Consider the following 56265-nt stretch of genomic DNA (forward strand, 5'->3'; position numbering starts at 1 on the left):
GCGCTGGCGGCCGCGACCGGCGGCACGGCGACGGCCGAGCGACTCGCCGCGCGGGCGGTCGCCCGGTATCGGGCGTGATCGGCACCAGTTCGGCGAGCTGGCGCGGTCAGGCGGGGCCCGATGCCGCCACTTCCCCGACCTGGCGGCGGACGGAACGCGTGCCGGGCCGGCGCGGTCAGAGCCAGTCGAACCAGGACTTCGGCAGCATCGCGTAGCCGACGAACGCGAAGATGTCGAGCAGCGTGTGCGCGACGATCAGCGGGGCGACCCGGCGGGTGCGCAGGTAGAACAGCCCGAAGATCACGCCCATCACGGCGTTGCCGACGAACGCGCCGAAGCCCTGGTAGAGGTGGTACGAGCCGCGCAGCAGCGCGCTCGTGGCGAGCACCGCGCCGATCCGCCAGTTGAGCTGGCGCAGCCGGGTGATCAGGTAGCCGACCACGATCACCTCCTCCAGCACGGCGTTCTGCACGGCGGCGAGGATCAGCACCGGCACCGTCCACCAGAGGTCCGGCAGCGCGGCCGGGACCAGCGTGGCGTTGAGCCCGAGCTGCGCCGCCGCCCAGAACAGCGCCAGTCCGGGCAGGCCGATGAGCGCGGTCAGGCCCGCGCCCCGGGCCAGGTCCGAGCCGGGCCGGCGGAAGTCGACACCGAGCGTCCGTGCCGGGTCGCCGGGGTCGCGCGCCAGCAGGTGTACGGCGAGCAGCACCGGCAGCAGCGCGAAGACGATGCCGAGCAGCTGGTACGTGAGGTCGAGGTACGGCCGGGCCGACGCGGAGGTGTTCAGCGCGGCGGTCTGCTTGGACAGTCCGCCGGTCGCGGTCAGCTTCGCGATCAGGGACACCAGGGCGTACACGGCCGACTGGCCGAGGGACAGACCGAGCACGAGCAGCGTCTCGGTGCCCAGCATCCGGCGGGAGACCGGACGGGCCAGCTCGTCAACCGTCACCGGACCATGAAAGCACTTCGGCGACCGGGCCGGACGGTCGCACAGTCTGTGCGACCGACGTACACGCTCCGTGGACATTCTATGCGGGCCGATCCGCCCGTACGGAGAAGGAGCGTGCCCCTGTGGAGAACTTCGCGCGGCTGCTGAAGGAGAGCTGGACCCTGGTCGAGGAGGACCGGGAGCGGCTCAGCGGTCACTTCTACGCCCGGCTGTTCCTCCTCGACCCGGAGCTGCGCAAGCTCTTCCCGGTGCAGATGAACGGCCAGGGGGACCGCATCCTGGAGGCCATCGTCACGGCCACCCAGACGGTGGGCGACCCGGAGAGCTTCGACGAGTACCTTCGCGCGCTGGGCCGGGACCACCGCAAGTACCACGTGTCGGCCGAGCACTACGCGACGATGGGCGTCGCGCTGCTCGACGCGCTGCGCAGCACCGCCGGGGACGGCTGGAACCTGGAGTACGACCAGGCGTGGCGGGAGGCGTACGCGGGCATCAGCGCGCGGATGCTGGCCGGCGCGGAGGCGGACGAGAACCCGCCGTTCTGGCACGCCGAGGTGCTGACACACGAGCGGCACGGCCCCGACACGGCGGTGCTGACCGTGCGCGCGCTCCAGGATCCGCTGCCCTGGCGGGCCGGGCAGTACGTGAGCGTGGAGGTGCCGCGCTACCACCCGCGGGTGTGGCGGACGTACTCGGTGGCGAACGCGCCGAACGAGGAGAACGTGCTGGAGTTCCACGTGCGGACGCCACCGGGTGCGGCCGGTTGGGTGTCCGGCGCGCTGGTGCGCCGCACCAAGCCGGGTGACCTGCTGCGGGTGGCCGCGCCGATGGGCTCGATGACGCTTGATCCGGAGTCCACCCGGGACGTCCTCTGCGTGGCCGGCGGGGTCGGCCTGGCCCCGATCAAGGCGCTGGTGGAGGAGCTGACCCGGGTCAACCGGACCCGCTGGGTGCACGTCTTCTACGGCGCGCGCCGCCCGGACGAGCTGTACGCGCTGCCCGGCCTGGAGGACCTGGTGGCTTCCCACCCGTGGTTGTCGGTGACGCCGGCGTGCAGTGAGGACCCGGACTTCGGCGGCGAACTCGGTGACGTCTCCGAGGTGGTCACCCGGTACGGCCCGTGGACCACGCACGACTGCTACGTCTCCGGCTCGGCCGCGATGGTCCGGGCCACCCTGCGGGCGCTCGCCGCCGACGACGTCCCGCCGGACCACATCCGGTACGACACGTTCGGCAACCTCTGAACCTTGCTCCCCCCGAGCCGGGGGGGGGGGCGCCCCCCCCCCCCCGGCGCGCCCCCCCCCCCCGGCCCCCCGTTTCTCAGTAACGCCAGGGGGTTCCGGTCTCGCGGTACTCCTCCACCGGCACCAGCGGCACGCCGGGTGCCATCCGGTCGACGTAGAGCCGCCCCTCCAGGTGGTCGATCTCGTGCGCGACCAGCCGCGCCATCGCGTACTCGTAGGACGTGATCACCCGGCTGCCGTCCCACAGGGCGTGTTCCACGTCGATCCGCAGCGGCCGGGGCACCAGGCCACGGTGGTCGAAGAAGGACAGGCACCCCTCGTACTGCTCGTCGGTCTCGGTCGCGGCGTCCACCACCCGGGGGTTGAGCAGCACCACCGGGTCGGCGGCCCGGTCGGCCGGGCGCACGAGCGCCGCGGACCAGCCGATGCCGAGCTGGGGCGCGGCGAGGCCGACGCCCTTGCTGAACGGGTGCAGCTCGTCCAGCCGGACCAGCATCCCGGCGAGCCGGTCGATCACCTCCCGGGCGTGCTGTTCGTCGGCCGGCAGGTCGAACTGGCGGGCCCGCTGCCGCAGCAGGTCGTCGCCGCGCTGCACGATGCCCACTGCGCGCATCCGGTCGCTGGCCCGCACCCGGGCGCCGCCGGTGGGCGCGCTGTCCGGTTCGGCGTCCGGCTCGGGGCTGCGGAACCGCCACTGCATCCGGTAGCGGGCGTTCAGCGGCGGGTCGTCGGTCCCCCAGTCGAAGACCACCCGGCCGCCGTCCACCGACCGCTGGATCGGGGTACGCAGCGGCCCCTCCTCCGCCGACAGCGAGGTCTCCGCGCCCCACACCTTGGGGTCGAGGTCCGCGGGCAGGTCGAGCCGCACCGCCAGGTGCCGGGTGGGCAGGCGTACGGCCCGCTGGAACCAGGGGCCCCACTTGTCCCGGCCGACGCGGTACGCGTACTCGATGGTGACCCGGTCACCGGGGTAGAGCGGGAAGCGTCCCTCGTCGTTCTCGAACAGCAGCCAGATCTCCTTGAAGGCGTCCCGGTCGTGCTTGGCCCGCCAGTGCATCGGCTCGCGCCCGTTGCCGTCGTCCCGGTAGGCGTTGAGTTGCAGCTCGGCGAAGGTGAGCGGGTGTTCCCGGTGGTGCCGGTTGGATCGGCCCGGGTCGTTGGGGTAGCGGTCGACGGCGACCCGGACCAGGTAGCGGGTGACCGGTTCGGTGCCGGCGTTGTACAGCTCCCGCCGGATCGCGCAGTGGTAGCCGTCACCGGTGTGGGTGAGCGTCGCGACCTCCCGTTCCACCACGAGCCCGGTCCCCGGCGGCAGCCACTGGCCGGGGACGGGCGGGTCGCGGTGGGCCACGCCGGTGCGGCCGTGCCGCAGCTCGTCGTACTCCCGGAAGCGCTGCCAGATCGCGCCGCTGGCCTCCAGGACGGCCTCGGCCCGGCGGGCGAAGTCCTCGGTGGGCCGGTGCCGGCGCCCTTCGACGTGGCTGACGTAGGACGGGTCGAAGCCCATCATCGTGGCCAGTTGCTTCTTGGACAGCCCTCGGCCGGTCCGGTGCCGGGCGAGTTCGGCCGCGAACGAGTCCGCGGCACGCTCGATCGGTGAGGTCGTCATCAGCTTCCTCGTACGCGGGAAGACCATTTTCACGTTGAGTGGCCGAACGTGTACGGAAACTGCCTCGTATTCGACACTCACCTTGACTTTTCAGCGGCGTGCATCGATCCTTGTGCCGTCTGCCGCCGGCTCTCCGGCGGCGTTTTCCGTCTCCGAGGCCGGGTAGTACGCGACGGCCGTGGAGTGACGCGGGCCTCCCCGCGATACCGCGGCACCTCTTCCCCTCCCGCCGGGAGGGTGGTTAGGCTAGCCTTAGCTTGGGTCGACGGCACGCGCCGACCGCAGGGCGACAGGACAGGGGACGGCCAGGTGACTGCGGTGATGCCGGGGCGCGACGCCGCCACCCCGCTCGCCCCGGTGACAGCGACCCTGCGCGCCATGTTCGGCACCGACGACCTGCCCGGGCTCGCGCCCGGCCTGCTGGTGCACGACGAACTGGACCGCTGGTCCCCCGCCACCCGCCTGATCGACGGCACGCTGCTGTCCGAGTTCCTGACCCGCGCCGGGCGCCGCTGGGGCGGCACCCCGCACGCCTGTGCCGCGCTGGCCTGGAAGTCCTACAGCTACTGGACCGCGCTCCCAGCGGTGCTCGGCTGGGCGTCCGCCCGCCGGGTGCCGCTGCTCGACCCGGCCGACGTGCTCGTGCACTTCGAGGACCACCACCAGCTCCTCACGCTGGGGCTGCGCGCCTCCACCCCGGTGGCGGTGCTGCCGAGCGACCCGCTGGCGCTCGCCGGCGCACCGGGCGTACTGGTGGTCCCGGACGAGGCGGCGCTGCTCGGCGCGCTGCGCGCGTCCCTGCTCGACGCCCACTTCGCGCCGCTGATCGACGCCATCCAGGGCGAGGTCCGGATCGGCACCCGTACGCTGCTCGGCTCGGTGGCCTCCGGCATCGCGCACGGCGTCCTGCGCGCGTCGGACGCGCTGCCCGGCTCGGCCACGGCAGCCGTCGGCACGCTGCTCGGCGCGCTCGACCTGAGCGACCTGGTCGAGCTGGTGCCCGGCCCGGCCGGCGAGCCGACCGTGCAGCGGCGCACCTGCTGCCTGGCGTTCACGCTGCCCCGGCCCAAGGTGTGCCAGGGCTGCTGCGTCCGCCAGGCCTGACCGCTCAACCGACAAGCGGCCGGACGTCCCACAACCACACACCGCCGGTACGCCTCGGCGTGATCCCGCTCAGCTCCGTCATCGCCCGGCGCAGCGCCTCGGCCTGCGGCAGCCGGGGGTCGAGGATCACCGCGCCGGCCCGCCAGTAGCGCAGGTCGTCCACGGCGGCCACCCGGTCCTGCGGCGTGATCGGCGGAACCGCGTCGGTGCGCCGTACCGTCTCGAAGAACGTGCTGGTGGGGCGCGGCGGCGCGGTGAAAAGAGCGATCCGGTCCCCGCCGGGGCGGGTGTCCGGATACAGGAAGTAGCCGCGGGCCAGCGGCATGTCCAGCCGGGTCTCGGCGGACCAGCGCAGCGGGACCGCGTACGTGGTGTCGGGCAGCGGCAGCGTGACGATGCTCCGCCCGTCGGCGACGTAGGGGCGCCAGGCGCCGGAGGTGACGAACGCCGGGGTCGGGTCGAGGCGCTTCGCGGGCAGCGGGGTGGGCAGGATCGGCACCAGCGCCATGGCGAGCACGGTGACGGTGGCGAACCGGATCTGGCCGCGCGCGTCCGGGTGTCGTACGGCCAACTCCCGGACCCGCTCGGCGCCGAGCGCGAGCAGCACGCCGATGATCGGGGTGAGCGCGAGCGACCAGCGGGTGGGCACCACGGAGTGCAGGACCGGCAGGTTCTCCAGCGCCGCCCACGGGCCGGGGATGCCGGTGTCCGCTCCGTCGTAGCGGATCTCCCGGCCGAGCGAGAAGAGCACGAACACGAGCCCGACCGCAGCCAGCCCGAGTACCACGGCGTTGCGGCGCATCCACCAGACCAGCGCGACCACCAGGACCACCAGCGGCCAGCCGAAGAACGCGTTCTCCTCGGTGGCGTTCTTGACCAGCGGTTCGCTGCCCCGGGCATCGCCCGCCACCGACTCCCGGGACCAGGCCACGTACGCGGCGAGGTCGGTGGAGTAGCCGCGGATCAGCGTGGAGAGCCCGCTGTACGCGCCGGGGCCGAAGAACTGGACCCAGAGCGGGTACGCGAGCAGCGCCCCGGCGACCACCGCGGCCACAGCGAGCCCGGCGGCGAACGGGCGGGCCGCCGAGCGCAGCGCGGGGCGGCCGAGGGCGAGCGCGAGCACCACCACGCCGAGCCCGATCGCGGTCATCAGCAGGATCTCCAGGTTGAGGAACGCCTGCCAGACGATCACCAGGCCGAGCAGGACGCCGTTGCGCAGCCACCGGCCGGGTTCGGCCAGGCGCAGCGTCCGCCAGATGATCAGCGGCACCACGAACTGGCTGACGATGTTGGGGTGCGAGTTGGCGTGCGAGACCATCGCCGGCGCGAACGCGCAGAAGGCGGCACCCAGCCACGCCGGACCGCGAGACTTCACGACAACTCGGGAGAGCAGGAAATACCAGGACACGCCAGTGGCGGCGAGCCCGAGAGTGAGGAAAATCAGAAAGGACCAGCGCGGACCTGCCCAGAGCGTTATCGGGGTCAGCGGCAATGAAACGGATAATACGGACGTATTAGCCATGAGATTGACGACATCCGGCACATTCATCCGGTCCGAGGTGAACGGATAGGCGAAATCAGTGACGACGCGAGCACCATGCGCCACCATCCATTCGAATTGCGCCTGATCTGTCCGATTGTCCCGGATGCCATTGCGCGGATCGACCCACAGTCGAGCGGTCACCCAGAACGCGAGCAGCACGAAGCTGAGCACGGCGAGCGCGTCTAGCCGCCTGCCCTGCCCCGATTTCGGCGTGCTCGCGCCGCTTTCCGGAGTAGTCATGACATTTCAGAGCGTAGTCAGGGTATGACGGGCACGTGCAATGTTCCGGGGAATCACGTACTATGTGCCGAGTTCGCCGAACGCCGAACAGGCACCCCTCCGGATCACAATTCGGCCCCCCTCCGTCCCCCGATTTCCCCCTCAGCCATCCAGATGGTTGACTCTGACGGTCCAGGCGCGGGTCAGTCATATCGTGAGGAATCGACGCATGGCAGAAATCACTGGGGATCAGCGCGTCCAGTCCGAGGTGCTCGAAGGCCTGGCGACGGCTGTCAACCACCGGCAGTGGTTCGTCGAACTGGCGGTGCCCTACCTCGGTGACAACCCGATCGAGATCGGCAGTGGCCTCGGCGACTACGCCTCCGCCTGGGCGGCGTACGCACCCCGGATCACCGCCACCGAAGCCGACCCGGACCGGCTGATCCAGCTCAAGGAGCGGCTGTCCGACCATCCCGGCGTCGAGGTCCGGCAGATGCTGCTCCCGCACCACGAGCGCGGCGACTACAGCGCGGCCGTGTCCTACAACGTGCTGGAGCACATCGACGACCACGTGGGCGCGCTGCGCAGCATGCGGGATCTGGTCCGCCCCGGCGGCGCCGTGGTCATCATCGTGCCGGCGTTCCAGTTCGCCATGAGCCCCGCCGACATCGCCACCGGCCACGTCCGCCGCTACACGAAGAAGACGCTCGCCGCGGCGATGACGGAGGCGGGCCTCACCGTCGAGCGGATCCACTACGCCAACGCGCTCGGCCTGATCGGCTACTTCATGGCCACCAAGGTCTTCCGGCTGATGCCGAAGGAGGGCCCGATGGTCAAGGTGTACGACACGCTCGTCCTACCGGTCACCAAGGCCGCCGAGCAGCGCGTCCGGCCGCCGTTCGGCCAGTCCGTCTTCGCCGTCGCCCGCGTACCGGCCTGAGGCCGGGGGCCGCGACGGCCCCCGGCCGCCGGTCACTCCTTGATCTGGTACGTGGGGCGGATGACCGCCCGGGCCAGGGTGTGGAACGCCAGGTTGAAGCCGACGAAGGCCGGGCTGGCCCCAGCCGGGATGTCGAGGCGGTCCACGTCCACCGCGTGCACCGCGAACACGTACCGGTGCGGACGGTCCCCGGCGGGCGGCGCGGCGCCGCCGTAACCGGTGTCGCCGTAGTCGTTGCGGACGCTGAACGCGCCGCCGAGGTCGGCCTCACGCACGCCGGTGGGCAGCTCGGTGACGGACGCGGGCAGATTAACCAGCACCCAGTGCCAGAAGCCGCTGCCGGTCGGGGCGTCCGGGTCGAAGCAGGTGACCACGAAGCTCTTGGTCTCGGCCGGGAAGCCCGACCAGGACAGCTGCGGTGAGACGTTCTCGCCGCCGGTGCTGCCGTGCGCGTACCGCGCGTCCATCGGCTCGCCGTTGTGCACGTCGTCGCTGGTGAGGTCGAACGACGGCACCGTCGGCAGCAGCTCGTACGGGTCCGGGGCGATCGGTCGTTCCAGGGTCATCGAAACGGTCCTTCCGGGTACGCGAATGTCCTGCGCCCCTTCATACCCCGTTGTCCGCGCCACCGTGCTGTCGGCGCACCATCTCGTTGATCCAGACCGGCGCGTAAGGCGACGTGCACCCGGGCGGCGTCGGATAGTCCTTGAGGACCCCGAGCCGCTCGCCGATCTCGATCGCGCGCTCCCGGTACGCGGCGTGCTCGATCCCGATCTGCGCCAGGCAGTGGTTCATCGCCCACTGGAGGCGCTCCGGCGCGCCCGCCATCTCCGCCTCGATCACGTCGAGCAGGCCGGCCAGGTCCAGCCCGTCCGGGTTCCGCGCCACCCGCTCGACGGTCAGCGCCCAGCCGGCGCTCGCGACCACCGGATCGGGATCGGCCGACCAGGCCAGGCGCAGCGGCTCGGCGTGCGGACTCTTCTTCACCACGTAGTTCACGAGCCAGTCGTGCACCTTCGGCGTCCGCGCCTCGCGCAGCATGGCGTCCAGCTCGTCCCGCCCGTACGCCTTCGGCCGGCAGATCAGCAGCGCCAGCAGCCGGGCCGCGCTGTCACCGGTCGCCCACAGCTCACGGGCCAGCTCCTGCTGCGTCTTCAGCCGCTTCGCGATCGCCCGCAGCTTGCCCAGGTTGACCCCGTGGTCGTCACCGTGGCGCTCGTTCACCGCACGGATCTTCGGGTCGTCGAGCGCGGCCAGCTCGGCCGTCACCCCGGCCACCGTCGTCGTCTCCGCCACCAGGCCCTCCCGCCGTCGCCGCACCCCGCAGCCTACGACCGCCCGGGCCGCCGGTCGCCGGTCGCCGGTCGCCGGTCGCCGGTCGCCGGTCGCCGGTCGCCGGTCGCCGGTCGCCGGTCGCCGGAGAAGAATGCACCCGAGACGCTTATGCCTCTCGGTCATATTCATGACCCAGAGGCATAAGCCGCAGAGGCGATGGTTACTTCCGGGGCGACACGCCGATGCGTCCGCACGCGCGGCCGACCGACGGCGAGGTGGGAGTGGGCGGAGGGTGTGGGATTCGAACCCACGAAGACATCGCTGCCTTACCGGTTTTCAAGACCAGCGCCATCGGCCACTAGGCGAACCCTCCCGGCACGCCCCCAAGGGGTGCGCGACCGGGGACCAGTCTGCCACGAACGCCGTACCGGGCAAGCCGCCGTCCCACCCTCGCTGCGAGAATGCGTGCGCGTAGGAGAGCCCAGCGGTGGCGCTGATCAGCGGAATCATGGCCGCCGGCAGGTCCACAGTGGCCGTAGGGCCGGCGCGGCAGCCGTCCCGGGCGGTGCACCTGCGCGGCGACGGGCGGATCGGGTAAGACTGAGTCATGCGCGCGATCACGATCACGGAACCCGGCGGACCCGAGGCGCTCGTCTGGACTCACGTGCCGGACCCGGAGCCCGGTCCCGGCGAGGTGATCGTGGAGGTGCGGGCGAGCGCGGTTAACCGGGCCGACCTGTTGCAGCGGCAGGGGCACTATCCGCCACCGCCGGGCGCGTCCGCGTACCCCGGTCTGGAGTGTTCGGGGACGGTGCGGGCGCTCGGTCCCGGCGTGACCGGCTGGTCGGTGGGCCAGGAGGTCTGCGCGCTGCTCGCCGGCGGCGGCTACGCCGAGCAGGTCGCAGTGCCGGCCGGGCAGTTGCTGCCGGTGCCGGCCGGGGTGGACCTGGTCGACGCGGCGGCGCTGCCGGAGGTGGCCTGCACGGTCTGGTCGAACGTCGTGGACCTGGCCCGGCTGGCCGAGGGGGAGACGCTGCTGGTGCACGGCGGCGGCAGCGGGATCGGCACGTTCGCGATCCAGCTCGGCGTGGCGCTCGGCGCGACAGTGGTGGTGACCGCCCGCTTGGCGAAGCACGACCGGCTGCGTGAGCTGGGCGCCGCGCACACGATCGACTACCGCGAGCAGGACTTCGTCGACGAGGTACGCCGGGTCACCGACGGCCGGGGCGCGGACGTGATCCTGGACATCATGGGCGCGTCCTACCTGCCCCGGAACGTGGCGGCGCTGGCTACCGGCGGGCGGCTCGTGGTGATCGGCATGCAGGGCGGCCGCAAGGGCGAGCTCGACCTGGGGATGCTGCTGGCGAAGCGGGCCGCGGTACACGCGACGGCGCTGCGGTCCCGCCCGGTGGACGACAAGGCGGCGATCGTCCGGGGCGTACGCGAGCAGGTGTGGCCCCTGGTGGAGGCGGGCCGGATCCGGCCGGTGGTGCACGCCCGGGTGGACATGGCCGACGCCGCCGCCGCGCACCGCCTGGTGGAGACGAACGACCACCTGGGCAAGGTGCTGCTGGTCCGGTGAGGGTCAGCCCTGGCCGGGGCGCGGCAGCATGAGGCGCGGGCCGGGGCCCTCGGCGGCGAGCGAGTCGCCGGGGTTGTAGAGCGTGCAGCGCTGCAGCGACAGGCAGCCGCAGCCGATGCAGCCGTCCAGGTCGTCGCGGAGCTTGCCGAGCAGCCGGATCCGCTCGTCCAGGCGGTCCCGCCAGGCGCGGGACAGCGCGGCCCAGTCGTCGGGCGTGGGGGTACGCCCCGACGGCAGCGAGTCGAGCGCCGCCCGGATCTCCTCCAGCGAGACGCCGACCTGCTGGGAGATCCGGATGAACGCGACCCGGCGCAGCTCGGTGCGGGCGTAGCGGCGCTGGTTCCCGCCGGTGCGGGCGGCGTGGATCAGGCCGAGCCGCTCGTAGTAGCGCAGTGCCGAGGGCGCGACGCCACTGCGGTCGGCGAGCTGCCCGATGGTCAGTGTTGCTTCGTGCATCACACGGCCTTGAGTTGAAGTTCGCTTCAAGTCCGAGGCTATCGGTATGACGACGACCACCGCCACCGACCTGGGCGCGCTCCTGGACCGGGTGCGCGCCGGCCGCGAGTTCGGCGCCAACGTGTACTCGACGCTCGACGTGCTCCAGGTGCTCTACGACCGGGTGCTCCGGATCACCCCGGCCACCCTGGACGACCCGGACCGGGACCGCTTCCTGCTCTCCAAGGGCCACGCGGTCGCCGGGTACTACGCGCTGCTCGCCGCACGCGGCTTCCTGCCGGCCGAGTGGCTGGACGACCAGGGTGGCCCGGCGAGCCGGCTCGGCGACCACCCGGACCGCACGCTTGTGCCGGGCGTCGAGATCGGTTCCGGTTCGCTCGGCCACGGGCTCGGGCTGGGCGTGGGCACCGCGCTCGGGCTGCGGGCCCAGGGCCGCACCGGACCCCGGGTGTACGTGCTGCTCGGCGACGCCGAACTGGACGAGGGCTCCAACCACGAGGCGATCGCGTACGCGGGCGCGACCGGACTGGGCAACCTCACCGCGATCGTGCTGGACAACCGCTCGGCCACGTACGGCTGGCCGGGCGGCGCGGCGAGCCGGTTCACGGTGAACGGGTGGAGCGCCGCAACAGTGGACGGGCGCGACCACGACGCCCTGCACACCGCCCTCACCGGGCACGACGATCACCGGCCGCACGTCGTCGTCGCGGTCGTCACGGACGGGGAGTGACAATGAGCAGCACCATGCGGGACGCGTTCGTCACCAGCACCGAGGAGGTGCTCGCCGATCCGCGGACGACAGTAGTGCTCGCCGACATCTCCGCCGCCGCGTTCGAGCCGGCCGCCGCCCGCTACCCGGACCGGGTCGTGAACGTCGGCATCCGCGAGCAGCTGATGATCGGGGTCGCGGGTGGGCTGGCGCTGACCGGGCAGCGGCCGATCGTGCACAGCTACGCCCCGTTCCTGGTCGAGCGGGCGTACGAGCAGATCAAGCTGGACCTCGACCACCAGGACGTCGGCGCGGTGCTCGTCGGCATCGGCGGCTCGTACGACCGGGCGGCGGCGGGACGCACCCACCTCGGGCCGGCGGACGTGGCGTTGCTGGACACGCTCGACGGCTGGACCGTGCACGTGCCGGGGCACCCGGACGAGGTCCGGCCGCTGCTGCGCGACGTGGTGTGCGGGCAGGACTCGGCGTACCTGCGGCTGTCCGTCCAGGCCAACGCGCAGGCGTACCCGCAGGCGGGTGACCTGCACGTGGTCCGGGACGCCGGGCCGGGCGCGCCCCTGCTGGTGGCCGTCGGTCCGGTGCTCGACGCGGCGGTCGAGGCAACGGCCGACCGGCCGGTCACGGTGGCGTACACCCACCGGCCGCGACCGTTCGACACGGCCGGGCTGCGGGCGCTCGCCGGGACCGAGGTGATCCTGGTCGAGCCGTACCTGGCGGGCACCTCGACGCGGGTGGTGTCGGAGGCGCTCGCCGACCGGCCGCACCGGCTGCTCGCGCTCGGGGTGGGCCGTAAGGATCTGCGCCGCTACGGCAGCGCCGAGGACCACGAACGCTGGCACGGCCTGGACGCGGCCGGGCTGCGCCGCTCGGTCGACGCGTTCCTCACCTGAGCGGCCCGGACACGGCGGAACCCCGCGACCTCGGCTCGTGCCGGGCTCGCGGGGTTCCGCCGGTGCGGGCTCAGTGCGCGGCGGCGGGACCGGCCGGGCGGCGGCGGGCGCGCTCGCGGGCCAGGATCCAGATCGCCTCGACGCCGTCCTTCCAGGTGATCTTCTTGCCCTCCTCGCGGCCCCGGGCGCGGTAGCTGATCGGCACCTCGTACGGGCGGATGCGGCGGCGCAGCAGCTTGCCGGTGACCTCCGCCTCCATGCCGAAGCCGCGGGAGCGGACCTGCAGCGAGCGGTACAGCTCCAGCGGCATCAGCTTGAAGCAGGTCTCCAGGTCGCCGATGTAGGAGTTGTAGAGCACGTTCGCGGCGAGCGTGACGCCCTTGTTGCCCATCACGTACCAGAAGCTGTACGAGCTGTGGCTGCCGAAGGTCCGATTGCCGTAGACGACTGTGGCCCGGCCGTCGAGCACCGGCTCCAGCAGGCGCGGAATGTCCTGCGGGTCGTACTCCAGGTCGGCGTCGAGGATGACCATGTACTCACCCTCGGCGCTGTCGACGGCGGTCTTGATGGCCGCGCCCTTGCCGGCGTTGCGCTGGTGGGTGATCACCCGCAGGCGGGCGTCGTCCACGCGGCCGAGGACCTCGCCGGTGCCGTCCCGGCTGCCGTCGTCCACGACGACGAGCTCGATCTCGCAGGGGTAGTCGACCGCCAATGCCTGCTTGAGGGCATCCGCGATACGTTCTTCCTCGTTGTAGACCGGCATGAGGATCGAGAGCTTCACGGAATCTCCACGGAGGCGATGGCAGGTCGGGGCATAGCGTAGCCTGGCACATTGCTCAGGTCACGACAGCCCGGGCACCCTATTCCTGGCGAAGTGGTACGACCACGAGCCGGGCCACGCTCCGGTCGCCCTCCTTGGCACCGGCCACCCCGACCGTCGTACCGATCTTGATGTCGCTCGATCGGATCGTGGTCCGGCGCTCGACCACCCGCAGCTTCTCGCCGAACGTCCACGTCACCGTGAAGCCGTCGGTGGACTTGACAGTCATCGACCTGTCGTCGATCGCCGTCACCTCGCCGCGCTGGACCGTGACGGTCTTCGTGCCTCCGTCCCTGGTCCGCACCACCGCCTCGCCGTGCAGCGTGTTGCGCCGCAGCAGCACCCGGGCCCGGTGCCGCTGGTGTCCCTGCTTCGCCCGCTCGCCCTCGCCGCCCGGCCCGGCCTTCGGGCTGCCGGAGGGCGCCGGCGCGGCCAGCGGATCCACGTCCAGTTCCCCGGCGTCGACGCCGAGCGCGGCGAGCGCCTGACCCTCCGTACCCAGGGCCGCGCTCACCTCGACCGCGTCGTCCGGTGCCGGGCCGGGCCGGGCCGCGCCGCACCCGGCGAGCCCGAGCGCGGCCGCGGCGAGCAGTGCGGTGGCGCCGGTGACGATTCGCTGACGTGCCATCAGTGGTCCTCTCTCGCGGTGACGACCCGAGCGTTCCGCACCGATGCGAGGAGACGGTCAAGCCGATGTTCGAGCCGCGTAAGGATCCGGCGGCACCCGGACGGTGAACGCGGCCCCGCCCTCCGGGGCGTGCCCGGCGGCGATGTCCCCGCCGAGCCGGCGGACCAGCCCGGCGGCGAGCGCCAGGCCGAGCCCGCTGCCCACCTTGCGCACCCCGCGGTACCGCTCGTGCAGCGCGCCGCGCTCGAACGCCACCCGCAGGTCGTCGTCGGTGAAGCCGGGCCCGCCGTCGCGGACCTCCAGCACCCCGCCGCCCGCCGGAACGTCGGCGCGGACCGCGAGCACCACCGGCGCCCCCGGCGGTACGACCCGCAACGCGTTCTCCAGCAGCCCGTCCACCACCTGCCGGATCCGGCCCGGATCGGTGTACGCCGGCACCGGAACCCCCGGCGTCTCCAGCCGGAACGGCACCCCGAGCGCCGCGTACCGGCCGGACCAGGCGCGCTCCGCGTCGGCGGCGAGCCCGGCCAGGTCGACCGGCACCGGTTCCAGGGGGAAATCGACCGCCTCCAGCCGGGCCAGCGCCAGCAGGTCGCGGACCAGCCGGTCCAGGTGTTCGGCCTCGGCCAGCACGGTCCGGCCGGTCGCCGGCACCGCGTCGGCCTCGATCACCCCGTCGGCCAGCGCCTCGGCGTAGCCGCGGATGGCGGTGAGCGGGGTCCGCAACTCGTGCGAGACGGAGAGCAGGAACTCGCGCTGCCGCCCCTCGCTCGTGGCGAGCGCGGCGGCCAGGCCGTTCAGCGCGTACGCCAGGTCGGCCACCTCGTCGGGCGGCTCGACCGGTACGCGGACCGCCCGGTCCCCGGCACGCAGCCGCGCGGCGGCGGTGGCTGCGGTACGGATCGGCCGGGCCAGCCGGCGGGCGAGCAGCAGTCCGGCGGCCGCCCCGGCGGCGAGCCCGGCGAGCAGCGGCAGCCAGAGTCCGCGAAGCACCTGCCGCCAGGGCGCGGCGTTGCGGGCCCGGGTCAGCACCACACCGTCCCCGCCGGGCAGCGCCCGCGCCTCGACCAGCCGGCGTTCCCCGTCGACAAGCCGCCGGCCGGAGACGTTCTCGCCGCCGGCGACCCGCGTCACGAGCGGCCGGGGCAGGCCCGGCCGGTCGGCCCGGCCGTCCCGGATCACGTACACGTCGATCTGCTGCTGGCGCAGTTGCCGGATGAGCCGGTCCCCGGCGCCGTCGCGCTGGCGTGCCGGCCGTACCCGGAGCACGTCGGCGGCGAGCCGGGCCTGGGCGGCGAGCGCCTCCTGGTCCCGGCGTTCCGCGCCGCGTACCGCCAGGGGCACCGCGACGAGCGCGGTGACGAGCACCGACACCAGCGCCACCGCGCAGGTGGCGAGCACGGCGCGGGCGGTGAGCGTCCGCCCGGGGCGCCGGCCGGGCCGGACCGGCCCGGTGGGCGGCGTCGGCACTGTGGACGGCATCGGCACGGTGGGCGGCATCGGCACTGTGGACGGCATCGGCACGGTGGGCGGCATCGGCACTGTGAGCGGCATCGGCACTGTGGGCGGCTCAGGCATCGGCGGCGTACCCGACGCCCCGATGCGTGCGGATCACGCTGTCCGGGCCGAGCTTGGCCCGCACCTGCGCCACGTGCACGTCGACGGTCCGGGTGCCGGCGTGCGCCGCGTACCCCCACACGCCCGCCAGCAGTTCCTCCCTGGTGAACACCCGGCCGGGCCGTGCCATCAGGTGAGCCAGCAGGTCGAACTCGGTGGAGGTGAGCTGCACCGGCGTACCGGCGGCGGTCACCGTGCGGCGGGCCGGGTCGAGTGTGACGGCGCCGAGCGTGCGGGGCTGCTCGGCGGGCACGCCCGCGGTGCGGCGCAGCACCGCCCGCAGCCGGGCGAGCAGTTCGCGCGGACTGAACGGCTTGGTGACGTAGTCGTCGGCGCCCAGTTCCAGGCCGACGACGCGGTCCACCTCGTCGTCACGGGCGGTGAGGAAGATGACCGGCGTCCAGTCGCCGGCCGCGCGCAGCCGACGGCAGATCTCGGTGCCGGCCAGGCCGGGCAACGCGATGTCGAGCACGCAGGCCACCGGGCGCAGGCGTCGTGCGGCGGCGAGCCCGGCCTCGCCGTCACGTTCCAGGTGTACGCCGAACCCGTCCCGGGTCAGGTAGAGCCGGACCAGGTCGGCGATGGCCGGCTCGTCCTCCACCACGAGGACGAGCCCGGGCGGGGCGGCGGTGGTCACCGGCTCATGATGACCGACCGGCGACCACCCGGCCGGTCAGGGAATGTTCGGATCAGGTAAGGGGGACGTCAGCGGGCCGGGCGGGCCGCAGCACCGTCGGGCGGGCGCCCGCCGGCGACTCACCGATGGTCGCCACCACCCGCTCGGCCGGCGTACGCAGGCGGGTGCGGAAGGCGTGGTCGAGCAGGGCGTCGAGCTGCCACACCTGCTTCGGGTGGTGGGTACGCAGGACGAAGCGCTCGCGCACCCCGTCGATCGCGGTGGCCGCCAGCTCCACGCTGTGCGCGCGGGCGTCGGGGCTCCACGTCACGTTGCTCAGCTCGCGCAGTTCGGTGTTGAGGTGCAGGCGCAGCCGGTGCAGCACCCGGGTCTGCCGGGTGACCACCAGCCGTCGGTGGGTGAGGAGCATCAGGTAGTCGCCGCCCACCGGGTCGTCCGGGCGGCTGCACCGGGTGACCAGGATGGTCGCGTCGCCGGAGCCGACGCACCGGCGGAACACCGGCATGTGCCGGGTGACGGTCTGGGTCGCCAGGCCGGTCTCGGCGGCGGCCGGAAGGAACGTTCGCGAGAACACGTCCATGCCCGGTCCAACGAGCCGATGACCAGGGGTGATATGGGTCACGCCCGATTTCTGGAACTTCCACACGTGCAAGTCGCACCCGCGGTGCGACACCGGCGGCCGTTCGGATCAGAGCAGTTCGACGATCGTGGCGTTGGCCATGCCGCCGCCCTCGCACATGGTCTGCAGGCCGTAGCGGATGCCGTTGTCCCGCATGTGCTGGAGCATCGTGGTCATGATCCGCGCGCCGGACCCGCCGAGCGGGTGGCCGAGCGCGATCGCCCCGCCCCGCGGGTTGAGCCGCTCCGGGTCCGCCTCGGTCTCGGCCAGCCAGGCCAGCGGCACCGGGGCGAACGCCTCGTTCACCTCGTACACCCCGATCTCCTCGATGCCCAGCCCCGCGCGGCGCAGCGCCTTCGCGGTGGCCGGGATCGGGGCGGTGAGCATGGTGACCGGGTCGTCGGCGGCGACCACTGCGGTGTGCACCCGGGCCAGCGGGCGCAGGCCGTGCCGGCTGGCCCACTCGGCGGTGGTGACCGCGAGCGCGGCGGCGCCGTCGGAGATCTGCGACGCGGACCCGGCGGTGACCACGCCGTCGGCGCGGAACGGGGTGGGCAGCTCGCCCAGCTTGGCCAGCGAGGTGTCGCGGCGGATGCCCTCGTCGGCGGAGAACTTGCCGCCGTCGGCGAGCGCCACCGGGGCGAGTTCGGCCTCGAACGCGCCCGCGTCCTGCGCGGCGGCGGCCTTCTCGTGGCTGGCGAGCGCGAACTCGTCGAGCTGGGTACGCGAGAAGCGCCACCGCTGCGCGATCAGCTCGGCCCCGACGCCCTGGTTGAACGGCAACGGGGAGTCCTCCGCGACGCCCTCGACGCCGCGGTAGCGCTCCAGGATCGCCGCGCTGAACGGCATGCCGCCGGCGACGCTGGAACCCATCGGCACCCGGGTCATCGACTCGACGCCACCAGCCACGACCAGGTCGGCCTGGCCGGAGAGGACCGTCGCGGCGGCGAAGTGCAGCGCCTGCTGGCTGGACCCGCACTGACGGTCGAGCGTGGTGCCGGGGACCGACTCCGGCCAGCCGGCGGCGAGCACCGCGTTGCGGGCCACGTTCCAGGACTGCTCGCCGACCTGCGACACACAGCCCCACACGACGTCGTCGACCTGGCCCGGGTCGATGCCGGTGCGCTCGGCGAGCGCGCGCAGCACGTGCGCCGAGAGGTCGACCGGGTGCACTCCGGCGAGGCTGCCCTTGCGCCGCCCGACCGGGGTCCGTACCGCGCCGACGATGACCGCGTCACTCATGTCTACTCCCCGGTAACCTCGCTTGCCCCGATCCTACGTGCTGATCCGACCGGTCGTCCTCCCCCGGCGTCCGGCAGGTGCGGCTGGCATGCTGGGCGGATGGATCCACAGTCGCCGCCGATCAGGCAGTGGCGGGTGCCGCGCGAGGTGCCGGTACTCAAGGCGGTGGGCGCGCTCGCGCTCGTCGCCCTGGGGCTGGTGTTCGCCGGCGGTGACCCGGTCCGGCCGGCGCTCGCCGGGCTGGCCGCCGCCGGTCTGCTCGCCTGGGCGCTGCGCGACGTGGTCGCGCCGGTCCGCCTCGCCGTCGACCCGGACGGGCTCACCGTGCTGCGGGGGTTCGCCGGGCGGCGCCGGTTGCCGTGGGACGCGGTGGAGGCGATCCGCCTGGACCGGCGCAGCCGGCGCGGGATCACCGCCGAGACGCTGGAGATCGACGCAGGGGAGTCGCTGCACCTGTTCGGCCGCCGCGACCTGGACGCCCCGCTGGACGAGGTGGCCGCGGCGCTGGACGAGGCCCGCCCCGCGCGCTGAGGCTCAGCCGAGCAGGGCGGCGGTGCGGACCAGCGTCAGGCCGATCAGTGCGACCAGCACGATCGCGCAGCCCGCCACCTGGAAGACGGTGCGCCGCGACCGGGGCGCGTACGCCAGGACCAGCGCCACCAGCGCGCCGGCCACCAGACCGCCGAGGTGCCCGGCCACCGAGATGCTCGGCACGGTGAACGTGAAGATCAGGTTGATCACCAGGATCGGCACGATCGCCGAGGTGTCCCGGCCGAGCCGCCGCATGATCACGAAGACGGCGGCGAACAGGCCGAACACGGCGGTCGAGGCGCCGGCCGTGAACCGGTTCGGCTCGGTGAAGACGTACGCGGCGACGTTGCCGCCGAGCCCGGCGAGCAGGTAGAGCGCCAGGAAGCGCAGCGGCCCGAGCACCGCCTCCAACGTCCGGCCGAGCACCCAGAGCGCCCACATGTTCAGCAGCAGGTGCAGCACGCCGTAGTGCAGGAACATGGCGGTGACCAGCCGGTACCACTCGCCGTCGGCCACCCCGCCGACGTGCCCGTCGGGGAAGCGCGCCAGGCCCAGCACCGCCCCCCACTCGGTGAGCGGGGTCCCGTTGCCCATCAGGCCGCCCAGGCCACCGCCGGCCACCGCGGTCCCGCTGCGGGCCGAGAGGATGGACAGCAGCATCATCGCCACGTTCAGCGCGATCAGCGCCTTCGTGACGTTGCCCTGGCGGCCGGCGGCACCGCCACCGAAGGCGGTACGCGCCGGCCGCACGCTGCGGCGGCCCTCGGCGACGCACTCCGGGCACTGGTGGCCGACGGAGGCGTCCCGCATGCACTCGGTGCAGATCGGCCGGTCGCACCGACTGCACCGGATGTACGTCTCCCGACCGGGGTGCCGGTAGCAGACCGGAGTGGTCGGCACCGGACCCCCGGTGGCGTCGCCTGGCTGGCCGGAGCGCTCAGTCATGCGAGCAAAGGTACCCGCGTGCCGGTCAGGACTGCTTGTGCTCGATCTCGACCCGCTCGATCACCACGTCCTGCAGCGGCCGGTCGCTCGGGCCGGTCGGGGTGTTGGCGATCGAGTCGACCACCTTCGCGGACTGCTCGTCGGCCACCTGCCCGAAGATGGTGTGCCGGTTGTTCAGGTGTGGCGTGGGCGACACCGTGATGAAGAACTGCGAGCCGTTGGTGCCCGGCCCGGCGTTCGCCATCGCCAGCAGGTACGGCCGGTCGAAGCGCAGCTCGGGGTGGAACTCGTCGGCGAACTTGTAGCCCGGACCACCGCGGCCGGTGCCGGTCGGGTCGCCCATCTGAATCATGAAACCGCTGATCACGCGGTGCGAGACGGTGCCGTCGTAGTACGGCCCGCTGCCCGGCTGACCGGTACGCGGGTCGATGTACTCCCGGGTGCCCTCGGCCAGCTCCACGAAGTTGCGGACGGTCTTCGGCGCGTGGTTCGGGAAGAGCTCCAGCCGGATCGGGCCGGCGTTGGTGTGCAAGGTGGCGTAGACAGCCTCGGCCACGGGTACTCCTCACTCGTAGTTCAGTTCCTTGCGGATCCTCCCATGTGCCCGATCTGGCCATGCGGAGGCATTCGAAGGTGGAGGATGACGAAGGAACAACTCCCAGGAGGTGGGACCGTGTTTGGAATCGGGCGGCGAAAGACCCAGGGCCAGCTCGCCAAGGTCGAGCTGAACCAGGGCATCGGTCACCTGAGGCAGGCCGCCACGCACGCGGCGAAGGGTGCCGGCGCCACCGTCGGCCCGCGGGTCCAGGCAGCCCGGGTCGCCGTCGCGCCGACCGCGGTCCTGGTCCGGGACCGCGCCTCCAGCGGGTTCGCGTCGACCGCCGCGGCGCTCGCGCCGGTGCTGCTGGCCGTGCGCAACGCCCGGGTCGAGGCCGCCGGCAAGGCGTCGGACGGCCGCAAGGTGATGGCCAAGAAGCAGGCCGCGATGACCAAGAAGGCGAAGAACATGAAGGCCGGAAAGAAGAAGCAGCGCAGGTCGCGGGGCATGACCGCGGGCCTGCTGGTGGCCGGCACCGTCGCCGGCCTGGCCGGTGCGATGGCCATGCGCCGCCGCCGCGAGCAGCAGGAGTGGGCCGAGTACGACCCGACCGGCACGCTCGGCGCGACGGGCACGCTCGGCGCGACCGGTCGCGACAAGCTGGAGCCGATGCGGGAGGACGTGGACACGATCGTGGTGGAGACCCCGGACGCGAGCGCGAAGGTGACGCAGGCCGGCCCGACCGGCGCCGGCTCCTCGGCGGTGGCCAAGGGCAGCAGCGCGTCGACCGCCACCTCCGGCAGCCAGCCGGTGATCCACCCGACCGACCAGGTCCCCTCCGTCGCCGAGGGCGCCCGGGACGTCTCCGGCCGCCCGGCCGACGACATCTCCAAGGCCGTCCAGGCCGGCAAGAACGCCGCGAAGGCCGCCGGTCGCCGCTGACCTCCTACCGTCGGATCAGCGCCGGCCCGCGGGAGACCCCGCGTGGCCGGCGCTTCCGCGTGTCCGGGGGGCGCGGCCTGCGGCGGCCCGCCGTGGCACGGCGGTTACAGCCAGCCGTTGCGGCGGAACAGACGGTAGAGCGTGAAGGACGCCACGAGCATCAGCGCCCAGACGCCCGGATAGCCGTACGTCCATTTCAGCTCGGGCATGTTGTCGAAGTTCATGCCGTAGATGCCGGCGATCGCCGTCCACACCGCACCGATCGCGGCCCACGCGGCGATCTTGCGCATGTCGTTGTTCTGGTCGACGGTGACCTGGGCCAGCCGGGCCTGGAGGATCGAGTTGAGCAGGTCGTCGTAGGAGTTCACCTGCTCGACCGTGCGGCTGAGGTGGTCCTGCACGTCGCGGAAGTAGCGCCGTACCTCCTGCGGCACCGCGCGGTTGACCTGCGAGGTGAGCGTGATCAGCGGGCGCTGCAACGGCACCACCGCCCGCTTGAACTCGACCAGCTCCCGCTTCATCTGGTAGATCCGCTGGACCCGGCCGCTGCTCTGCCTGTCGAAGACGTCCGCCTCCAGCACGTCGAGGTCGTCCTCCAGCCGGTCGGCCACCTCCAGGTAGAGGTCCACCACCCGGTCGGTGATCGCGTACGCGACCGCCCACGGGCCGTGCCGCAGCAGGTCCCGCTTCGCCTCCAGGTCGGCGCGCACCGGCGCCAGCCGGCAGGCGTCGCCGTGCCGCACGCTGATCACGAAGTGCGGCCCGATGAAGAGCATCACCTGGCCGGTCTCCACCACCTCGGAGTTCTCGGTCAGCTCGGCGTGCTCGCAGTAGCGGGCGGTACGCAGCACCAGGAAGACGATCTCGCCGAAGTGTTCCAGCTTCGGGCGCTGCTGGGCCTTGACCGCGTCCTCCACGGCCAGCTCGTGCAGTCCGAAGGTGGCGGCGATCTCGGTCATCTCGGTCAGGTCCGGCTCGTGCAGGCCGAGCCAGACGAAGCCGTCCCGCTCCTGCCGGGCGGAGGCCAGGGCCTCGGCGTACCCGGGTCGGCCGGGGCGGCGCTCGCCGTCGACGTACAGCCCGCAGTCGACGATGCCGCTGCGTTCCGGGCCGGCCGGCTGGGGCGTACGCGGGGAGCCGTCCGCGTTGAGGATGCGGGACATCGCGCGTACCGGGGCCGACCAGGCGCGGGGGCGCAGGGCCCGGCTGCCGTCGGTGCCGGCGGTTCGGTCGCGTGCCACCCGGTCCGTCATCTCTCGCCCCCCTTCCCCTGAAGCTGCGGCTTGCAGGTTACGCCGACCGGCGGGAACCGCAGCGCGGGCGCGGGTGCGGGGGACGGGCGGTTGCGACGGGCGTCACGCGGCGGCGCCGGGCGGGCCGGGCCGCGTCAGGGGGGTGAGGGGCGACACGGCCCACCCGGCACCCCTTGGGGGCGGGAGTGATGCTGGGCGTGCCGCCGGCCCGGCCGGTCGTCCGGCGTGCGGGCAGGTCACCTACCAAAGGTGAGCGGCACTCGCAGCATTGTGGGGCTGCCGGCCGGTTCAGCGGGAGAGCCGAACCGGCCAGCGGGGCCTTTTTGTCAGAAACCCGACAGAAAATCAGCCGCGTACGGCGGCCATCGCCTCCGCGAGACGCCGCACACCCTCGTCGATCCGGTCCGCGGTGACAGCCGAGTACGCCAGGCGCAGCGCGTGCCGGCCGCCGTCGACCATGAAGTCGCTGCCCTTCACCACCGCCACGCCGCGCTCGGCGGCAGCCGGGGCGAGCCGATCGACGTCGACGTCCTCGGGCAGCTCCACCCAGAGGAAGTAGCCGCCGTCCGGCTCCACGAACCGGGCCTCCGGGATGTGCCGGCGCAGCGACTCGGCCAGCACCGCCGACCGCTCGCCGAGCGCCGAACGGACCGTCCGGATCGACTCGTCGATCGCGCCGGAGACGCAGAACTGGTGCACGATCGCCTGCGCCACCATGCCGGGCGAGATGTAGAGGTTGGTGGCCCGCTTGGCGATCGCCGCGATCAGCTCGGCCGGGCCGACCAGGTAGCCGACCCGGACGCCCGGGCAGACCGTCTTGGTGAAGCTGGAGGCGTGCACCACCACGCCCCGGCTGTCCATCGACAGCATCGAGGGCAGCGGCTCGCCCCGGAACCGGATGTCCGCGTACGGGTCGTCCTCGAAGATCGTGAACTCGTACTCGGCGGCCAGGTCCAGCAGCTCACGGCGCTTCTCCAGGGAGAGCGTCACGCCCGCCGGGTTCTGGTAGTTGGGGATCACGTGGGCCAGCCGCGGCCGCACCCCGGACTCCAGCAGCTTGCGCAGCTCGGCGGTGTCCAGGCCGTCCGGCTGGATCGTCACGCCGTGCACCTCGCCGCCCATCTGCTTGAGGTTGAGCAGCGTGCGGTCGTAGGTCGGGCGCTCGACCACCACCGCGTCGCCCCGGCGGACCAGGTGGTCGAAGAGGAACGCGTCGGCCTGCAACGAGCCGTTGGTGATCAGCACCTGGTCGGCCTCGACACCGTGCTTCTCGGCGATCCACTTCCGCAAGGGCGGGTAGCCGACGGAGGTGCCGTACGCGGTGACCCCGGCGGGGTCGGCGTCGAAGGCGCGGACGGCGGCGGCCTTGAGCCCTTCGACATCGACGATGTCCAGCGAAGGCGCGCCACGGGCGAACGAGATCAGCTGCTCGGCGGTCATGCGCAGAGCCTAGGGCCTGGCCCGGCGGGTCCGACCGCGATACACGCGAAGTTCAACATGCGGGCGGCCGGCCGGGTCACCGGTGCGTCCGGGGGATCCGAGACCGCCTCGCGACTGTCTACGATCCGACGGACGCTGGCGCCGGTCCGACCGGACGCCGAAGGATGACGGGTCGCGGCAGACCCGGGAGAACAAGGGATGAGGCTCGTGACCGAGGACGAGGCGGGACGGCTCGACGACCAGAGGTTCGCGCAGTGGCTGGCGACCGAGGCCGGCAAGGCGCTCACCGCGCTGCGGGACCGGCAGGGCTTCGCCGACCCGAAGGCGCTCAAGGACGCCGGCGACCGCGCGTCGCACGAGCTGATGACGGCGGCGCTGGCCCGGCTGCGGCCGGCCGACGCGGTGCTCTCCGAGGAGGAGGCCGACTCGCGCCGCGCGTGGGCGGACGGCGAGCGCGCGCCCCGGCACGAGGCGGACCGGGTCTGGATCATCGACCCGCTGGACGGCACGCGCGAGTTCTCCGAGGAGGGCCGGGACGACTGGGCGGTGCACGTGGCGCTCTGGCAGCGCTCCGCCGCCCCGGACGGCGCCCTGGTCGCCGGCGCGGTCGGCATGCCGGCCCGGACCACGGTGGACGGTACGCCGCTCGTGCTCGGCACCACCTGCCCGCAGCCGAAGGCGTCCGACGGGCCGATCCGGATCGCGGTGAGCCGCAGCCGCCCGCCGGCGTTCGTGGGCGAGCTGGTCGAGATGCTCGGCGCCACCGCCGTGCCGATGGGCTCGGCCGGTGTGAAGGTCTGCGCGGTGGTGACCGGCGAGGTCGACGCGTACGTCCACGCGGGCGGTCAGTACGAGTGGGACAGTGCCGCCCCGGTCGCCGTGGCGCTGGGTGCGGGCATGCACGCGTCCCGGATCGACGGTTCGCCGCTGCGCTACAACCGGGCCGACCCGCGGCTGCCCGATCTGCTGGTCTGCCGGCCCGAACTGGCCGACCAACTGCTCGACGCGATCGCCCGGACCGGGGTCGAGATGCCCGCTTCGACCGTCACCGGTGACCAGGGTGAGGCGTTCGGCTGAGTGTCACGGTACGTACGGCCAGGTGGATGAGGGTTATCGTCGGGCAGGTATGCGTGGCGATCTGAGCCCCGACCACGGGCCGCCGACAGCCAGGGAGGGTCATGCCGGCCGACCGAGAGCCGCACAATGCCTTCGGGCAGCCGACCGGCCTGTGGCCGGGTCAGGACATTCCGCGCCAGGTGGGCAGCCCGTCGCTGCCCTGGCCGGAGGCCGAGAGCGCACCGCCGCCACCACCGGCCCGGCCGGGCGGTGACCTGCCCTGGCCTGAGCGCGACCGGCCCGAAGCCGGTCACCACGACGGGCCCGGGCACGACCCGGCCGGCTGGGACGCCGCTGCCGGCACGACGAACGGCTGGGCGCCGCAGCACGGGCCGGCGGGCCACGGCGGTGACGCCTGGCCCCCGGGTGAGCCGCACGACGACGCCTGGGCCACTCAGGCCGGTCCGGCGGGTGAGGCGGGCTGGGGGGCGGGCACCACGGCGACCGCCACGCTGAGCGGACCGCCCCCGGTGGACGTTCCACACGGACCGGCCACCGGCGGTCCGGGCCAGCCGCCGGCGCCGCCGCTCGCCCCGGCCCCCGTGCCGTCGTCCGGAGGCTCCCGTCGTCGCTGGCGGGTCGCCCTCGCGGCGGCACTGGTCCTGGCCGTGGCCGGCAGCGGGGTCGCGGTGGCCACGCTGCGACCCGACGCGGCGGAACGGCAGGCCGGCGGGACGCCCGGCTCGGTCGGGCCGGCCACCTCGATGGGCCCGGGCACGCCCGCCACCCCGGGCGCGTCCCCGACCGCCGACCAGGGTCTCGGCGGCAAGCCCTCGGCGCGTCCGTCGGCCTCCGCGGACACCGGGCCGGCCTTCAGCGGTACGCGACTGACGCTGCCCGGCGCCTCGATCGGTGTGCAGAGCGGGGAGACGTTCGGCCAGGCGCTGGCCCGGTCCGACCGGACCTTCGGCAAGCTGCGGATGGCCCGGATCTTCTTCCCCGGCCTGCCGCCGGCCTGGTCCGGCAGCCGTGCCGACGTGGTGGACCGGACCGTCGTGGTGTCGTTCAAGGCGTCGCCGCAGGAGGTGAACACCGGCAAGTTCGACTCCCGCCTGACCTCCTGGTTCTCCTCGATCCCGCGCGAGCACAACGTCTACTGGTCGTACTTCCACGAGCCGGAGGACGACGTCGAGCGCGGCGCGTTCAGCACGACGGCGTACCGGACGGCGTGGAAGCGGATCGCCGGCCTGGCCGACCGGACCGGCAACCCCAAGCTGATCAACACGCTGATCCTGATGTGCTGGACGCTCGACCCGAAGTCCGGGCGCAGCTTCGACGCGTTCTACCCGGGCGGCGACGTGATCGAGGCGCTCGGCTGGGACTGCTACAACTGGGGCAAGAAGTGGAAGCGGTACGCCTCGCCGCAGGAGATCTACGGCCCCATGATCAGCAAGTCGAAGGCGCTCGGTAAGCCGTGGGGCGTCGCCGAGACCGGCAGTGACCTGGTGCCCGGTGACGCGGGCACCGGACGGGCGGCCTGGATCCGGTCGATGACCAGCTTCCTCAACGGCCAGCGGCCGGAGTTCGTGGCGTACTACAACCAGACGGTCAGCCAGGGCGACTTCCGGCTGCTCGACCAGCCGAGCGTCCAGGCGTGGAAGTCCTTCTGCACGGCCTGATCGCAGCGGAACGAGAACGGGCGGGCGACCGAGGTCGCCCGCCCGTCTCGCGTACGGCTCAGATGCCCCGGCCGCGCTTGTGCAGCGTGCGCAGCACCCGGTCGGCCTGCACGGCCCGGCTCGCCACCGCCAGCGCCAGGTAGGCGCGCGGCTCCTTCGGGTTGCGGGCCAGCGTGCGCCGGGCCCAGCGGACCGCGTCGCGCCGGTTGCCCATCGCGGCCTGCGCGAAGGCGATCTGCCCGGCCACCCGCGCCTCGCCGTGCGGCACGGTGGCGAACTCCGGGTAGCGGCGCAGCAGCCACTGCAACGCGGTCGAGATGGTCTCCCAGCGCTGCGCGAAGTAGGACCGCTTGTGCCAGCGGACCAGCACGTACGGGCTCTCCACGTTCACCAGCGGGGCGTACCGGGCGGCGCGGAGCAGGAACTCGTAGTCCTCCGCGTAGCTGCCCGGGATCTGCTCGTCCACCAGGCCGATCGCGTCGAGCAGCGCGGCGCGGCGGATCAGGAACGTGGACGGGTGCAGCTCGGTGAGCCGGTCGCGCAGCAGCGCCTCCAGCGAGATCCGGGCCCGGTCCAGCGAACGGTCCACCGTACGGTCGTCGTAGCTGACCCGGATGCCGCAGCTCACCAGCGCGCCGTCCGGGTGCGCGTCGAGCGCCCCGAACTGGGCGGCCAGCTTGCCGGGCAGCCACTCGTCGTCGTCGTCGCAGAACGCCACCCAGTCGCCGGTGGCCGCCTCGATGCCGGTGTTGCGCGCGCCGGCCAGCCCTGCGGTACGGGTATTCGTGATCACCCGGATCCGCCGGTCACCCCGGTCGGTCTCCAGCGACCGGTCCGGCTCGGACTGGTCGTAGACGACGATCGCCTCGATCAGGCCGGGGTGCGCCTGGCTGAGGATCGCGTCGAGCGCCGCACGCAGCAGCTCCGGACGGTCCCGCGTCGGTACGACGACCGAGATGCTCGGCCCACTCATGCTCTCTCCACGGACTCGTCGGATCCCCGCTGGCCCAGATAGCCGTAGCGGACCCGCAGGGGAAGCGTGGCCAGGCTGACCACGGCACGGCTGCGGCGCGGCAGGCGGTCCCGCCACGCCTCGTCCCGGCGCACCGTCAACGGCCCGCCGCTGAACCGCAGCGGGTTGCCGGCGACGCTGTGCGCCCGGAACGGCGCGGCCGGCTCGGGCGCCGCGCCGGTGTCGCCGGCCCCGGACAGGATGCGCAGCGCCGCCGGGTCGTCCGGCAGGCCGGCGAAGTCCCGCACCCGGCGTACGGTGCCGGCCGGGTCGGCGGTGAAGTCCTCGTAGCGCAGCCGCAGCACCTTCGCCCGGGACGCGAGCAGGTGGAACGCGGCGTTCTGCGCGGTCCACAGCTTGCTCACCTCGAACGGCGAGAAGGTCGGCATGAAGTCCTCGCCGTCGACCACCTCGGGGCGGCGCACCTGCTTGCCCCACGAGTACGCCACCGCCCGGCTGTCCCGGACCAGGTGCAGCACCCGCAGGTCGAGCCCTTCGGCCCAGCGCAGCGCGAAGGCGAGCGAGGCGTGCTTGCTGGAGTCCACCACCACCCGGGCGCCGGTCGCCGACAGCGCGGCCCGGTAGATCCGGGTGTACAGGTCGGCGTAGCGGCGCACGTCGGCCAGCTGCTCCGGCGGGAGCGCGTCCTTCGCCAGCCGGGGGATGTGCCGGGTCCGGTCGACGCGGTCCTTGAGTGCCAGCACGTCGTCCCGGTCGACAGCGGCCCAGCCGCCGAACGCCTGGTCACCGACCTGGCGCCAGAACGGGCAGGCGGTGAACCGCTCACCGCAGCCGCACCGCTCGTCGGCCCCGAGCGCCCGCTCCCACAGGTGCACCACCTCGCCGACGGCGCACACGTCGGCGCTCTGCGCCAGCAGCAGCTCCAGCAGTGTGGAACCGCTGCGACCGAGGCCGCCGACGAAGAGGACCCGCGGCGGCGCCGGATCCGGGGCGCTCATCCGCGACGCCCGACGGCTCGTCGCCGTACCCGGCGGGCGACCAGATCGTCGATCACCGCGCCGACCCGGGCGACCGCCTCGGCGCGCGGGTCCGGGCGGTTCGGGTCGGCGGCCAGCACGAACCGGTTCGGGTCGGTCAGGCCCTCGTCCAGCGCGGCGAGCAGCTCGGCCTCGGACTCGCACAGCCGCACCATGCCGGCCGCGCCGAGACGACGGGAGAACAGCTGCTGGTGGTTGTCGACGTGCTCGTCGTGCGACGGGTCGCGGGGCACCACGATCGGCAGGTGGCCGTTGCGCCGCGCCTCGGTGATGGTGGCCGGGCCGCCGTGGCTGACCACGAGCGTCGCCTCCGCCATCGCCCGCTGGAGTTCCTCGTGGCCGAGGAACGGGGTGGCCTCGGGCAACGCCGGGGTGCGGCTGTGGCCGTACTGGAGGACCAGCCGGACCTCGGGCCGCGCCGCGTGCCAGCGCTCCAGCCAGCCGACCAGCCGGTCGAAGCGGTGCACGTCGGTGCCGACGACGACAAGCACGTACGGCGCCGCGGAGCGCCGGTCCCGCTGCCGGGGGATCACAGGAGGTTCCCCACGACGGTCGCCTCCGGGTACATCCGGCGCTGCTCGTCCCACTGCACGAGCATCGCGGAGAGGAAGGGCCGGCAGAGCCGGGCGGTGAGCGTCGCGCTGTCGATCCGGTCGTACACCTCGATGTAGACCGTCGGGATCTTGCGCATGCGGGCCGCCACCACGAACGGCAGGGCGACCCCGGCGCCGGTGGTGACCACGGCGTCGACCTGACGCCGGCGGATCACCTTCAGCGCGAGGAACGCGTTGCGTACCAGGTTCTTGACGTTGCGTGTGGTGGGGTGGTGCGCCCAGACCACGTCCTCACCGGCGAGCAGCGAGCGCGCGTCGGGGGTGTCGAACGTTACCCATGCGCGGCGCCGATCCCGGTACCACGGTTCCAGGGCCAGGAGCTGGGCCAGGTGCCCGCCACTGGAACCCACCAGCAGGACCTGCCCCGAGTCCTCGGTTGACCCGCTCACCACAGACTTCCTCCCGTACGCGGATGACGCGTCCGGATTTTTGTGAAAGCCCCTCGGACGCGTCCTGACAACCTACTGGCGCGCCCCTGGGCAACTGAAGGGGCCATTGGACGGATCCTGACGCGCCGGTCGGCTCACCTCTCGATTCCCGTCACTGGGATGCCCACCCACCGGCCACCGTCCAGGTCAGCCCGGTTCCCCCCGCGCGGCCGGGGCGGGCCACCGGAAGAAAGTGAGATGTGTCAGGATTCCGTCACCGCTCCGCACGAGAGCCGTCGGCGACGCCGGCTTATCCGGGGACAGGTCGGGCCCGACACCGGGAAACCCGCCGAATGGTCAGCGCCGATCGGCCATTTCTACGCGGGCTGCCCACACCCGGGCAGGCTTACCGGAACGTGAGCAGACTTTCCCTCGTCGTTCGGATCGGGGACACTCAAGGCCACGGTCAGGTCCAGCTGTGCCGTGGACTGCCCGGCTCGGTCGAAAGGGAGCGACAGACTCTGATGCCCTCACCCCATTTGGCCGAGAGCGACGCCGACGGTCTTGCCCTGATGGCATACCTGGGCTGGCTGCGCCGCCGCTGGTGGATCCTGCTGCTCGCCGCGGCCCTCGGTCTCGGTGGTGGGCTGGCGCTGAACCAGATCCAGGAGGCGCGCTACACCTCGACCACCTCGCTGCTGGTGCGCCCGCTCGGCTCGGGCGCGGAGAGCAACCCCAACGCCAAGGTCAACCTCGACACCGAGGCCCAGGTGGTCCGCTCGCTGGTGGTGGCCGAGCGGGCCAAGGCGCTGATGAAGGTCGACACCGGTGCCGACCAGCTGGTCAAGTCGGTGACCGTCAAGGTGCCGCCGAACAGCCAGATCCTCCAGGTGGCGTACGAGGGGAACAGCCCCGAGGGCGCCCAGTCGGGCTCGCACGCGTTCGCCCAGGCGTATCTGGACCTGCGCAAGGCCACCGCGCAGAAGGCGCTGGAGAACGAGACGACCGCGCTCAAGCAGCAGATCGCCGAGCTGCAGAAGCAGCTCAGTGCCGTCGCCGGGCGGATTGCGGCGTCGCCGTCGAACTCGCCCGAGCGAGAGCGGGCCGAGGCCGAACGGAGCCTTCTCACCAGCCAGATCACCGGCCTGAACAACCGGCTCAGCCCGCTGGTCTCGGCCGGCTCCGACCCCGGCGAGATCATCTCCGACGCCCGTCTCCCCGACTCGCCCAGCTCACCGAACCGCACGCTCAACCTCGCCAGCGGCATGGGCGCGGGCCTGCTGCTCGGCATCGTGCTGGCGCTGGTGCTGGACCGGCTCGACACCCGGATCCGGCGCGGTCGCGACATCTCCGACCGGGTCGGCCTGCCGCTGCTGCTGGAACTGCCGGTGCGCGCGCCGTCGCTGGCCGTCCTGCCGGCCACCCACCGGGTCTCCCGCGAGCTGGGCCGGCTGCGTAACGTGCTGCTGTCCGCCGTGCCCGAACCGGCGCAGGGCGGGCGCGGTCGCCAGTTGCTGATCTGCGACGCCTCGGCCGGCACCGCCGCCGGATTCGTCGCCGCCAACCTCGCCGCCGCGTACGCCCGTACCGGCCAGCAGGTCGCGCTGATCACCACCAAGCCCGACTCGACGGTGGGCGCCATCACCGGCGTGGCCGAGGGGCGGCACAACCTGGCGTCCGTGCTGCGCCGCGACGTACCCCCGCTCAAGGCGCTCGCGCCGGTCCCGGGGCTGGGCCAGCTCCGGGTGCTGGTGCCGGGCGACCTGGACGCGGAGGTCGAGCTGCCGGTCGCCGGTCTGCTGGAGATCATGCACGAGCTGTCCGCGCGCTTCGACCACGTGATCATCGAGACCGCGCAGCCCACGTTCGCCGTGGAGGCCCAGGCCCTGGGCCGGTACGTCGACGCCGTGATCATGGTGGCCGAGGCGGGCAAGACCCGCAGCGGCGAGATCACCGCCGCCCTGCAGCAGTTCGAGCAGGTGAACGCGCCGGTGATCGGTGCCGTGCTGGCCCCGCGCCTGCCCGTCCCGGCGGCCGGCGCCGCCCGGCCGGCGTCCTCGGGCGGTTCGGGCACGCCGAGCACGTCGAGTGCCCCGGTGGCACCGGCCAACCGGCCCAAGCCCCGGCCGAGCCCCGGCCCGTCCGCCGAGTCGACGATGGTGCTGCCGCGCATGCAGTCGTCCCGCCCCGCCCCGGCCAAGCCGGCACCGGGCAAGGCCACCCCGCCGCCGAACCCGGGCAACCAGGGCATGCCGGGCAAGCCGGTGCCGCTCAACGGCACCGGCGGCACGTACCGCTCCCGGGGTGACGGCGACGGCCGCAGCTACGCCCTCGACTCCGGCGAGGATCTGGGGTGAACCGCCGGCAGATGCTCCGCGCCGCCATCGCCCCCGCCGTCGTCCTCGGCGTCGGTACCGGGTGCAGCGAGCCCGAGCCCAAGCCGGGCAAGGTCCAGGTGGTGGACCCGGGCGACGTCACCGCCTCGCCGTCATCGGCCAGTGCCTCGCCGACTCTGCCCACCGGCCCGCTCACCGGCGCGCCGGTGAGCACCCCGGCCGCTGCCACCCGCCAGGCGGTCGCCGTGCCGCTGCGGGTGAGCCCCGCGACCACCCCGGCCGGCCTGGACGCCGCCGACCTGGTCTACGCCGAGTTCGCCGAGTCCGACACGCTGCACCTGACCGCCGTGTTCCACTCCAAGGACGCCACCAAGATCGGCCCGGTCACCGAGATCCGGCCGGTCGACATCCGGTCGCTCGCCGTGCTGCGCCCGTTCGTCGGCTACGACGGCGGCCCCACCGGCTTCCTCACCCAGTTCGAGAACTCCGACCTCGACGGCGTGACGCCCGACGACGACAGCAAGGTCTTCTCCGGCGACTACACGTCGACCGCCGCGCTGCTCAAGGCCGCCCCGAAGGGCGGCCAGCCGCCCACCCCGCCGATCGACCACGCCGGCGAGGGCGACGCGCTCGCCGTCCGCGACCTCGCGCCGGCCACCGAACTCACCGTCACCGTCTCCGGCGGCCCGCCGATGGTCTGGCGGTACGACCAGGCGAAGTCCCTGTGGGCCGGCAAGGTCGGCAAGGTCACCGTGACCGCCGCCTCCGTCATCGTGCTGACGATGGAGTACCGCACGCTGGAGGTGCGTAAGCCGTCGGCCCGCTCGCTGCCGTCGGCGAACGTCTTCGGTGAGGGTGCCGTGGTCGCGGTGTCCGGGCCGAACAGCGCGAAGGGCCGGTGGCGCAAGCCCGGCCTGGGCATGGTCTGCACGTTCGCCGACACCGGCGGCGATCTCCTGCACCCCCAGCCCGGCAACGCGTGGGTGATCTACGCGCCGACCACCGCCAAGGTCACCGTGAAATGAGCACCGCCACCCCGCCCCGCACCGCGCGCGGGACGGTTCCGGTCGGGGCGGTGTCGCCTCCGGACGGGAACCGCCTGCGGACGGTGACGGTACGGCCGGAGAGCTGGTCGTGGCGGCTGCCGACGGCATGGCCGCTGATCTCGGTCTTCCTGCTGTACCCGCTGTGGTGGGTGCTCGGCGTGTCGAGCTTCGTCTTCGTCATCTTCGCGGTGCCGATGGTGGTGCAGATGCGCAAGCGGGGCCCGATCCGGGTGCCGCCCGGCTTCGGGATCTGGATGGTCCTGCTGCTCTGGGTGTTCCTGTCCGTGCTCACCCTCGACCTCACCGCGCCGAACACGCTGCCCCCCGGCGGCAGCGGCAAGTACATCGGCTGGGGCATCCGGCTCGCCAACTACGTCGCCATGACGGTGACCATGCTCTACGTCTACAACCTGCGGGAGCGGGAGCTGTCCCAGCGCCGGATGGTCCGCCTGTTCGGGTTCATGGGCGTGGTCGTGGTGCTCGGCGGCTGGATCGGCTCGCTGTACCCGAACCTCACGTTCGTCGCGCCGCTGCGATTCGTCCTGCCCCAGTCGATCGCCGGTCACCCGTACGTCACCTCGCTCATGGAGATCAAGTTCGCCCAGGTGCAGCAGGTGATCGAGGGGGAGGCCAGCTCGCCCCGCCCGTCCGCGCCGTTCACCTACACGAACTCGTGGGGCCAGAACACCGCCATCCTGCTGGTCTGGCTGATCGTCGGCTGGGTCGTGCTGGGCAAGCCGATGCGCCGTACCGCGGGCGTGGCGATCGCCCTGGCGGCGATCTTCCCGATCGTCTACTCGCTGAACCGGGGCCTCTGGATCGGTCTCGGCATCGCCGCCGCGTACGTCGCGCTGCGGCTCGCGCTGCGCGGCCGGATGGTGGTGCTCGGCGGGCTCGCCCTGGCGGTCGGGCTGATCGGGGTGCTGATCGTCGCCACACCGCTCGGCCGCACCTTCGACGAACGCCTCCAGAACGGCCACAGCGACGACATCCGGACCACGCTGTCCCAGGGCGCGGTCACCGCGGCCAACCATTCGCCGATCCTCGGGTACGGCGGCAACCGGGCGCTGATCGGCAGCAACCGGTCCATCGCCATCGGCAAGTCCGAGGACTGCAAGCAGTGCGGCAACCGGGAACTCGGCAGCAACGGCCAGGTCTGGGCGCTGCTCGTCGGGCAGGGCTGGGTCGGCGCGATCTGCTACAACGCCTTCTTCATCTACTGCATCTGGCGCTACCGCCGCGACCACAGCGCGGTCGGCATCGCCGGCACGCTCGTGCTCATCCTCATGCTCTTCTTCCAGTTCACCTACGGTGCGATGGAAGCGACACTCGCCTACGCCCTGATCACTGTCGCCCTGCTGGCCCGCAACGACCGGATACGCCGGTCGCTCGCGCCGGCGCCACCCCAGGGCACGATCGCCGGGCTACGGGCCCGACTGGAAAAGACCGGTGACAGCTGATGGTGTTCCGCGTACCCCCGGACGGCGACGGCCGCGCCGCGTACCTCGGTGAACTGGCCGGGCTGATCTGGCCCGCGCCGGCCGAGCCCAGCCTGCGCCGCGGCGGCGCCGGCTGGGTGGTGGTGCCCTCGGCGTCCCGCCCTCGGCTGCTCGTGCCGACCGGCTCGGGCCGGGCGGCGGCGAGCGCGGTCCGGCACTCCACCGAGGCGGTCGGCCGCAAGGCCAAGCTGGTCCGGCAAGGGCTGTCCACCGCGTTCCGGCTCGGGCTGGGCCCGCTGGTGTTCCGCGACCGGCTGGTGGTCGACGGCGGCGGGCTGGACGCGTACCTGACCGAGGTGCTCGGCGAGCCGGCGCTGGTGAGCCTGCACATCGGCCCGGCCCGGGCGAACCGCAAGCCGGTGCTGCAACTGCTCGCCCCGGACGGCCGGGCCCTCGGGTACGCCAAGCTCGGCGTCGACCCGCTGACCCGCGCGCTGGTACACGCCGAGGCGGACGCGCTGCGCCGCCTCGCCGAGGTGCCGTTAGGCCCGGTGGTGCTCGCCGGGGTACGCCACCACGGCGACTGGCACGGCCACGCGCTGCTGGTGCAGGAGGCGCTGCCGGTGCGGCTGCCCCGGGCCACCCCGGCCGCCGCGGAGGCGGCCGAACGCGACGCGATGGTGGCGGTCGCGGGCTGTCTCGGCGTACGCCGGCAGTCGTGGACGGCAAGCGGGCACGCGGCCCGGCTCACGGCCGCGGTGGACGCGCTCGGGCCCCGGCCGGAGGCCGGGCGGCTGCGCGCGGCGCTGAAGTCCGTCGCGGACGCCGACCCGGTGGTGGCCTTCGGCGCCTGGCACGGGGACTGGAACGGCGGCAACAGCGCGGTGCTGGCCGACGGCCGGGTGCTGGTCTGGGACTGGGAACGGTTCGAGGCGGACGTGCCGGCCGGGTACGACGCGCTGCACCTGGCGGTGCAGGGCGCGATGAGCCACGACGGGGTGGAACCGGTCGAGGCGGCCCGCGCGCTGATCGCCGGCGCCGAGGCCACCCTGGCGCCGTTCGACCAGACCGGTGGGGGCGCCGGTCTGGTCGCCGTGCTCTACCTGGTGGAGCTGGCGGCGCGCTACCTGCGGGATCGGCAGGCGGAGGCGGGTGCGCGACTGGGGCACGTCGACACCTGGCTGCTGCCCGCCGTCGAGGAACACCTGGCCCGCCGGGCCGGGTGAGAGTGAGGAGTGGGGACGTGACGCTGGCCAAGGAGCAGGCGCTCCGCGCGGTGAAGTCGGTGAGCCGGACGGTCGGCCGGCTGACCGCCGGTTCGCGGATGGTGCCGGGATTCCTGATCGTGGGGGCGCAGCGCTGCGGCACCACCTCGCTGTTCAAGACGCTGTCGCAGCATCCCGGTGTGCTGCCGCCCGCGTACCACAAGGGCGTGCACTACTTCGACATGGACTACCACCGGGGGATGAGCTGGTACCTCGGGCACTTCCCCACCACCGGCAAGGCCGAGGCGGTGAAGGCGCAGATCGGGGTACGCGGGATCACCGGCGAGTCCAGCCCGTACTACATGTTCCACCCGCTGGCCGGGCAGCGCATCGCCCGGGACCTGCCCTCGGTGAAGCTGCTGGTGCTGCTGCGTGACCCGGTGGAGCGCGCCTACTCCGCGCACTCGCACGAGCTGGCCCGGGGTTACGAGACCGAGGCGGACTTCGAGCGGGCGCTCGCGCTGGAGGAGTCCCGTACGGCGGGCGAGCGGGAGCGGATGATCAGCTCCGCGTCGTACGCCAGCGAGCACCTCCAGCACAACGCGTACCTGGCCCGGGGCCGCTACATCGAGCAGCTGGAGCGCCTGGAGGCGCTGGTCGGCCGGGACCGCATGCACGTCATCGACAGCGACGACTTCTTCGCCGACCCGCGTCCCTCCTTCGACGCGGTGTGCGACTTCCTCGGGCTGCCCCGCTGGGCGGACATCGCGTTCGGCAAGCACAACTCCCGGTCCCGTTCGCCCATGTCGGCGGAGCTGAGGACCCGGCTGGAGGACCACTTCGCGCCGTACGACGAGCGGCTGGCGACGTGGTGGGGACGCGTGCCGTCGTGGCGGCGGTGACGCGGGCGGACGCCGGCGGCACCCCGACGCTCACCGCACCGCCCCCCGGGCCGGGCGCGGGGCTGGGCGGCGCGGCCCGGCAGGGCTTCGCCAACCTGGTCGGGGTCGGGCTTGCCGCGGTCGCCGGCTTCGGCCTGAACATCGTCATCGCCCGCGGCTGGTCGGTCCGCGAGGCGGGCATGTTCTTCGCGGCCACCAGCGCGTTCATGATCGCCGCGTCGGCGGCGCGGCTCGGCACCGACGTCGGCACCGTCTACTTCGTCAGCCGCCAGCGCACCCTCGACCGGCGCGACCAGATCCGGGGCACCATCCTGGTCGGGTTGCTGCCGGTGCTCGTGGTCGGCACGCTGCTCGGGCTGGCCGGCTGGCTGGCCGCGCCGGCGCTGGCCCGGGCCACCATGCCGGAGGCCGGGCCGGAGGCGGTGACCGCGCTGCGCATCCTGCTGGCGTTCGTGCCGCTGGCCGCACTCAACGACTACGCGCTCGCCGCCTGCCGCGGCTTCGGCCAGATGCGTCCGCTACTCACAGTGGAGCGGCTCGGCCGCACGCTGGTGCAGTTCCTGGCCGTCGCGGTGGCCGCCTGGCTCGGGCTGTCCGCCACCGTCGCGCTGCCGCTGGCCTGGGTGGTGCCGTACCTGATCGCCGCGGTGGTCGCGCTGTTCTGGCTGAGCCGGCTGGTCGGCCGGGCCGGCCGGCAGGTGACCCGGCCGGTGCCGGCGCGTGAGCTGGCCGGACCGTTCTGGCGCTTCACCGGGCCCCGTGCGGTCAGCAGCCTGGCCGCGATCGTGGTGCAGCGGCTGGACATCGTGCTGCTCAGCGCGTTGCGCGGTCCGGCCGACGCGGCGATCTACACGGCCGCGACCCGGTTCCTGGCGTTGGGTCAGCTCTCCAGCGTCGCGCTGTCCAGCTCGGTGCAGCACCGGCTGGCCGCCGCGTTCGCCCGCAACGACCGGGCCGAGGCGGGTCAGCTCTACCAGGTCGCCACCGGCTGGCTCGTGATCCTCTCCTGGCCCGCGTACCTGATCTTCGCGGCGTTCGCCACGCCGATGCTGGCGCTGTTCGGGGCCGGTTACGCCGACGGCCGCCGGGTCGTGGTGCTGCTGGCGCTGACCATGCTGCTGGCCACCGGGTGTGGCATGGTCGACATGGTGCTCAACATGGCCGGGCGCACCGCGTGGACGTTCTACAACGCGATGACCGGCACCGTGCTCAACGTGGTCGGCAACGTTGTGCTCATCCCGCGTTACGGCATCCTCGGCGCGGCCCTGGCCTGGACCGTCTCCATCCTGGTCACCAACCTGGTGCCGCTGACCCAGCTCTGGTGGTCGATGCGGCTGCACCCGTTCGGCGCCGGTACCCGGGCCGCGATGGCGCTCGCCGTCGTGACGCTGGGCCTGCCGCTCGGCGTGGCGACGCTGCTCGGTGCCGGTTCGCTCGTGCTCGCGCTGGTCACGGTCGCCGGGCTGGTCGCGTACGCGGCGGGTGTCTGGCGCTGGCGGCGCACCCTGAACCTCGACGCGCTGCGGTCCCTGCGCCGTGGCCGTAACCGGGCCGGGGCGGACCCGGCCGCCCAGTCCTGACCGATCCTGCACCGATGGGACCTTCGATGACAAGCGACTCCCCCGCCCCGCACTCCGGCCTGTCCACGGTGAAGGCCGCGAAGCTCGCCGCGGTCGGTCTGCTGGCGGACCGGAAGGAACGCCGCGAGCTGGAACGGCCGGTCGAGGGGGGCGGCCGCCGGCTCACCCTGAAGGTGGAGCGTCCGATCTTCATCCTGGGCGCCCCGCGCTCCGGCACCACGTTCCTCGGCAGTTGCGTGGGCGCGCTGCCGGACGTGTCGTACCACTTCGAACCGCGCCTGACGAAGGCCGTCGCCCGCTGTGTCTACGAGGGAAGCTGGACGCCGCAGCGGGCCGCCCGCTACTTCCGCGGCTACTACGGCGCGCTGCTCGCCGCGTCCGGGCACGGCGGCCTGCGCTTCGCCGAGAAGGACCCGGAGAACTGCTTCATCGTGCCGTTCCTGACCGAGGTCTTCCCGGACGCGGTCTTCCTGCACGTCTACCGGGACGGCCGGGACGTGGCGGTGTCGCACGCCGAGCAGCCCTGGCTGAACGCCGCGTCCACCGGCGCCGGCCGCAGCGGCCGCGGCGGTACGCCGTGGGGCGCCGCGCCCCGGTTCTGGGTGGAGCCGGAGCGGCGCGAGGAGTTCACGCAGGTCTCCGACCTGGGCCGGTCGGCCTGGATGTGGCGGCGGTTCACCAGCAGCGCGCTGACCCAGCTCGCCGAGCTGCCCGCCGAGCGGGTGCGGCACCTGCGGTACGAGGACATCGTCACCCGCCCGGCCGAGGCGGCCGAGGTCGTGGCCGACTTCCTGGAGGTCGGTGACCCGGCCGGACGGGAGGCGCTGCACGCCCGCTTCGCCAAGGCACGGCCGGGTTCGGTGGGCCGGTGGCGGCAGCGACTGACCGAAAAGGATCTGGCCGACGTGATGGCTCAGGCCGGGCCGCTGCTGACGCGACTCGGCTACCCCGCCTGAGCGCCGCGTCACAGGTAGAGTGCCAGGGGTCGCCCGCCCGGCCCGGCGTGCCTCTCCGCCCACGCGGATCCGTCAGGGCCCCCATACCGTGGCCGGCGACCGTCCTGGGGAGAGGTTGCGGTGGTACGACGGTTACGACTGACGATGGCTGCCGTGCTGGGCCTGGCCTTCCTGGCCCCGGCCGTGGCGGCCTGTGACATCGGCTCGGAGCGATCCGACGAGTCGGCGACGGCGGTGCCGCCGCCGCCGACTGTGACACCGCGGACCGCTCCGGTCCGCACCACCGGGTGGGGACCGGAGCCGCCGGAGAAGGGGGCCTGGCTCGGCACCTGGGTCAAGCCGCAGTACCACAACGCCAGCGGGCGGGCCGCCGCCTTCGACGCGTTCAACCAGGCGGCCGGCGGCAAGCTCACCATCGCGCACATGTTCCACGAGTGGAACGAGCCGTTCCCGAGCGCCACCGAGAAGTTGTTCCAGTCCCGGGGCAAGCTCCAGATGATCTCGTGGCAGGGCACCGACACCCGGTCCACCGTCAGCGGCGTCTACGACGCGCTGATCCGGGAACGCGCCAAGGACGTCAAGGAGTTCGGCGTTCCGGTGCTGCTGCGCTACCGGTGGGAGATGGACCGGCCGAACCTGGCCGCGAGCATGCACTCGCCGGAGGACTACGTCGCCGCCTGGAAGCACGTCCGCGGCATCTTCGCCGAGATGGGCGTCACCAACGCCGGGTGGGTGTGGTGCCCGCACGCGGACGGGTTCGCCGAGCCGCAGCGCCGGGCCGCCGCCTACTACCCGGGCGACGACCAGGTCGACTGGCTCTGCGCGGACGTCTATCCCAGTCCGGAGTGGAACAGCTTCTCCAACCGGATGGACCACTTCATGGCGTTCGCCAAGAAGCACCCGCGGCCGGTCATCATCGGCGAGTACGGCCTGACCCAGGACGGGCGGCCGGGCCAGCGCGCCGAATGGATGCGCGAGGTCGGGCCGTACCTGAAGAAGCACCCGCAGATCAAGGCGGCTGTCTACTTCGCGGCCCGGCAGACGGAGAAGCCCATCTACGACAGCACGTTCGGCAACGACCCGGAGAGCGAGCAGGTCTTCCGGGAGATGGCGACCGATCCGTACTTCCAGCCACCGATGCCCGACCTGAGCGTTTCCTCAGGAACACCCTCCGTGTCCGGGGACTGATCGTCGGTCGTCTTTTCGTGTGACCCGGGCCGTTTCCTCGGTCAAAAAGGCCGAACCCGGGTGGACGGGCGACGGCCGAATGCGAGAAGGTATTGCTCTCACGTCTGCGGTCGGTCGAGTGACGCCCCGCCTCATGTCGGCACCGACCACGATCGCAGCGCCTCCGACGTTTCCCCCCGGAGTAGCCTGTGGCTTCCTCGATCCTGAGACACCGCTCGGTGTCCGCATTCGGCGCTGCCGTGCTCGGCATCGCCACCTTGTTCACACCGGTGCCGGCGCTCGCCGCACCGGCAGCGGCGCCCGCGCCCGACCACAGCACGCTGGTCGGCGAGGTGCCGTCGGACAAGACGCCGAACATCAACGACGGCAACGTCGTGGCCATCCACGACGCCGGCAGCAAGGTGATCGTCGGCGGCTCGTTCACCAACGCGCAGAACCGGGGCTCCTCACCCACCCCGGTCGACCGCCGCGGACTGCTCGCCTTCGACAAGGCGACCGGCAAGATCGACAACGCGTTCGCGCCGGTGCTGGACAACGACGTCACCGCGATCATCGCCGGGCCGACCCCCGGCACGGTGTACGTCGCCGGCAAGTTCAACAAGGTCGGCGACAAGAACTTCCGCAAGCTGGTGCTGCTGAACGTCGCCGACGGCACCCCCGTCGAGGGGTTCAAGGGCCCGGCGTTCAACGGCACGGTGAACGACATCGCGCTCGTCGACGGTCACCTGCTGGTCGGCGGCATCTTCACCACGGCGACCGCGACGATCAACCGCAACGGGCTGGCCTCGCTGAACCCGACCACCGGCGCGGTGGACGAGTACCTCACCGTGGCGCTGACCGAGAACCACAACTGGACCCCGACCAACAACGGCGCCTCGGCCGGTGTCGGCGTGGAGAAGCTCTCCGTCTCCCCTGACGGCAAGCACCTCGTGGTGATCGGCAACTTCAAGAAGGCCGACGGCGTCGTGCACGACCAGATCGTGCGGATCAACCTCGGCGAGAGCTCCGCGACCGTCGCCGACTGGAACACCGACGGCTACTCCGCGGCCTGCAAGTACACCGCGTTCGACTCGTGGGTGCGCGACGTCCAGTTCTCCCCGGACAGCAAGTACTTCGTGGTGGTCACCACCGGCGCGTCGTACCCGGGCACGCTCTGCGACTCCGCCGCCCGCTGGGAGACCTCCGCCACCGGCGCCGGCCAGAAGCCGACCTGGACGAACTTCAGCGGCGGCGACACCTTCCTCTCGGTCGGCATCAGCGAGAAGGCCATCTACGTCGGCGGCCACTTCCGCTGGTCGAACAACCCGCTCGCCCGCGACAAGGCCGGACCGGGCGCGGTGCCGCGGGCCAGCATCGCCGCGCTCGACCCGGTGAGCGGCCTGCCGCTGTCCTGGAACCCGGGCCGCCACCCGCGCGGCTACGGCGTCACCGAGATGCTGGTGACGCAGGAGGGCCTCTGGCTCGGCAGCGACCAGGAGTACATCGGCAACTTCGACTACCAGCGCAAGCGGATCGCCTTCTTCCCGCTGGACGGGGGCAGCACCCCGCACTCGACCAGCACCAAGGGCCTTCCCGGCAACGTCTACCAGGCCGGCCGTGCGGCGCAGACCGAGGTGCTCTACCGGGTCAACGCCGGTGGTCCGGCCATCCCGGCGACCGACGGCGGGCCGGACTGGGCCGCCGACAGCGCCACCGAGCCCAGCCCGTACCACAACACGGGCAACCAGGTCACCAGCTACACCACCAACGCGACGTTCGACTCCACCGTGCCGGCGAGCACGCCGGCCACGCTGTTCAACACCGAGCGGTGGGACGAGGCGACCGCGCCGGACATGCAGTGGGACATCCCGGTCGCCGCAGGCACCCGGGTCGACGTCCGGATCTACATGGGCAACCGCTGGTCCGGCACGAGCAAGCCGGGCGCCCGCAAGTTCGACGTCAGCATCGACGGCGTACTCAAGCTGAACGACTTCGACCCGGTCGTCGCCGCCGGCGGCACCGACCGCGGCACCATGCAGTCCATCTCGGTGGTCAGCGACGGCGTGGTCGACATCGACTTCGGCCGGGTGCTGCAGAACCCGCTGCTGCACGGCATCGAGATCGTCAAGACCGCGCCCACGCCGGACGCCTCCGACGTGCTCTACCGGGTCAACGCGGGCGGCGACCAGCTCGCCGCGCCGAGCGGCCCGGCCTGGGCCGCGGACACCGCCGCCGCGCCGAGCACCTACCACAACGCCGGCAACCAGGTGACCAGCTACACCACGAACGCCACGCTCGACGGCACGGTGCCGTCGGGTACGCCGGTCGAGCTGTTCAACGCGGAGCGGTGGGACGAGTCGCCCGCGCCGGACATGCAGTGGGACTTCCCGGTCCCGGCCGGCACGCCGGTGCAGGTGCGCCTCTACCTGGCCAACCGCTGGTCCGGCACCGCCACCGCCGGCAAGCGCAAGTTCAACGTGTCGATCGACGGCGTGGTCAAGCTGAGCAACTTCGACCCGATCGCCGCGATCGGCGCCACCAACCGGGGCACCATGCGCGCGTTCCCGATCACCAGCGACGGCAACATCGACATCGACTTCGGTCGCGTCCTGGAGAACCCGCTGGTGCAGGGCATCGAGATCGTCAAGCTGCCCCCGGTGCCGCCGGCCACCACCGTCGACAGCATCACCAAGCGGACGTACGACGGCGCCACCTCGGTCGGCAACGCGATGTCGGTGCCGAACGGCGACAACACCGGCTGGTCGAACATCAAGGGCGCGTTCTGGGTCGGCGGTGACCTGTTCTACGGCGTCGGCGGCGACCTCTACAAGCGCTCGTTCGACGGCAACGAGTTCGGCACCCCGAAGAAGCTGGACCCGTACCACGACGCCAAGTGGGACCTGGTCGTGACCGGCTCCGCGCCGGAGGGCTCCACCTACGCCGGCATGACCGGCAACTTCTCCGCGGAACTGCCGAACGTGACCGCGATGTTCTACAAGAGCGGACGCATCTACTACTCGCTGGCCGGTCAGAGCACGCTGTTCTGGCGCGGCTTCACGCCGGACACCGGCACCGTCGGCGCCGAGCGCAACACGGTCACCGGCACCACCGCGTTCGCCGACGCGGGCGGCCTGTTCCTGGACGGCGACACGCTCTACGTCGTCTCCCGGAGCACCGGCAACCTGTCCACGATGGCGTGGTCCGACGGCGTGCCGACCGGCTCCGCCACGGTGCGCAGCGGTCCGAGCGTCGACGACGTGGACTGGCGCGGCACCTCGGTCTTCGTCGGCCCCTGACGGGCGGGCACGACCGAAACGGAACAGATACGACGATGGCCCGGCCGATATCGGCCGGGCCATCGCCCTTTCTCCGGCGCCGCTCGCGCCGGACCACATCAGGTACGGGTCGGCGCGTGCTCACCCGCCCAGACCCGCATCAGGTCCCGTACCGAGATCACTCCCGCCACCTCCCGGCCGTCGAGCACGACCAGGTGACGGAACCCGCCGCGGGCCATCGCCGCGGCTGCCTCCTCGACCGTCCAGTCCGGGCCGGCGTATACGACGTCCCAGGTCAGGTGTGCCCCGGTGCGCTCGACATCCGGGTCGAGCCCGGCGCCGATCGCCTTCAGCACATCGCGTTCGGTCATGATCCCTACTCCCTCGGAGTCCGGGTCGATCACGACCGCCGACCCGACACCGCGGGCCGACATCATCCGGGCCGCCTGCCGGAGCGTGTGCTCCGGCCCGACCACCAGTACCTCGCTGGACATCGCTTCCCGTACCTGCATCACACATCACCCCTGTGGGACGGCGACTGAGTACGGACATGGTGGGCCATCGATGCGTACCGGGACAAGAACGGGCATCGCCGGAGACGGCCCGGATGGCTACTGTCGGAGGGTGCCCACCGAGCCCCTCCGCTGCGCCGGCGCGCTGATCGTCGATGACGACGGCCGCATCTTCATCCAACGCCGATCCCCCGACCGACGCCTCTTCCCGAACTGCTGGGACATCGTCGGCGGCCACCTCGAACCGGGCGAGGAGATCGACGACGCGCTGCGCCGGGAGGTCACCGAGGAGACCGGCTGGGCCGTGTCGCACGTGCTCGGCCTGGTCGGCGAATACCGGTACACCGCCGACGACGGGCTGACCCGGGTGGAGACCGACTTCCTGATCCGGGTGGACGGCGACCTCAGCCGGCCCCGGCTGGAGGCCGGCAAGCACACCGAGTTCCGCTGGCTGGCGGAGTCGGAGATCGCGCTGCTCGACGAGCACCGGGACGTCAACGACGGGCTGATCCGGCGGATCGCTGAGGACGGCTTCGCCGCGCTGCGCTCGATCGGTCTGACGGGCTGAACCACTGCCGCTCCGCGCCCGGCGATATCCTCGCCGGGTGGAATCGGGTCGAGAAGAGGAGCGTGTCGGCATGATCGGGATGGTGCTCGCCGCGGGAGCGGGGCGCCGGCTGCGGCCGTACACCGACACCCTGCCCAAGGCCCTGGTGCCGGTCGACGGGGAGATCACCATCCTCGACATCGCGCTGCGCAACCTCGCCGAGGTGGGGCTGAACGAGGTCGTGATCGTGGTCGGCTACGCGGCCGACGCGGTGCGGCAGCGCCAGGCCGCACTGGAGGAGAAGTACGGCGTCACGATCACGCTGGTCCACAACGACAAGGCCGAGGAGTGGAACAACGCGTACTCGCTCTGGCTGGCGCGGGAGCACTTCTCCCGTGGCGTGCTGCTCGTCAACGGCGACACCGTGCACCCGGTGAGCGTGGAGAAGACGCTGCTGGCCGAGCGCGGCCCGGGCATCCTGCTCGCCGTGGACACGCTCAAGCCGCTGGCCGAGGAGGAGATGAAGACCACCTTCGACGCCGCCGGCCAGCTCACCCGCATCACCAAGCTGATGGACCCGGGCGAGGCGTACGGCGAGTACATCGGCGCGACGCTGATCGAGCCGCAGGTGGCGGTGCCGCTCGCGGACGCGCTGGAGGCGACCTGGCGGCGCGACCCGAACCTCTACTACGAGGACGGCTACCAGGAGTTCGCCGAGCGCGGCGGCGAGGTGCGGGCGGCCCCGATCGGTGACGTCTCCTGGGTCGAGGTCGACAACCACGCCGATCTGGCCCGGGCGCGGGAGATCGCGTGCCGCTACTAGCCCGCAGCGTCCTCACCCCGCTGCACATCGACGTGCGGCGGGGCGCGGTGGCCGACCTGGCGGCGATCCTCTCCGACGGGCGGATCTCCGCCGGTGGCGACGTCGCCGTGGTGGTCGGGCCGGGGCAGGGCGAACGGATCGCCGAACTGATCCGGCCGTCGCTGCGCTCGGCCGACGTGTTCACGGTGGCCGGGGGCACGCTCGACGCCGCCGACGACCTGGGGGCGAAGCTGCGCACCCGGTCGTACGACGCGGTGGTCGGCATCGGCGGCGGTAAGACCATCGACGTGGCCAAGTACGCCGCCACGCGTCGCGGCCTGCCGATGGTCTCGGTGGCGACGAGCCTCGCCAACGACGGCATCGCCTCCCCGGTGGCGAGCCTGATCACCGAGGGCCTGAAGGGGTCCTACGGGGTGCACATCCCGATCGCGGTGATCGTCGACCTGGACTTCGTGGAGGCCGGGCCGGAGCGGCACAACCGGGCCGGCATCGGCGACGTGGTCAGCAACATCAGCGCGCTGGCGGACTGGGAACTGGCCCGGCGGGTCCGCGGTGAGCGGGTCGACGGGCTGGCCGCCTCGCTGTCGCGCGCAGGTGCCGAGGCGGTGCTCAACCACCCGGGTGACATGAACGACGACGGCTTCGTCACCGTGCTCGCCGACGCGCTGATCTCCAGTGGCCTGGCGATGGCGATCGAGGGCACCAGCCGGCCGTGCAGCGGCGGCTGCCACGAGATCATGCACGCGATCGACGCGCTGTTCCCCGGCACCGCCTCGCACGGCGAACTGGCCGGGCTCGGTGCGCTGTTCTGCACGTACCTGCGCGGCGACGAGCGCCGGTTCGCCGAGATGGCGGCCTGCCTGACCCGGCACGGGCTGCCCCGGCTGCCCGCCGAGGTCGAGCTGACCGACGACCAGTTCGTCGAGGCGGTGCAGTTCGCGCCGGCCACCCGGCCGGACCGCTACACCATCCTCGAACACCTCGCGATGTCCGCTACCGAGACGCGGGAGCGGCTGGCAGACTACGCCGGTGCCCTCCGCGACCACATTGGCTGAGCCCCGCCCCACCGTCGCCGACTTCCACCGGGTCAACCGGGGAGGCGGCCTGTTCAGCGAGTCGATCAGCCAGTGGATCGGGGCGGCCTTCGCGCTCGCCGCGCAGCGCCTGGGGTTGCGCCCGACCGCGCTGACGCTGACCAACCTGGTGCTGGGACTGGCCGCCTCGGTCACCGTGGTGGCACTCGCCGACGACGTGGCCGCCGGCACCGTACCGGCCTGGGCGGTCGGGCTGTTCGCGCTCGTCGCGTGGCAGATCGCGTACGCGCTGGACTGCGCCGACGGGCAGCTCGCCCGGGTGACCGGTCAGGGCAGCGCGGCCGGCGCCCGGATCGACGTGCTGTGCGACGTGGCCGCCCAGATCGCGCTCGTCGCCGCCATCGGCGCGACAGCCGTGGCGCAGCGCCCGTCCACGCCGGTCTGGCTGGTGGCCGTGTTCGCCGGCACCTGGATGGTCAACCTGGTGACGTCGGTGATGCAGTCCGGGCCGAACGCGGCGAGCATGGTCACCTCGACCTCGCTCCCGGTGCGCCTGGTGAAGCTGGTCCGCGACTACGGCGCGGTGATCTTCGTGGCCGGCCTGGTGCTGGCCTTCGCGCCCGCGCTGGCGTTCTGGGTGATGGTCGCGTTCACCGTCGTAAACGGCGGATTCCTGCTGGCCAGCATCGCCTTCTCCGCCCGCGCCTCCCTGCGCTGAAGCCTCCTCCCGCCCTCGCCCCACTCCGGCTTCGCCGCCCTCGTCGGCCCCTCCGCCGCCGTCGTGCCCTGCGCGCCGTCGTGCCCTTCGCTGTCGTGCCCTGCCGCGCGTAGTGCTGCCGTCGTCACGCTCAATGAGAAGGCCGCCCTGTCCGACGCGCCGATGGCGCCTGCGCAGGCGAGTCCGTCGCCGCACCAGACGTCAGTCACTGATAGTGACGTCCCCGCGAGGGTGGGCGGTTCACCTTCGGCGCCTTTGCTCTGCAGCCATATGCGCACCAGGAACTCTCGGTCACTGCCGCGTCGATGGCTGCAGAGCAAAGGCGGCGGAGAGGCATCTACCGGCGGAGTCGGCTCTCAGACATTCGAGCAGCTCAAGCCCATGGTCGATGATCGAGGGCGCGGATCGACGAGGAACCGCCCGTCACAGACGGTGACCGGCGCAGGTGCACACCTACCAGTAACGCAAAGTGGTCAGATCGCGTCAGGCGCGGCTCTGCAAGCCGGCGTAGATGTCGATCAGGCGCTTGGTGATCACGTCGGGGTGGAAGGTGCGCTCGTAGCGGGACCGGGCCGGACCGGCGAGCGTCCCCGCCTCGGCGGCGGCCAGCGGCAGCGCGGCGGCCAGCGCGTCCACCTCCGGCGCCACCACCCAGCCCGCCTCGCCGCGCTGCACCCCGGCCGGCAACGCGACAAGCCCGTCGCCCGGCGCCGCGGTGGCCACCTCGGCCGGGCCGGTGCCTGCGGGCTCGCGCGGGCCGTCCGCGCCCACCAGGTACGGGATGCCGCCGAGCGCGGTGCCGAGCACCGGCCGCCCCGACGCCAGCGCCTCGATGATCACGGTGGGCAGCACGTCGTGCCAGGTGGAGGTGGCCAGCACCACGGAGCTGTCGGCCAGCACCGCGCGTACCCCGGAGCGGTCGAGCTGGCCCAGGTAGTGCACGTCGGGCCGTTCGGCGGCGGCCGCCTCGGCGAGCGGACGGAGCTCGCCGTCACCGGCGATGCGCAGCGGGCCGAGCGCGCCCACCGGGTGCCGCCGCCACGCCGCGAGCAGCAGGTCCAGGCCCTTCTCCGGGCTGAGCCGCCCCATGAAGAGGAAGCCGTTCCCCGCCGGCGCCGGGGTGCCCGGGTCGGGCACCGCGTTCGGCTTCACCACGATCCGCTCGTCCGGGATGCCGTAGTCGCGCAGATGATCAGCCACAGCCGTGGTGAGCGCGATGTACCGGTCCACCGACTTCCAGGTCGGGCGGTGCACGGCGAGCGTGGTCGCCATCAGCGCGCTCTGCGCCCGCGAGTTGCGGTAACAGCGGTGCACGATCGCCGGCACGCCCAGCGCCCGGCCCCGGCAGTCCTGGCAGATCACGCCGTCGCGGAAGTACAGGCCCGAGGAGCAGACCTGCCGGTAGTTGTGCACGGTCTGCACCACCGGCACCCCGCGTTTGTGCGCGGTCCGCACCACCCAGGGCGAGAGCAGAGGATACGGGTTGTGCAGGTGCAACACGTCCGGCCGATGCTCGGTCAGCAGGCGGTCGAGGTCGTGCTGGGCCTTCGGTGCCCAGATCGGCGAGATCGGCAGCAGCGCCTTGGCCGGCTTGGACATCGACGGGATCTCGTCCGAGCTGCGCAGGAACGGCAGCACCTCCACGCCGGCGGCGGTGAGCTGGGCGATCTCCGCGTCGACGATGGTGTTCTCGCCGGAGGGCTGGGCTTCCCGGTACCGGTTGTGCGCCACCACGATTCTCACGGGAAAGAAGGCTACCGTTGGACGATGCCCGAACTACCGGAGGTGGAAGCGCTCGCCGGTTACCTGCGCGAGCGTGCGGTGGGCCGCCGCGTCGAGCGGTTCGAGGTCGCCGCGATCAACGCGCTGAAGACGTACGACCCGCCGCCGAGCGCGGTCGCCGCCCGCACCGTCACCGGCGCCGGCCGGTACGGCAAGTTCCTGGACGTCCGGTTCGACGAGGGACTGCACCTGGTGGTCCACCTGGCGCGGGCGGGCTGGCTGCACTACCGGGAGGCGTTCCCGTCGGCGGCCCCGCTGCGGCCCGGCAAGGGGCCGATCGCGGTGCGCGTACGCCTCGACGACGGCTCCGGCTTCGACCTGACCGAGGCCGGCACCCAGAAGAAGCTGGCCGCCTACCTGGTCACCGATCCGGCGCAGGTGCCCGGAGTGGCGAAGCTCGGGCCGGACGCGCTGGAGGCGGATCTCCCGACCTTCGCCGAGCGGCTGCGCAGCCGTAAGGGCCAGGTGAAGGGCGTGCTGACCGACCAGTCGGTGCTGGCCGGCGTCGGTAACGCGTACTCCGACGAGATCCTGCACGCGGCGCGGCTCTCGCCGTTCGCGATCACCGACCGGCTCACCGACGACCAGCTCGCCGGTCTGCACGCGGCGACGCGCACGGTCCTCGGCGACGCCGTACGCCGGTCGATGGGCCAGCGGGCCGCGGAGCTGAAGGGCGAGAAGCGCTCGGGCCTCAAGGTGCACGCCCGGAAGGGGCTGCCGTGTCCGGTCTGCGGCGACACCGTGCGGGAGGTGTCGTTCGCCGATTCGAGCCTGCAGTACTGCCCCACCTGCCAGACCGGCGGCAAGCCCTTGGCTGACCGAAGGTTGTCCAGGCTCGTACGGTGAGTAACCGGATTCGCCGGTTACCGAGCGGAATCGACCGGCGATCGCCTAAGGTCCGGTCCGCCCCTCTACCCGAGCCGTCATCCATCGGTATAGTGGCTCGGTCCCCGGCTTCACAACTGATTCGGAGCCGGCCAGATCTCACCGAGCACCAGCGGAACGGCTTCCTCGCGGGGGCCGGTCCAGGCCGGGCCCGCGTGGGAGACTGGGACGGTGAGCGACCCGGGCCCTCACGGCGAGTGAGGACGCGGGTCATGCGGGAGGACATGGGTTGAGGTGACGACAAGCCTCCAGCGCCCGGTAACCGACAGAGGCCGGAGCAAGAGCGTGCGGCACGTCGACAGCTTTGAGATCCAGCCGCCGACTCCGCCGTCGCACAACGGCGTACCGCGGTCGGCGTGGGCCCGCGCCCGCCGGCGGGTGTCCCGGTGGCACCGGCCCTACATCGCCCTCCTGCTGCTGCTGGACTTCGGTGCGGCCGCCCTGGCCAGCTTCCTGGCCGTGCAGATCTTCGAACAGGCCGACTCCGGCTTCCGCAACTCGCCGCAGGCCTGGTTCTACACAGTGGCGTTCGTGCTCCTGCCGCTCGGCTGGCTGCTCTTCCTCTGGGGCAACCGGGCCTACGACCGGCGCTACCTCGGTCTCGGTCCGGACGAATTCAAGCGGGTGATCCGGGCCGGCGTCGCGGTGGCGGCGGCGGTCTCGTTCATCGCATTCGCCACGAAGACCTACTCCCTGTCCCGGTGGACGGTCGGCTTCGCGCTGCTCGGCGCGATGATGCTGATCCTGCTCGGCCGCATGATCGCCCGGGCCTCGCTGCACGCGCTGCGCCGCCGCGCCGGCCACGCCGGGCACCGGATGGTGCTCGTCGGCACGCTTCCGGAGTGCCTGGAGGTCTACACCACTGTCACCCGGAACCCGTCCGTCGGCCTGGTGCCGGTGGCCATCCACCTCACCGACGGGTACGCCGCCGCGCGCGGCCTGGAGACCCCGGTGCCCGTGTACGCGGGCCGGGACGTCTTGGCCCTGGTACGTGAGGTCGGCGGCGACACCATCGCGGTCTGCGGCTCGGCCAGCGCCGAGCCGGGTGAGCTGCGCCGGCTGGCCTGGCAGCTGGAGGGCTCCGGCGTCGACCTGGTGGTCGCGCCCCAGCTCACCGACATCGCCGGTCCCCGGGTGCACATCCGCCCGATCGAGGGCCTGCCACTGCTGCACGTCGAGGAGCCGACCCTGTCCGGGCCGGCGCTGCTGGCCAAGAACCTGATGGACCGGGTCGCCGCCGGGCTGGGCCTGCTGCTGCTGGTCCCGCTCTTCCTCGCCGTCGCCGTGGCCATCCGGATCTCCGACCCCGGGCCGGTCTTCTTCCGCCAGCCCCGGGTGGGGCACGAGGGGCGGACGTTCCGGGTCTGGAAGTTCCGGACCATGTACGTCGACGCCGAGGAGCGGCTGGCCGGCCTGGTCGACCGCAACGAGACCGACGGCATGCTGTTCAAGATGAAGCAGGACCCCCGGGTCTTCCCGGTGGGCCGCTTCCTGCGCGCCACGTCGCTGGACGAGCTGCCCCAGCTGATCAACGTGCTCTGGGGCGAGATGTCGCTCGTCGGCCCGCGCCCGCTGCCCGCCGACGACGGCGACTTCCTCGGCGACGTCCGCCGCCGGCTGCTGGTCCGGCCGGGCATGACCGGTCTGTGGCAGGTCTCCGGCCGTTCCGACCTGTCCTGGGACGAGGCGGTCCGGCTCGACCTCTACTACGTCGACAACTGGTCGCTGGCGTACGACCTCAGCATCCTGTGGCGGACCGTCGGCGTGGTGCTGGCCCGCAAGGGCGCGTACTAGCGCTACCGGGCCGCCACCCGGCAGGATCGCTGCGTGGGTGGCAACCTCTCCGCCGTCTTCGCCGTCGTCTCGCTGGTCACCGCGTTGGCCGCGGCGCTCTGGGCGGTGCTGCGGCTGCGCGGCCGGCGGGGCATCGCCACCGCCACGCAGCGGGCCACGTACGAGGTGCTGCACACCGCGGGGCTCGCCGCCGAGCCGCTGCGCGCCGGCCTGACCGCGGCGGACGCGGCGAAGGCCGTACGCCATCTGCGGGCCCTCGTCGGCGCGGCCGGCCTGGCGCTGACGGACCGGGACGCGTTGCTCGCCATCGACGGGCAGGGCGCGCATCACGGCGACCAACTGGTCGCGGCGGCCCGGCGGGCGGCCGACAGCGGGCGCTCGACGGTGCTGGGCGAGTCGGAGCTGCGTTGCGACCTGGTCGACTGTCCGGTACGCGGCGCGGTGGTGGCGCCGCTGCGCGCGGACGGGCGGGTGGTCGGCGCGCTGGTGGCGGTGGCCGACGAACGCCCGGCCCCGGGTCTGGTGCAGGCGACGCTGGAGACCGCGCACTGGGCGGGTGACCAGCTCGCGCTGGCCGAGCTTGAGTCGTCGCGGGAGCGGCTGGCGCGGGCCGAGGTACGCGCGCTGCGCGCCCAGATCAGCCCGCACTTCATCTACAACGCGCTGACCGCGATCGGCTCGTTCGTGCGCACCGACCCGGAGCGGGCGCGGGAGCTGATACTAGAGTTCGCCGAGTTCACCCGCTACTCGTTCCGGGCGCACGGCGAGTTCACCACGCTCGCCGAGGAGCTGCGCTCGATCGACCGCTACCTGACCATCGAGCGGGCGCGCTTCGGCGAGCGGCTCCAGGTACGCCTCCAGATCGCACCGGAGGTGCTGCCGGTGACGTTGCCGTTCCTCTGCCTCCAGCCGCTCGTGGAGAACGCGGTCCGCCACGGGTTGTCCCGCAAGCCGGGCACCGGCATGGTGAGCATCGAGGCCCGGGACGCGGGCGCGGAGTGTCACATCACGGTGGAGGACGACGGGGTGGGGATGGATCCGACGACGCTTACCGCCGGCATCGCCGAGGTGTCGGGCGCGACCGGCGACCCGGCCGACGACCCGGGGCAGCACGTCGGCCTCTCGAACGTCGACGAACGGCTCCGGTCGGTCTTCGGGGACGGGTTCGGCCTGGTCGTGGAGACCGGCCTGGGTTCGGGTACGAAGGTCAGCATGCGCGTACCGAAGTTCCACCCCGGCGTCCGGGCGTCGTCGTGACCGTCACCGGCACCGGTTTCCTCCGGGTGCTGGCGGTGGACGACGAGCCGCCCGCGCTCGACGAGCTGGCGTACCACCTGCGCGCCGATCCCCGGGTGGCCCGGCTGCACACTGCCGGGGACGCGACCGAGGCGCTGCGGGTGCTGCGCGACGACGACGTGGACGTGGTGTTCCTCGACATCCGGATGCCGGGGCTGGACGGCATGGAGCTGGCCCGGGTGCTGCGCCGGTTCGCCCGGCCGCCGGCGATCGTGTTCGTCACCGCGTACGACGACGGCGCGGTGGACGCGTTCGACCTGGGCGCCACCGACTACGTGCGCAAGCCGGTACGCGCCGAGCGGCTGGCCGAGTCGCTGCGAAGGGTGATCGGCTCCCGGGTGGTGCCGTCGCATCCGGCCGCGCTGGCCCGGGCGGAGGAGGATCCGACCATCCCGATCGAGCTGGCCGGTACCACCCGGATGCTGCCCCGCTCGGCGGTGCGGTGGGTGGAGGCGCAGGGCGACTACGCGCGGCTGCACACGGCGGAGGGGTCGCACCTGGTCCGGGTCTCGCTGGCGACGCTGGCCGAGCGCTGGGCCGACGCCGGGTTCGTCCGGATCCACCGCTCGTATCTGGTGCAGCTGCGGCTCATCGCCGAGCTGCGGCTGGTCAACTCCGGCTACGTGGTGGTGATCGACGGATCCGAGCTGCCGGTGAGCCGCCGGCACACCCGGGAGCTGAAGGACAAGCTGGTGCGTGCCGCGAAGCAGGACTGGAGTCGCTGAGGGGCCGGGTGCCGTCGGCGCGGTCGGCGGCTTGTCGCTGCCGCGCGCTGGCGTACAATGTACGGCAGACCGTACGACAGGGTGGGGGACCGCATGTCCGACGACCGCTTCGACGCCGCTACCGAATTCGACAGCCAACTCGACCGCCTCGTGCAGCTCGGCTACCCGGCACTGGCCGGGCAGACCGAGGAGGAGTTCCGGACGCTGCTCACCCCGCTGCGCGACGCGGCGGTCACCGGTGCCGCCGGCTTGGCCGGGCCCACCGACGCGCGGGTGCCGTTCCTGCTGGTGACAACGCGGGAACTGGTGCCGGTGCCGGAACGGATCGCGCTCACCACGCTGGCGGGCAAGCGCAAGACCGGCGTCCTCGACCGCAACTTCCCCGCCGACGACCTGCCCACCTTCCACCCGATAAAGGAGCTCGAGGTGCCCGCCGGGCCCGCGTACCTGCTGTTCGACGTGGACCGGGGCGAGGAGTACCGCAACGTGCCGCCGTCGGCCGCGCTGGAGGACATGACCGCGAAGGACCGGCTGCCGATCACCATCGACGAAGGTCTGGCGTTCGTCACACTGCACCCGCAGGCGCTGGCGAGCAACAGGTGCTTCTCGCTCGTCGGGTCGCGCTGCGGCGACCGGCGGGTGCCCGCGCTGTGGATCAGCCAAGGTGCCCCGAAGCTCGGCTGGTGCTGGTTCGGCAACCCGCACACCTGGCTCGGCTCGGCGACCGCCAACCCGGTACGGGTGGGGCTGGACTGAGCGGTGGCCGGGGCGGGCCGACACGGTCCCGCCCCGGCACGGTCAGGAGGAAGCCAGCAGGATCCGCGTCCAGACCTGCCCGTCACGCGTGAGGACCAGATGGTCCGCCTCCCCGTCCCGGCCGTCGTCCCGGCCGAACAGCCACGCGTACCCCGGCGCGACACTCACCGAGGCGACCGGCATGCCGCCCGCCCGGGCCACGGCGAGACTCCGGCCGTCGTCGCGGCTGACCCGCACCTCCGCGACCCGGTGGTCGCCCGCACCGGTCTGGGTGACTGCCAGCAGGGATCCGTCCGATCCCACTGTCAGATCCCAGTGCGTCACCTCCGGCAGCCCGGTCACCGTGGTGGACCAGGTCGTCCCGCCGTCCTGGGTCCGCTCCAGCGTCACCGCGCCGTCCGCGTCCGCGACGATCTGGTAGCCCACCCGCCGGTCCACGCCGGCCAGCGCCAGAACCGTCCTCCCCGCGGCCGGCGTCCAGGTGTTCCAGGTCGCTCCCCGGTCGGCGCTACGGGCCCCGACCGTGGTCCCGTTGATCCCGTACGTGGTCCAGATGCTGCCGTCCGACGCGGGGTAGACGCCGGCGAGCGGCAGCGGCGACGGCGGCTGCCCGCTGAGCCGGTAGACGTCCCCCGTCGACGGGTCGACCGCGAGTGGCTCGGTCACCGCCGGCGACGCCAGTCCGCGCGGGACGGGCCGGGCGGCGGGCGGGAAGGCCCCCACGGCGGTGATCGCCTGCTCGGCGTCCCGCCAGGTGCGGCCGTAGTCGGTGGAGAGGCGACGCACCCCGTCGTCGTCGACCAGGTAGGTGCGGTCGCTCAGGACGGCGTACTCCAGGCTCTTCCCGCTGCGGGCCGGACCGGGCTCGCAGTCGGCGGCCCGGTAGCGCGCATCGTCCCAGTCGGTCCAGGTCCGGCCCCCGTCGACGGTCCGGGCGAAGCGCAACACGCATGTCGCGACACGGACGTCCACGCCGGAGGCCGGGCCGGTCAACGTGAAGTCGCCGGCCCTGCCCGGCAGGGTCGGCCCGGGCGGATCCGCCGATCCGAACTGTGCGGACCGGCTCGCCAGCGGCGTGGCGACCAGGGCCGCCAGCACCACCAGGGCGGTAGCGCCCAGGGCACCGGACCGACGCCGGCGGAAGTGGGCCACGGACCGCAGCTCGCCGAGCGGCGGCTGCCGGACGGCGGCGGCGATCGTGTCGACGTCGAAACCGGAGAGCCTACGATCGGACATCGATCCTCCCGTTGCTGGGGCTGCCGTTGGCGTCGGAGTCGGTGAGCAGCACCGCGAGGGCCTGCCGTCCACGGGAGAGCCGGGACTTCACGGTGCCGGCGGAGACGCCGAGGGTGGCCGCGATCTCCTCCACCGGCAGGTCGACCAGGTAGTGCAGAGCGAGCGCGGTTCGCTGCCCCTCGGGCAGTTCCCGCATCGCGGCCAGCAGGGCCAGGTGTTCCGGCGCCCGGTCGGCGACGGCGGGCGGAGGACCGATCCGGAGCAGCAGCCGGTCGAGGACCCGCCGACGCCGGTGCCGGCTGCGGGCGACGTTCACCGCGACCCGCCGCAGCCACGCCTCCGGGTTCTCCAGCCGGGCGAACCGCCCGGGCGCTACCAGCGCCTTGGTGAACGCCTCCTGGACCGCCTCCTGGGCCTCGCTCAGGTCACCGGTCACCGCGTAGAGCTGGACCACCAGCCGGCGGAAGGACCCCGCGTAGAGCTCCGCGATGAGATCACCGTCGGGCACCGTCACCCCCTCTCCCCACCTGTTCACTCACGGGACGGCGGGAAGGTTCCGGGGGATCGTTCAGAAGATCTCGCCGACCGGCAGGACGAGCGTCCACAACGACTCCACGCCATCCACCGGGTTATCCACAGCCGTGAAGCGTTATCCACAGGTTGTGCACAGGGCTCGGAACCGTGCTCTTGACATTCCCGCTGAGCGGGCGAGACTGCCGGAGGTGACCGGAGCCGAGGAACAGCATCCATCGGGGCGGCCCGCCGAGGCCA

The 56265-nt window shown here is 72.8% G+C and carries 52 protein-coding genes and 1 tRNA gene; 28 read left to right on the top strand and 25 right to left on the bottom strand.

Annotation, left to right across the window (positions count from 1 at the left end; genetic code table 11):
• Window positions 1-175: 175 nt before the first annotated feature.
• On the bottom strand, window positions 176-949 hold the full coding sequence (locus AC2CHG_RS01490) for a CPBP family intramembrane glutamic endopeptidase (protein WP_030499361.1): 774 nt from the start codon (window positions 947-949) through the stop codon (window positions 176-178).
• Between the two features lie 122 nt (window positions 950-1071).
• Here AC2CHG_RS01490 and AC2CHG_RS01495 point away from each other — a divergent pair, with 122 nt between their 5' ends.
• Window positions 1072-2193 (top strand): globin domain-containing protein, encoded by a 1122-nt coding sequence (locus AC2CHG_RS01495; protein WP_357211372.1) that lies wholly within the window; start codon window positions 1072-1074, stop codon window positions 2191-2193.
• A 76-nt stretch (window positions 2194-2269) separates the two neighbouring features.
• On the opposite strand, the gene AC2CHG_RS01500 is transcribed toward AC2CHG_RS01495, so the two are convergent.
• The gene (locus AC2CHG_RS01500) at window positions 2270-3802 is read right to left on the bottom strand and encodes a peptide deformylase (protein WP_484524014.1); all 1533 of its coding nucleotides are present in this window, start codon (window positions 3800-3802) and stop codon (window positions 2270-2272) included.
• 321 nt (window positions 3803-4123) lie between these two features.
• On the opposite strand from AC2CHG_RS01500, the gene AC2CHG_RS01505 reads away from it, so the two are divergent.
• Window positions 4124-4906, top strand: coding sequence for a hypothetical protein (locus AC2CHG_RS01505; RefSeq protein WP_484524037.1), 783 nt, complete (start codon window positions 4124-4126; stop codon window positions 4904-4906).
• 4 nt (window positions 4907-4910) lie between these two features.
• Here the strand turns inward: AC2CHG_RS01505 and AC2CHG_RS01510 are convergent, their stop codons facing one another.
• Window positions 4911-6689, bottom strand: coding sequence for a DUF6311 domain-containing protein (locus AC2CHG_RS01510; RefSeq protein ID WP_484524015.1), 1779 nt, complete (start codon window positions 6687-6689; stop codon window positions 4911-4913).
• A 208-nt stretch (window positions 6690-6897) separates the two neighbouring features.
• On the opposite strand from AC2CHG_RS01510, the gene AC2CHG_RS01515 reads away from it, so the two are divergent.
• A complete protein-coding gene (locus AC2CHG_RS01515) occupies window positions 6898-7608 on the top strand; it encodes a class I SAM-dependent methyltransferase (RefSeq protein ID WP_194800391.1) in 711 nt (236 codons plus the stop codon).
• 32 nt (window positions 7609-7640) lie between these two features.
• On the opposite strand, the gene AC2CHG_RS01520 is transcribed toward AC2CHG_RS01515, so the two are convergent.
• From AC2CHG_RS01520 to AC2CHG_RS01530, 3 genes are all read right to left on the bottom strand, one after another.
• Complete coding sequence (locus AC2CHG_RS01520; protein ID WP_366622566.1) at window positions 7641-8174, bottom strand: YbhB/YbcL family Raf kinase inhibitor-like protein; 534 nt, start codon at window positions 8172-8174, stop codon at window positions 7641-7643.
• A gap of 40 nt (window positions 8175-8214) precedes the next feature.
• Window positions 8215-8904, bottom strand: a complete 690-nt coding sequence (locus AC2CHG_RS01525; RefSeq protein ID WP_484524016.1) for a DNA alkylation repair protein — start codon at window positions 8902-8904, stop codon at window positions 8215-8217.
• Window positions 8905-9169: 265 nt separating this feature from the next.
• Window positions 9170-9256, bottom strand: a tRNA-Ser gene (locus tag AC2CHG_RS01530).
• Between the two features lie 234 nt (window positions 9257-9490).
• On the opposite strand from AC2CHG_RS01530, the gene AC2CHG_RS01535 reads away from it, so the two are divergent.
• Window positions 9491-10465, top strand: coding sequence for an NAD(P)H-quinone oxidoreductase (locus AC2CHG_RS01535; RefSeq protein WP_484524017.1), 975 nt, complete (start codon window positions 9491-9493; stop codon window positions 10463-10465).
• Window positions 10466-10468: 3 nt separating this feature from the next.
• On the opposite strand, the gene soxR is transcribed toward AC2CHG_RS01535, so the two are convergent.
• Window positions 10469-10921 (bottom strand): redox-sensitive transcriptional activator SoxR, encoded by a 453-nt coding sequence (gene soxR / locus AC2CHG_RS01540; RefSeq protein WP_269703510.1) that lies wholly within the window; start codon window positions 10919-10921, stop codon window positions 10469-10471.
• Between the two features lie 46 nt (window positions 10922-10967).
• On the opposite strand from soxR, the gene AC2CHG_RS01545 reads away from it, so the two are divergent.
• Window positions 10968-11651: a transketolase gene (locus tag AC2CHG_RS01545; protein ID WP_262013006.1), complete on the top strand. Its 684-nt coding sequence runs from the start codon at window positions 10968-10970 to the stop codon at window positions 11649-11651.
• 14 nt (window positions 11652-11665) lie between these two features.
• Window positions 11666-12541 (top strand): transketolase family protein, encoded by an 876-nt coding sequence (locus AC2CHG_RS01550; protein WP_262013032.1) that lies wholly within the window; start codon window positions 11666-11668, stop codon window positions 12539-12541.
• Between the two features lie 70 nt (window positions 12542-12611).
• Here AC2CHG_RS01550 and AC2CHG_RS01555 read toward each other — a convergent pair whose 3' ends face one another.
• The 6 genes from AC2CHG_RS01555 to AC2CHG_RS01580 form a co-directional block, all read right to left on the bottom strand.
• Window positions 12612-13322 (bottom strand): glycosyltransferase family 2 protein, encoded by a 711-nt coding sequence (locus tag AC2CHG_RS01555; RefSeq protein ID WP_135242490.1) that lies wholly within the window; start codon window positions 13320-13322, stop codon window positions 12612-12614.
• 79 nt (window positions 13323-13401) lie between these two features.
• On the bottom strand, window positions 13402-13989 hold the full coding sequence (locus AC2CHG_RS01560) for a hypothetical protein (RefSeq protein WP_262013005.1): 588 nt from the start codon (window positions 13987-13989) through the stop codon (window positions 13402-13404).
• Window positions 13990-14046: 57 nt separating this feature from the next.
• Window positions 14047-15471: a sensor histidine kinase gene (locus AC2CHG_RS01565; protein WP_484524038.1), complete on the bottom strand. Its 1425-nt coding sequence runs from the start codon at window positions 15469-15471 to the stop codon at window positions 14047-14049.
• A gap of 88 nt (window positions 15472-15559) precedes the next feature.
• Window positions 15560-16243, bottom strand: coding sequence for a response regulator transcription factor (locus AC2CHG_RS01570; protein ID WP_194800383.1), 684 nt, complete (start codon window positions 16241-16243; stop codon window positions 15560-15562).
• Between the two features lie 52 nt (window positions 16244-16295).
• The gene (locus AC2CHG_RS01575) at window positions 16296-16823 is read right to left on the bottom strand and encodes a hypothetical protein (RefSeq protein WP_484524018.1); all 528 of its coding nucleotides are present in this window, start codon (window positions 16821-16823) and stop codon (window positions 16296-16298) included.
• A 108-nt stretch (window positions 16824-16931) separates the two neighbouring features.
• Window positions 16932-18104, bottom strand: coding sequence for a thiolase family protein (locus tag AC2CHG_RS01580; RefSeq protein WP_262013003.1), 1173 nt, complete (start codon window positions 18102-18104; stop codon window positions 16932-16934).
• Window positions 18105-18203: 99 nt separating this feature from the next.
• Here AC2CHG_RS01580 and AC2CHG_RS01585 point away from each other — a divergent pair, with 99 nt between their 5' ends.
• Window positions 18204-18635 carry a PH domain-containing protein gene (locus tag AC2CHG_RS01585; protein WP_186461602.1) on the top strand — a complete coding sequence of 144 codons (432 nt, stop codon included), beginning with the start codon at window positions 18204-18206 and terminating at the stop codon, window positions 18633-18635.
• Between the two features lie 3 nt (window positions 18636-18638).
• On the opposite strand, the gene AC2CHG_RS01590 is transcribed toward AC2CHG_RS01585, so the two are convergent.
• Both AC2CHG_RS01590 and AC2CHG_RS01595 read right to left on the bottom strand, forming a co-directional pair.
• Window positions 18639-19580: a rhomboid family intramembrane serine protease gene (locus tag AC2CHG_RS01590; RefSeq protein ID WP_199733151.1), complete on the bottom strand. Its 942-nt coding sequence runs from the start codon at window positions 19578-19580 to the stop codon at window positions 18639-18641.
• A 25-nt stretch (window positions 19581-19605) separates the two neighbouring features.
• Window positions 19606-20136: a peptidylprolyl isomerase gene (locus AC2CHG_RS01595; protein ID WP_194800379.1), complete on the bottom strand. Its 531-nt coding sequence runs from the start codon at window positions 20134-20136 to the stop codon at window positions 19606-19608.
• 84 nt (window positions 20137-20220) lie between these two features.
• On the opposite strand from AC2CHG_RS01595, the gene AC2CHG_RS01600 reads away from it, so the two are divergent.
• Window positions 20221-21060 (top strand): hypothetical protein, encoded by an 840-nt coding sequence (locus AC2CHG_RS01600; protein ID WP_262013002.1) that lies wholly within the window; start codon window positions 20221-20223, stop codon window positions 21058-21060.
• Window positions 21061-21164: 104 nt separating this feature from the next.
• Here AC2CHG_RS01600 and corA read toward each other — a convergent pair whose 3' ends face one another.
• Window positions 21165-22313, bottom strand: a complete 1149-nt coding sequence (gene corA / locus AC2CHG_RS01605) for a magnesium/cobalt transporter CorA (protein WP_484524019.1) — start codon at window positions 22311-22313, stop codon at window positions 21165-21167.
• A 345-nt stretch (window positions 22314-22658) separates the two neighbouring features.
• On the bottom strand, window positions 22659-23753 hold the full coding sequence (locus AC2CHG_RS01610; protein WP_262013000.1) for an aminotransferase-like domain-containing protein: 1095 nt from the start codon (window positions 23751-23753) through the stop codon (window positions 22659-22661).
• Window positions 23754-23951: 198 nt separating this feature from the next.
• Here AC2CHG_RS01610 and AC2CHG_RS01615 point away from each other — a divergent pair, with 198 nt between their 5' ends.
• Window positions 23952-24830 carry a 3'(2'),5'-bisphosphate nucleotidase CysQ gene (locus AC2CHG_RS01615; protein WP_262012999.1) on the top strand — a complete coding sequence of 293 codons (879 nt, stop codon included), beginning with the start codon at window positions 23952-23954 and terminating at the stop codon, window positions 24828-24830.
• 101 nt (window positions 24831-24931) lie between these two features.
• On the top strand, window positions 24932-26488 hold the full coding sequence (locus tag AC2CHG_RS01620) for a glycoside hydrolase family 26 protein (protein WP_484524020.1): 1557 nt from the start codon (window positions 24932-24934) through the stop codon (window positions 26486-26488).
• Between the two features lie 58 nt (window positions 26489-26546).
• On the opposite strand, the gene AC2CHG_RS01625 is transcribed toward AC2CHG_RS01620, so the two are convergent.
• The 4 genes from AC2CHG_RS01625 to AC2CHG_RS01640 are packed head-to-tail and all read right to left on the bottom strand — an operon-like array spanning window position 26547 to window position 29504.
• Complete coding sequence (locus tag AC2CHG_RS01625; RefSeq protein ID WP_013289266.1) at window positions 26547-27461, bottom strand: glycosyltransferase family 2 protein; 915 nt, start codon at window positions 27459-27461, stop codon at window positions 26547-26549.
• Window positions 27458-28459 (bottom strand): sulfotransferase family protein, encoded by a 1002-nt coding sequence (locus AC2CHG_RS01630; protein WP_484524021.1) that lies wholly within the window; start codon window positions 28457-28459, stop codon window positions 27458-27460. Before AC2CHG_RS01630 ends, AC2CHG_RS01625 begins: the two co-directional genes overlap by 4 nt.
• Complete coding sequence (locus AC2CHG_RS01635) at window positions 28456-29031, bottom strand: glycosyltransferase (protein WP_262012996.1); 576 nt, start codon at window positions 29029-29031, stop codon at window positions 28456-28458. Before AC2CHG_RS01635 ends, AC2CHG_RS01630 begins: the two co-directional genes overlap by 4 nt.
• Entirely contained in the window at window positions 29028-29504 is a 477-nt protein-coding gene (locus AC2CHG_RS01640; protein WP_013289269.1) for a glycosyltransferase family 28 protein, read from the bottom strand. Before AC2CHG_RS01640 ends, AC2CHG_RS01635 begins: the two co-directional genes overlap by 4 nt.
• Window positions 29505-30004: 500 nt before the next feature.
• Here AC2CHG_RS01640 and AC2CHG_RS01645 point away from each other — a divergent pair, with 500 nt between their 5' ends.
• The 9 genes from AC2CHG_RS01645 to AC2CHG_RS01685 all read left to right on the top strand — a co-directional run bounded on the left by AC2CHG_RS01645 (window position 30005) and on the right by AC2CHG_RS01685 (window position 43407).
• Complete coding sequence (locus AC2CHG_RS01645; RefSeq protein ID WP_484524022.1) at window positions 30005-31837, top strand: Wzz/FepE/Etk N-terminal domain-containing protein; 1833 nt, start codon at window positions 30005-30007, stop codon at window positions 31835-31837.
• The gene (locus AC2CHG_RS01650) at window positions 31834-32841 is read left to right on the top strand and encodes a DUF3048 domain-containing protein (RefSeq protein WP_484524023.1); all 1008 of its coding nucleotides are present in this window, start codon (window positions 31834-31836) and stop codon (window positions 32839-32841) included. The genes AC2CHG_RS01645 and AC2CHG_RS01650 overlap by 4 nt, the downstream gene beginning before the upstream one ends.
• A complete protein-coding gene (locus tag AC2CHG_RS01655) occupies window positions 32838-34322 on the top strand; it encodes an O-antigen ligase family protein (RefSeq protein WP_194800369.1) in 1485 nt (494 codons plus the stop codon). Before AC2CHG_RS01650 ends, AC2CHG_RS01655 begins: the two co-directional genes overlap by 4 nt.
• Window positions 34322-35527, top strand: a complete 1206-nt coding sequence (locus tag AC2CHG_RS01660; RefSeq protein ID WP_484524024.1) for a hypothetical protein — start codon at window positions 34322-34324, stop codon at window positions 35525-35527. The genes AC2CHG_RS01655 and AC2CHG_RS01660 overlap by 1 nt, the downstream gene beginning before the upstream one ends.
• Window positions 35528-35544: 17 nt before the next feature.
• A complete protein-coding gene (locus AC2CHG_RS01665) occupies window positions 35545-36408 on the top strand; it encodes a sulfotransferase family protein (RefSeq protein ID WP_013477472.1) in 864 nt (287 codons plus the stop codon).
• Window positions 36375-37988 carry an oligosaccharide flippase family protein gene (locus AC2CHG_RS01670; RefSeq protein WP_366622596.1) on the top strand — a complete coding sequence of 538 codons (1614 nt, stop codon included), beginning with the start codon at window positions 36375-36377 and terminating at the stop codon, window positions 37986-37988. The genes AC2CHG_RS01665 and AC2CHG_RS01670 overlap by 34 nt, the downstream gene beginning before the upstream one ends.
• Before the next feature lie 26 nt (window positions 37989-38014).
• Entirely contained in the window at window positions 38015-38944 is a 930-nt protein-coding gene (locus AC2CHG_RS01675) for a sulfotransferase family protein (RefSeq protein ID WP_484524025.1), read from the top strand.
• A gap of 144 nt (window positions 38945-39088) precedes the next feature.
• Complete coding sequence (locus AC2CHG_RS01680) at window positions 39089-40132, top strand: glycoside hydrolase family 26 protein (RefSeq protein ID WP_262012991.1); 1044 nt, start codon at window positions 39089-39091, stop codon at window positions 40130-40132.
• Between the two features lie 188 nt (window positions 40133-40320).
• Window positions 40321-43407, top strand: a complete 3087-nt coding sequence (locus AC2CHG_RS01685; protein ID WP_484524026.1) for a malectin domain-containing carbohydrate-binding protein — start codon at window positions 40321-40323, stop codon at window positions 43405-43407.
• Between the two features lie 98 nt (window positions 43408-43505).
• On the opposite strand, the gene AC2CHG_RS01690 is transcribed toward AC2CHG_RS01685, so the two are convergent.
• Window positions 43506-43898 carry a CBS domain-containing protein gene (locus tag AC2CHG_RS01690; protein ID WP_013289279.1) on the bottom strand — a complete coding sequence of 131 codons (393 nt, stop codon included), beginning with the start codon at window positions 43896-43898 and terminating at the stop codon, window positions 43506-43508.
• A 112-nt stretch (window positions 43899-44010) separates the two neighbouring features.
• On the opposite strand from AC2CHG_RS01690, the gene AC2CHG_RS01695 reads away from it, so the two are divergent.
• From AC2CHG_RS01695 to AC2CHG_RS01710, 4 genes are all read left to right on the top strand, one after another.
• Entirely contained in the window at window positions 44011-44466 is a 456-nt protein-coding gene (locus AC2CHG_RS01695; RefSeq protein WP_262012989.1) for an NUDIX domain-containing protein, read from the top strand.
• 70 nt (window positions 44467-44536) lie between these two features.
• On the top strand, window positions 44537-45268 hold the full coding sequence (locus tag AC2CHG_RS01700; protein WP_484524039.1) for a phosphocholine cytidylyltransferase family protein: 732 nt from the start codon (window positions 44537-44539) through the stop codon (window positions 45266-45268).
• Window positions 45256-46323: an iron-containing alcohol dehydrogenase family protein gene (locus AC2CHG_RS01705; RefSeq protein ID WP_030499402.1), complete on the top strand. Its 1068-nt coding sequence runs from the start codon at window positions 45256-45258 to the stop codon at window positions 46321-46323. Before AC2CHG_RS01700 ends, AC2CHG_RS01705 begins: the two co-directional genes overlap by 13 nt.
• Complete coding sequence (locus tag AC2CHG_RS01710; protein WP_357210209.1) at window positions 46298-47020, top strand: CDP-alcohol phosphatidyltransferase family protein; 723 nt, start codon at window positions 46298-46300, stop codon at window positions 47018-47020. The genes AC2CHG_RS01705 and AC2CHG_RS01710 overlap by 26 nt, the downstream gene beginning before the upstream one ends.
• Window positions 47021-47503: 483 nt before the next feature.
• Here AC2CHG_RS01710 and AC2CHG_RS01715 read toward each other — a convergent pair whose 3' ends face one another.
• Window positions 47504-48763: a glycosyltransferase family 4 protein gene (locus tag AC2CHG_RS01715; protein ID WP_355508556.1), complete on the bottom strand. Its 1260-nt coding sequence runs from the start codon at window positions 48761-48763 to the stop codon at window positions 47504-47506.
• Window positions 48764-48787: 24 nt separating this feature from the next.
• Here AC2CHG_RS01715 and AC2CHG_RS01720 point away from each other — a divergent pair, with 24 nt between their 5' ends.
• From AC2CHG_RS01720 to AC2CHG_RS01740, 5 genes are all read left to right on the top strand, one after another.
• Window positions 48788-49648 (top strand): Fpg/Nei family DNA glycosylase, encoded by an 861-nt coding sequence (locus AC2CHG_RS01720; protein ID WP_355508553.1) that lies wholly within the window; start codon window positions 48788-48790, stop codon window positions 49646-49648.
• 324 nt (window positions 49649-49972) lie between these two features.
• Window positions 49973-51481: a sugar transferase gene (locus tag AC2CHG_RS01725; protein WP_355508551.1), complete on the top strand. Its 1509-nt coding sequence runs from the start codon at window positions 49973-49975 to the stop codon at window positions 51479-51481.
• A 33-nt stretch (window positions 51482-51514) separates the two neighbouring features.
• Window positions 51515-52738 (top strand): histidine kinase, encoded by a 1224-nt coding sequence (locus tag AC2CHG_RS01730; RefSeq protein WP_262012984.1) that lies wholly within the window; start codon window positions 51515-51517, stop codon window positions 52736-52738.
• Window positions 52735-53502, top strand: coding sequence for a LytR/AlgR family response regulator transcription factor (locus tag AC2CHG_RS01735; protein WP_013289288.1), 768 nt, complete (start codon window positions 52735-52737; stop codon window positions 53500-53502). Before AC2CHG_RS01730 ends, AC2CHG_RS01735 begins: the two co-directional genes overlap by 4 nt.
• Before the next feature lie 93 nt (window positions 53503-53595).
• Window positions 53596-54258, top strand: a complete 663-nt coding sequence (locus tag AC2CHG_RS01740) for a DUF5701 family protein (protein ID WP_262012983.1) — start codon at window positions 53596-53598, stop codon at window positions 54256-54258.
• Between the two features lie 42 nt (window positions 54259-54300).
• On the opposite strand, the gene AC2CHG_RS01745 is transcribed toward AC2CHG_RS01740, so the two are convergent.
• Window positions 54301-55494 carry a WD40/YVTN/BNR-like repeat-containing protein gene (locus tag AC2CHG_RS01745; RefSeq protein ID WP_262012982.1) on the bottom strand — a complete coding sequence of 398 codons (1194 nt, stop codon included), beginning with the start codon at window positions 55492-55494 and terminating at the stop codon, window positions 54301-54303.
• On the bottom strand, window positions 55481-56008 hold the full coding sequence (locus AC2CHG_RS01750) for an RNA polymerase sigma factor (protein ID WP_262012981.1): 528 nt from the start codon (window positions 56006-56008) through the stop codon (window positions 55481-55483). Before AC2CHG_RS01750 ends, AC2CHG_RS01745 begins: the two co-directional genes overlap by 14 nt.
• Window positions 56009-56265 lie beyond the last annotated feature (257 nt).

The organism is Micromonospora sp. ATLC20 (genome assembly GCF_057196585.1).

Coding starts and splice junctions, on each gene's coding strand:
- AC2CHG_RS01500 (WP_484524014.1), bottom strand. CDS start 3,802: ATGACGACCTCACCGATCGAGCGTGCCGCGGACTCGTTCGCGGCCGAA.
- AC2CHG_RS01505 (WP_484524037.1), top strand. CDS start 4,124: ATGCCGGGGCGCGACGCCGCCACCCCGCTCGCCCCGGTGACAGCGACC.
- AC2CHG_RS01510 (WP_484524015.1), bottom strand. CDS start 6,689: ATGACTACTCCGGAAAGCGGCGCGAGCACGCCGAAATCGGGGCAGGGC.
- AC2CHG_RS01515 (WP_194800391.1), top strand. CDS start 6,898: ATGGCAGAAATCACTGGGGATCAGCGCGTCCAGTCCGAGGTGCTCGAA.
- AC2CHG_RS01520 (WP_366622566.1), bottom strand. CDS start 8,174: ATGACCCTGGAACGACCGATCGCCCCGGACCCGTACGAGCTGCTGCCG.
- AC2CHG_RS01535 (WP_484524017.1), top strand. CDS start 9,491: ATGCGCGCGATCACGATCACGGAACCCGGCGGACCCGAGGCGCTCGTC.
- soxR (WP_269703510.1), bottom strand. CDS start 10,921: ATGCACGAAGCAACACTGACCATCGGGCAGCTCGCCGACCGCAGTGGC.
- AC2CHG_RS01545 (WP_262013006.1), top strand. CDS start 10,968: ATGACGACGACCACCGCCACCGACCTGGGCGCGCTCCTGGACCGGGTG.
- AC2CHG_RS01550 (WP_262013032.1), top strand. CDS start 11,666: ATGCGGGACGCGTTCGTCACCAGCACCGAGGAGGTGCTCGCCGATCCG.
- AC2CHG_RS01560 (WP_262013005.1), bottom strand. CDS start 13,989: ATGGCACGTCAGCGAATCGTCACCGGCGCCACCGCACTGCTCGCCGCG.
- AC2CHG_RS01565 (WP_484524038.1), bottom strand. CDS start 15,471: ATGCCGTCCACAGTGCCGACGCCGCCCACCGGGCCGGTCCGGCCCGGC.
- AC2CHG_RS01575 (WP_484524018.1), bottom strand. CDS start 16,823: ATGGACGTGTTCTCGCGAACGTTCCTTCCGGCCGCCGCCGAGACCGGC.
- AC2CHG_RS01580 (WP_262013003.1), bottom strand. CDS start 18,104: ATGAGTGACGCGGTCATCGTCGGCGCGGTACGGACCCCGGTCGGGCGG.
- AC2CHG_RS01585 (WP_186461602.1), top strand. CDS start 18,204: ATGGATCCACAGTCGCCGCCGATCAGGCAGTGGCGGGTGCCGCGCGAG.
- AC2CHG_RS01590 (WP_199733151.1), bottom strand. CDS start 19,580: ATGACTGAGCGCTCCGGCCAGCCAGGCGACGCCACCGGGGGTCCGGTG.
- AC2CHG_RS01600 (WP_262013002.1), top strand. CDS start 20,221: ATGACGAAGGAACAACTCCCAGGAGGTGGGACCGTGTTTGGAATCGGG.
- corA (WP_484524019.1), bottom strand. CDS start 22,313: ATGACGGACCGGGTGGCACGCGACCGAACCGCCGGCACCGACGGCAGC.
- AC2CHG_RS01610 (WP_262013000.1), bottom strand. CDS start 23,753: ATGACCGCCGAGCAGCTGATCTCGTTCGCCCGTGGCGCGCCTTCGCTG.
- AC2CHG_RS01615 (WP_262012999.1), top strand. CDS start 23,952: ATGAGGCTCGTGACCGAGGACGAGGCGGGACGGCTCGACGACCAGAGG.
- AC2CHG_RS01620 (WP_484524020.1), top strand. CDS start 24,932: ATGCCGGCCGACCGAGAGCCGCACAATGCCTTCGGGCAGCCGACCGGC.
- AC2CHG_RS01625 (WP_013289266.1), bottom strand. CDS start 27,461: ATGAGTGGGCCGAGCATCTCGGTCGTCGTACCGACGCGGGACCGTCCG.
- AC2CHG_RS01630 (WP_484524021.1), bottom strand. CDS start 28,459: ATGAGCGCCCCGGATCCGGCGCCGCCGCGGGTCCTCTTCGTCGGCGGC.
- AC2CHG_RS01645 (WP_484524022.1), top strand. CDS start 30,005: ATGCCCTCACCCCATTTGGCCGAGAGCGACGCCGACGGTCTTGCCCTG.
- AC2CHG_RS01655 (WP_194800369.1), top strand. CDS start 32,838: ATGAGCACCGCCACCCCGCCCCGCACCGCGCGCGGGACGGTTCCGGTC.
- AC2CHG_RS01660 (WP_484524024.1), top strand. CDS start 34,322: ATGGTGTTCCGCGTACCCCCGGACGGCGACGGCCGCGCCGCGTACCTC.
- AC2CHG_RS01675 (WP_484524025.1), top strand. CDS start 38,015: ATGACAAGCGACTCCCCCGCCCCGCACTCCGGCCTGTCCACGGTGAAG.
- AC2CHG_RS01680 (WP_262012991.1), top strand. CDS start 39,089: ATGGCTGCCGTGCTGGGCCTGGCCTTCCTGGCCCCGGCCGTGGCGGCC.
- AC2CHG_RS01690 (WP_013289279.1), bottom strand. CDS start 43,898: ATGCAGGTACGGGAAGCGATGTCCAGCGAGGTACTGGTGGTCGGGCCG.
- AC2CHG_RS01700 (WP_484524039.1), top strand. CDS start 44,537: ATGATCGGGATGGTGCTCGCCGCGGGAGCGGGGCGCCGGCTGCGGCCG.
- AC2CHG_RS01720 (WP_355508553.1), top strand. CDS start 48,788: ATGCCCGAACTACCGGAGGTGGAAGCGCTCGCCGGTTACCTGCGCGAG.
- AC2CHG_RS01740 (WP_262012983.1), top strand. CDS start 53,596: ATGTCCGACGACCGCTTCGACGCCGCTACCGAATTCGACAGCCAACTC.
- AC2CHG_RS01745 (WP_262012982.1), bottom strand. CDS start 55,494: ATGTCCGATCGTAGGCTCTCCGGTTTCGACGTCGACACGATCGCCGCC.